Here is a 49,558-nt window from a genome sequence, read left to right on the forward strand (position 1 = left end):
ACGACATCTCCACCCACCCCATACGACAACGTCGGCCCTCAAGACCACAACCAGGTCTTGAGGGCCGACGTCACGCACAGGCCCCGAATTAACCAACAGCATCCGCAATGCGGTGGGAGACCCTCCGTGCCATTGGATGCCGACGGTGCGTCAGCGAGACGGGAACTCGTCCTTCTCACTGTCGGCACGGCGTCCGGGCCTGTCCTCGGCCGCACGTCCGCCGTCCTTCATGGACTGCTCCTGGATGCGCCGGGCCTCCTCGTACAGCCTGCGACGTTCCTTGGGATCGCTCGTCTGCTCGGCACGCTCGTTCAGCTCACGGACCTTGTCCTGCGTCTGCCGCGCACGACTGGCGGACTCGCCTGCAATGCTCATCTTCACTCCTGGGGAGGTGAGGGTGGGACACATCGCAGCCAACCAGCGCTCCACCGCTCGCGCACCCGGAAGCGTTACCCAGCGCAATCGCCGCAGGCAGTCAGCCTTGATGGGGTCGCGTCACTTCGAAGACAAGCATCTTGTGCAGCGCCTCTGCGTCAATGTGCTGGGTATCTGCAGCAATCCGGTACCCCACGGACCCGCGGGACGGCCCTGCTAGGTGGCTGCTCCACGGCTCGTGTCACCGAGCGGGTCAGCCGGCCGGGTCAGGCCGGGCGGTCGTCGGTGATGTGGCGGTCCTGCACCTTGGTCCGGTACAGCCACAGCAGTACCGACGCGAGCAGAACGGCGAGAGCCACTCCCAGTTCTGTGTAGCCGCCGTATCCGGTGATGGAGAAGCCGGTCGCGCCCACCACCAGCACCACGGTGAGGAACCCGGCCAGCGTCCAGGCCAGGGGCACGAAGAACCGGGGCAGCCTGATGGGACGCACGGCGTCGGGACGGTCCTTGCGCAGCAGCGCGAAGCCGGAGACCGCCAGCACATGGGTGAGGATGTATCCCAGGTTGCCCGTGACGATGATGGCCAGCGGGGTCTGAAGCACCGTCAGCACGAAGACATTGAGCACCAGGGCCACCAGCAGCGCACGGGCGGGCACCCCGCGCTTGTTCAGCACGCCCACCTGCTTGATGGTGAGCCCCGCCTTGCCCGTCTCGTACAGCACCCGGGAACCGTCCGCGAGACCGGTGATCATGATGAGCAGCAGCGAGGCGATGAGGAAGACCACCATGAGGTCGGAGGCGCCGCCCACCAGGTCGTGGAAGGCTCCGATGAAGAAGGTGGTGGGCTCCTCGCCGATGGCCTTCTCGCCGACGTACCCCGACAGGGTCAGTGGCAGCAGGATGAACACGCCGAGGGAGAACAACACACCGGCGCGCAGGGCCCGGGAGGTGTCGCGCACCGTGTCCTTGTACTCGGGGGCGAAGGTCGCGCACACCTCCACACCGAACGACGTCCACGCCATGACGTACAGCCACACCAGCGCCTCGCGCAGCCCCGCAGCGCCGTGCAGATTCCAGTGCAGGCCCTGCGCGCTCCAGTCACCGGAGAACAGCGGCAGGACGATGAATACGGCGAGCGGAACGAGCAGCGCACCGCCGGTGACGTAGACGACCCACATGGCGACATGCAGGCCGATCATCGCCGCGCCGAACAACAGCAGCATCACGAGCAGGCCCACGGCTATGGGAAAGTCCACCTTCACCGGCCCGAACTCCACGCTCCAGTCCTGGCCGGGGAACCACTGGGCCCGGACGAACGAGCCGATGAGTCCGGAGTAGACGGCGAGGGCCGTCGTCCAGGGGAACCAGTAGCCGATGCTCGCGATCGGACCCACCACGGGCGCCCGCTTCTTCCAGCCCTCGGTTGCGTAGTGCGCGATCCCTCCGGAGGAGTCGGGGAACATCGCGGCCATCTCGGTGTAGATCCAGTTGGTCACGGTGGCCAGCACCATCGAGGCCGCCCACAGGGCGATCGCACCCCAGGCGCCGAGTCCGCCGATGGAGGCGCCGAGCGAGGCGATGAGCGCCGCCGGCATGGTCAGCGACATTGCGAATCCGTCGAACCAGCTCATCTTCTTCGGCAGTGCCGGGGCGGACGCACCCGCCGATCCCGACGAATCCGAAGGGTCCGGCGAGGGCGGGGCTGGGATCTGTGGCTGGGATGACATGGCGTTCCCCTCAGGGTGGGCGCAGACAGGAGAGTCGATGAGGCCTGGTTATAGATAAGGCGAAAACGCCTGTCAATACTCACGAACAAGCAATGATCGACTTTCACTTTTGCTCATTTCGCAGTCTTGACAGTCCTTGATTGCTCGGCAAGTCTCCAGTCATCGCACCGGACCCGGGCCGGCGCGGCCCAGAGCCGACGCGCCCTTTCTCGGTCAGGACAGGACAGAGAGGCCAACGCATGACCACCCCGACCGCCGACCGGCACCAGCTCTTCATCAACGGCACGTACACCGAAGGCACCTCCGGGACCACCCACGAGGTCATCAGCCCCGCGACGGGCGAACTCGTGGGCACCTTCCCACTGCCCGCGGCCGCCGACGTCGACGCCGCGGTGCGTGCCGCCAACGAGGCCCAGCCGGCCTGGGCCTCGACCAATGTGTGGACCCGTGCCGAGCTCTGCCACCGTATCGGCACGGAACTCGGCAAGCGCGTGGACGAACTCGCCCGCCTCCAGTCCCTGGAGCAGGGCAAGCCGCTCGCCGAGTCCGTCGCCGACATCGAGGAGGCGGCCAAGCTCTTCCACCTGCACGCCGAGGACGCCGTACGACTGCACGGCGAGACGCTGCCCTCCACCGACAACACCAAGCGGATGTTCACTTTCCAGCGTCCGGTGGGCACTTGGGGCATCATCACGCCGTGGAACTTCCCGCTGCTGATGCTCGCGGAGTTCGTCGCCCCCGGTCTCGCGACCGGCAACGCCCATGTCGTCAAGCCGCCGGTCAACACTCCGCTCACCGTCCTCAAGGCGATGGAGGCGTTCGTTGCCGCCGGACTGCCCGACGGCCTCGTCAACATCGTGCCTGGAGAGGGCGACACCGGCGATGCGCTGGTACGCCACGAGGGCATCCACGCGATCGGGTTCATCGGCTCCACCGCGACCGGCGCGAAGATCCAGTCCGCCGCCGGACTCAAGCGTTCCATCATGGAGTGCTCGGGCAACGGGCCGCTCGTCGTCCTCGCCGACGCCGATGTCGAGGCCGCCGCCAAGGCCGCTGTCGACGGTGCCTATCCGTGCGCCGGACAGGTCTGCTGCGCCACCGAACGCGTCATCGTGCACGCGGACATCCACGACGAGTTCGTCGAGGCCGTACTCCGCGAGGCCCAGCGCATCACCCTCGGCGACCCGTTCGACCCCAAAACGGTTCTCGGCCCCCTCAACAACGAGGGCGTCGCGGCCAAGATGGACCGCCACATGGCCGACGCCCGCGAGCGCGGCGCACGCATCCTGCTCGGCGGCAAGCGCGCTTCAGGGCACCCCACCGACCTCTACTACGAGTTCACCGTGGTGGACGGGGTGCCCGAGGACAGCCTGCTGTCCCGCGAGGAGTCCTTCGGCCCGGTCGTCCCAATCATCACCGGGCAGGACGAGGACGACCTTCTGCGCATCGCCAACGACGACAAACTGGGCCTCCAGGGTGCCGTCTTCACCCGCAGCATGACCTCCGCCTTCCGCTTCATCGAGGAAATGGCCGTCGGCCAGGTCGTCGTGAACGAGAGCAACAACTGGTGGGACATCAACATGCCTTTCGGCGGCGCCGGCAGCCGCTCCACCGGCTGGGGCCGCATCGGCGGCAAGTGGACGCTCATGGACATGACGGACACCCGTACCGGCGTCATCAGTCTCTGACCGTCCCGCTCACCCGACCGTCCGCCGGCCGGGGCCCCGACCAGCGTCGGGGCTCCGGCCCGCACTGCCCCACCAAGCCGGCAACGAGGTACCCGCCACATGACCACCGCAGCCCCGCGCCCCACCGACCACCGCAGCCGACTGCGTGACACGAAGGCCGCCCCCTACTGGCTGGACCGGCCCGAGCACCCCGCACCGCTGCCCCGGCTGACCGCCGACACCACCTGCGATCTCGCCGTCGTCGGCGGCGGTTACACCGGGCTGTGGACCGCCCTGCTCGCCAAGCGCGCCCACCCCGAACGGGATGTCCTCGTCCTCGAACAGAACACCTGCGGCCACGCGGCCAGCGGCCGGAACGGCGGATTCTGCTCCCCCAGCATCACCCACGGACTCGCCAACGGCGCCGACCGGTGGCCCACCGAGGCCCGGCTGCTGCACCGCCTGGGCATGGACAACTTCGATGCCTTCCAGAGGGATCTGGACACCCACAGCATCGACTGCGGATTCGTACGCAGCGGCAAGGTCACCGTCTCCGCCACGCCATGGCAGGCGAAAGGGCTGGCGGGCGCCCACGCGCTCGCCCACCAGTACGGCGAACAGACCCGGCTGCTGGACCGCGACGAACTGCGGGGCTACGTCGACTCCCCCATGTGGACCGCCGGCCTCTGGTCCCCCGACTACGCGCTCCTCGACCCTGCCCGGCTCGTCTGGGGCCTGCGCGCCGCCTGCCTCGACCTCGGGGTCCGCATCGCCGAGCACACCGAGGTCACCGCCCTGACCACCCGTCACACCGGGCGGGTCCGCCTCGCCACCCCCTATGCCGCGGTCGGCGCCCGGCAGGTCGCCCTCGCCACCAATATCTACCGGCCCCTGCTCAAGCGCCTCTCGCTCAGCATGATTCCGGTCTACGACTACGCGTTGACCACCGAACCCCTGAATACTGAGCAGCTCGCCGCCATCGGCTGGAGCGGCGAGCACGGAATCACCGACGCGGGCAACCAGTTCCACTACCTCCGCAAGACCGACGACAACCGCATCCTGTTCGGCGGCTACGACGCCATCTACCCCTACGGCAGCCGGGTCGACGAGCGCCTCACCCAGCGCCCCGCGACCTTCGACGCCCTCGCCGCCCAGTTCGCCGAAGCCTTCCCCGCCCTCGCCGACGTCCGCTTCTCGCACTCGTGGGGCGGGGTCATCGACTCCACCACCCGCTTCTGCATGTTCGCCGGTACCGCCGCGCACGGCCGGATCTCCTACGCCCTCGGCTTCACCGGACTCGGCGTCGGCGCCACCCGCTACGGCGCCCAGGTCATGCTGGACCTGCTCTCCGGCCTGCGCACGGAACGGCTCCGGCCCGCCATGATCCGCCGCCCTCCAATGCCCTTCCCCCCGGAGCCGGTCCGGTATCTCGGCATCGAGGCCACCCGGTGGTCCATGGCCCGCGAGGACACGCACGGCCGTCGCAACCTGTGGCTGCGCACCTTGGACCGACTCGGCCTCGGCTTCGACTCCTGAGCCGGGCAGGATAGGCCCGCACGACCAAAGATCCAGGCCCGCACACCGCGGCGGACCGTACATGAGAGCCGGAGCAACAACATGAGCACGCTGGGTGGCAGCCCCCTGGACGACACCGACCGCCAGATCATCGCCGCACTCCAAGCGGACGGCCGCCGCCCGTACAGCCAGATCGCCGACGAACTGGACATCCCCGCCTCCTCCGTGCGCTACCGCGTCCAGCGCATGGAGGAGAACGGCACCCTCCAGATCGTCGGCATCGCAAACCCGCTCACCATCGGCTTCGACCGGTTCGCCATGGTCGGCATCCGGGTCAGGCCGGGCAGCGCCCAGGAGGTCTGCCGACGGCTGCGGGAGCTGCCCGAGACCTCGTACGTCATCATGACGGCAGGCACCTACGACGTGATGGCAGAGGTGATCTGCCGGGACACCAACCACTTCACCGACCTGATGAACCGCAGACTGCATCACATCGACGGAGTCGTCTCGACCGACTCGTTCTTCGTGCTGGAAGTGCACAAGCTGGCGTACGGCTGGGGTGCCGGTGAGATGGACACCTCGCTGCTCGACGCCCCGCAGCCGCCGCTCAGCGCCGGTCTCGACCAGCGCGCCTGAGCCGCGTCGCGAGCGTCGGCTCGCGAATCCCCTATGCACATGGCCGTGATGGGTGTCGTCGGTGAGGAACTGATACGTCCTCGCGCCCCCGGAGGGCCGGGTCGGCACGCCGACGTCGTTCGAGCCGGCCGCTGCCGTATCGCGCAGGAACGAGTCGCCCAACCCGCGCAAGGTGGCCGGATCGACGACCATGTGCCCGTCGATCCGCCACCGTGTCCGCCGGAATCCCGCCGTATTGCGCGTCGATCACCCGAAGCGCGGCCGCGTCCGCGGCGGCGTGCAGCGAGTCTGCCCGGTCCACGAGTGACGGCGGGGCCCCAGCGCGGCAGTGCGCCTCTTCGCCGCTGCCGCACCTGCCCCGATCGGCGGGTCGGGCACCGATCGCCCCCACTACCGGTACGGCGCGCAGTTTCACGGCGGTTCCACGTCGACAGGGTCGGGGCGCCGGGCCGTGGTCGCGGGCAAGGACGAAGGCGGCGACGGCGACGTGGATTCCGATGCGGCCGGGGACACGGATGTGGACGGCCGGTCGCTGACCGCGATGTTGCCGAGGAGACCGTGGTGTCCGCGCACAGTCCACCGGTACCGAGCAGCAGTGCGCGTCGGCCGAGCGGTTGTCGCATGCGATGCCCCGTTCCCGTTCGGCGACTGGTTCGCCCGGACTCGGAGCCGTACAGATTTCGATGGTCAGGCATGAATAGCTTCATCATCTTCCATTCACCCGGGCGCGACTGCCAGCATCGGCGCACCGCCACCCCGTGAGGGAGAATCCGATGAATCGTCCCCGTTCTCTGCGCTGCCTGGCAGCCGTCGCCGTCCTGGCCCTCGCGGCCACGGCCTGTGGACGCTCCGATCAGGGCGATGCCCCGTCCGGCAGCGCCTCGCAGAGCACCGCCGGCCGGACCGCAGCCGAACTGCTCCCTGCTCAGTACCGGCAGAAGGGTGTGCTGCGCGTGGCCACCGCGGTCGGCTATCCGCCGATGGAGATGTACGAGCCCGGGACCACCCGGCTCACCGGTGTCGACCCCGACCTGGCCAAGGCCATCGCCCAGCGGCTCAAACTGAAGCTCGAACTCACCAATGCCGCCTTCGACGGACTGATCCCGGGGCTGGAATCCGGACGGTTCGACCTGGTCATGTCATCCATGACCGACAGTGCTCAGCGGCGCCGGGCGGTCGACTTCGTCGACTACTTCCGCACCGGCGGCGTGATCATGACGAAGAAGGGCAATCCGCAGGGCATCAACTCACTGGCGGACCTGTGCGGGAAGACCGTCGTCCTCGCCAAGGGCAGCTCGAACCTCCAGATCGGCGAGGAACAGAACGCCAAGTGTCAGGAGAAGATGCGGATCTCCCAGAGCGAGGACGCACCGACCGGGCTGCTCCAGCTGGACAGCGGACGTGCAATCGCGACCATCGTCGACTATCCCGTCGCGAAGATGTTCACCAAGAAGAGCAACGCGTACGAGGTCCTGCCGGAGCAGTACGGCACCGCCCCGTGGGGCATCGCGGCCGCGAAGAGCCAGGCGGGACTGCGCGACGCCGTCCACAAGGCCCTGCAGGAACTGATCGACGACGGCGCTTACAAGAAGATCCTCGACACCTGGGGAGTCGGCGACAGCGCTGTACCCGCAGCCACCGTCAACGACGGGCAGTGAGAACGGACATGAGCCACCAGAAGATGCCCGGCGCCTCTCTCGGTGCGGCGCCGGACCCGGCCCGCACAGACGCGAGACCGCAGGAGGACGACCTGTCCCTCCAGGTGACCAAACGCCCTCGTCCCGGGCGCTGGCTGGCGGTCCTCGCCGCGGCGCTGTTCGCGGTGTGGCTCGCCTACACCGTCATCGTCAATCCCAACCTGCACTGGGACGTCGTCGCCGAATACCAGTTCGACGGCGTGATCCTCAAAGGCCTCGGGGTGACCATTCAGCTCACCCTCGTCTCGATGGCTCTCGGCATCGCCATCGGGATCGTCGTCGCGGTGATGCAGCTTTCCGACAGTCCCGTACTGCGTCTCACCGCCGGTGCCTACACCTGGTTCTTCCGGGGCACCCCACTGCTGGTCCAGCTCATCTTCTGGTTCAACCTGGCCCTGCTGTTCCCGGTGATCAGCATCGGTATCCCCTTCGACGGCCCCAAACTCATCAGCTGGCAGTCCAACCAGGTCATCACCGGATTCGTGGCGGCACTGCTCGGCCTGTCCATCAACGAGGGCGCTTACATGGCCGAGATCGTTCGGGCCGGTATTCAGAGCGTGGACCCCGGCCAGCGCGAGGCAGGCGCGTCCATCGGCATGTCGAACCGTCAGATCCTGTCCCGCATCATCCTTCCGCAGGCGATGCGGGTCATCATCCCGCCGTTCGGCAACCAGTTCATATCCATGCTCAAGACGACTTCGCTGGTCTCAGTCATCGCCGGCGCCGATCTGATGACCGTCTCCCAGCACCTCTACCTCGCCAACTTCGAGGTGGTCGCGCTGCTCCTGGTGGCTTCACTCTGGTACCTGGTGCTCACCACGATCGCCACCATCGGCCAGCACGCCGTCGAACGCCGCTACAGCCCCGGCGCCGCTCCCGGGCTGCGGAGCAGGGTCCTGACCAATCTCGTACCCCGGCGCGCCAAGAAGGGGGCAGCGGCATGAATGACGTGATCCTCAGGGCCCGCGGGGTCCGTAAACGATTCGGTGACACCGAGGTGCTCAAGGGCATCGATCTCGAAGTCGGCAGCGGTGAGGTGCTCTGTGTCATCGGCCCCTCCGGGTCCGGGAAGTCTACGCTGCTGCGCTGCTTCAACCACCTTGAGCAGATCGACGCGGGGCGGGTGTGGATGAACGGTGAACTGATCGGCTACGAGCAGCACGGCCCGTCCGGTCGCGTGCTGCGGGAACGGCGCGCCCGCGACATCCGACGCCAGCGCGAGCGGATCGGCATGGTGTTTCAGCGGTTCCATCTGTTCCCGCACCGCACGGCGGTGCAGAACGTGATGGAGGGACCGGTCGCCGTCAGGGGCCGGTCCCGAGCGCAGGCCGAGAAGCAGGCCCGGCAACTGCTGGCCGACGTCGGTCTCGCGGACCGGGCGGACCACTACCCGGGGCAGCTGTCCGGCGGGCAGCAGCAGCGCGTGGCGATCGCCCGCGCACTGGCCATGGAGCCCACGCTCATGCTCTTCGACGAGCCCACCTCCGCCCTCGATCCCGAACTCGTCGGCGAGGTCCTGGGCGTCATGCGCGACCTGGCCCGCAGCGGTATGACGATGGTCGTGGTCACGCATGAGATGGGCTTCGCCCGCGAGGTCGCCGACCGTGTCCTGTTCATGGATCAGGGCGCCGTCGTCGAGGCGGGGAGTCCGGAGCTTCTGTTCACCGACCCGCGGCACGACCGCACGCGGGCCTTCCTGTCGACGGTGCTGTGATGGGCCGCCCCCTCGATCTGTTGCTGCGTGGCGGCACGCTCGTCGACGGAACCGGCACACCCGCCAGAGAGGCGGACATCGCGGTGGTGGACGGGCGGATCGCCGTGCTCCCCGCCGGTACCCCGGCAGCGGCGGCCGAGACCCTCGATGTGACGGGCCAGGTCGTCACACCCGGTTTCATCGATGTGCACACACACTCCGATGCCCTCGCGGCACCCCACGGCAACGCCGGCGCCACGGAGCCGACGGACGATCTCCGCCTTGCGCCGCTGCTCCAGGGCGTCACCACGGAGATCTGCGGCAACTGTGGGACCAGTCTGTTCCCCTCGCTCCCGGAACGGCTGCCGGTACTCGCCGAACATCTCAGGGTGACGTTCGGACTCGGCCCGGTCCGGCCCGCGGTGGACTTCGACACATTCGCCGCCGGACAGGACCCCGCCCTGCGTCGCACCCATATCGCCTCGCTCGTCGGCCATGGCACGCTGCGCGCGGGAGTGATGGGCTTCGACGCCCGCCCGCCCGGGCCCGACGAACTGGACACCATGTGCGCGCTGCTGGACCGGGCGCTGACCCAGGGAGCGGCCGGCCTGTCCACCGGGCTGATCTACCCGCCCGGCACCTACGCCGACACCGAGGAGATCGTCGCGCTGGCCAGGGTCGCCGCCCGCCATGGCAAGCCCTACGTCACTCATCTGCGCGACGAGATGTCACAGGTGGAGTCGGCCCTGGAAGAGGCCCTGGACATCGCGGTCCGCTCCGGTGCCCCGTTGCAGATCTCCCACCACAAGACCGCGGGCCGGCACGCCTGGGGCGCCACGCTGCGCACCCTGCCCCGGCTGGAACAGGCCCGAGCCGAAGGCGTGGACGTGCTGTGCGACGTCTATCCGTACACTGCGGGAAGCACCGTCCTGCACGCCATGCTGCCCCCGTGGACGAGCGAGGGCGGTGTCGGCGCTCTGCTGGAACGGCTGCGCCGGCCGGAAACGCGCGACCGGGTCAGGGCGGACATCGCTCAGGGCGTCAAGGGGTGGGAGAACACCGTGGGAAACGGCGGCTGGGATCTCATCACGGTGGCCGCCGCGCAGGCGCACCCCGAGGCCGAGGGTCGCAGCATCGCCGACCTCGCCACCGAGCGCGGCGTCCACCCGGTCGACCACGCGTGCGACCTGTTGCTTGCCGAGCAGGGCGAAGTGACCATCATCAGCCACTCCATGCGTGAGGACGACGTACGGCGGGTGCTCGTCAGCCCGTTGTCGATGATCGGCTCGGACGGCGTCCCCAAACCCGGTCGGCCGCATCCTCGTTGGGCGGGGAGTTTCGCCCGCGTACTCGGCCATTACGGCCGCGACGAGCAGCTGCTCCCGCTGGAGAGCGCGGTGCACAAGATGACCGGACTGCCGGCGCGACGGTTCGGACTCACCGACCGCGGTGTGGTCCGCGACGGCGCCCTCGGCGACCTGGTCGTGCTCGACCCGGCGTCGGTGCGCGACACCGCCACCTTCGACCGTCCCCTGCTGGCACCGGAAGGCATCGATACCGTCGTGGTGGCGGGACGGGTCGCAGTAAGAGGCGGCTGCCCGACCGCGGTGCGGGCGGGAGAAGTGGTGAGGATCCGATGAGTCTGGCCCAAGTGGCCGCGGCGGCGCGGCGCTCGGCCGCGCTGCCGCTCACCCTGGCTGTCGCCGCCGTCGACATCGACGGCGGCGAGACGGTGGGGGTCGACGAGCGCACCGTTCTGCCGGTCGCGTCCGCCTCGAAACTGCTGCTGCTCGCCGAGGTCGCACGCCGGCTGGACGCCGGGGAGCTGCGCGCCGACCGAACCGTGGACGTCCTCGACGAGGACATGGCGGACGGTACCGGTCTGCTGCGCCGGATGAGCAGGCGCGGCTGGACCGTCGAGGACCTGGCCTGGCTGACCGCTTCGGTGAGCGACAACACTGCCACCAACGCGCTGCTGCGCCTGGTGGGGCGCGAGTCCACGGCCCGGCTGGCGGCGGATCTCGGGCTCGACCGCCTCACGCTGCACGACAAGGTCCGTGACGTCCGGGGCCCGGACGTGCCCCCCGTCTTCGCCACCGGCACCGCACAGGACCTGGCGCGACTGGTGACCCATGCGGTACGCGGCACGATGAGCTCCCCGGCGGCCTCCGCCGGACTGCTGCACTGGATGCGCTCCAACACCGACCACGGCCTGGTCCCCGCCTTGGTGGATCACGACCCTTACGCCCCGGGCTTCCCGGACCCGCTGCCCGACGGGCTTCTGGTCGCCAACAAGACCGGCACCGACACCGGGGTGCGCGCCGACGCCGGTGTCATCGTCGGGCGGCGCCGACTGGCCTATGCGGTGGTGGCGCACTGGGACACGGTGCTGGGCCCCAGCACCGAGCGGGCCGCGGTGCATGCCATACGGGACGTCGGCCGGACTCTCGCTGCCTGTGCCCGACGCGGGCCTGCCGAGTGAGGTGCGGGCCTGTATGGTCACGATGGGCACATCCCGCCCGCCGGCACAGGGGGTGCGGCCCCGCCCGTCGGGAGCAGGCGGCAGCACGGTCCGCCGGTCAGGACCACTGCATCTCCAGCAGTGACCGGGTCTCCTCTGCGGCCGAGCGCAGCTCCGCGAGGAAGATCCGCAGCAGCGGGTTGCGGTTGGTGGGCCGGGTGGCGACCCCGATGCGCCGGTGCAGTTGGGGGTGGTCCAGTCGGCAGACGTGCACGCCCGCGGTGTCGCCGAGCCCGAGAGCCGGGACGAGCGCGATACCCATGCCCGCGCGCGCCAGGTTGATCGTGACCTGGTAATGATCGCTACGACAGCGGACCCGGGGCCGGAACCCCTCGGCCGCACACGCGCGCTCAAGAACCGGTTCGCCCGTGTGGCCGCCGTGCGTGCCGATCCAGCTCTCCCCCTCCAGGGCGGCGAGCCGGACCGCGCTGCACCGCCCGAGGCGATGCCGCAGGGGGAGGACCACCAGTTGCGGCTCGTCGAAGAACATCTCCACGCCCACGTTCGCCTGTCGGCACCAGGGGTCCATCGGATGCTCGAAGACGACCGCGGCATCCAGTCGGCCCGCCTCCAGGTCGGGCACCAGCTCGTGGGGCTGCCCCAGGATCAGCTCCAGTTCGACCTGGGGCCGCTTCGCCGCGAACGCCGACAGCGCCCGGGGCAGCAGCTCAAGGCCAGAGGAGGCGAAGAAGCCCAGCCGCAGGAGACCTGCCTCGCCTTCGGAGTGCGACCGCAGGTCGTCCTGCGCGACGGCCATCAGGTCGGCGACGGCCTGCGCGTGCTCGGCCAGTCGCACACCGGCTGCCGTCAGCCGCAGGCTCTGCGGCTGACGTTCCACCAACGCCACCCCGAGCTCCTGCTCCAGCCGGGCGAGTTGGTGCGAGATCGCGGACGGGCTCAGATGCAGCACCCGGGCCGCGGCCACGATGGTGCCGGTGCGGGCTATTTCCAGCAGGACGAGCAGGCGGGCACTGTTCAGCATCGGGTCAGATTAGGCCGTGCCGACGCACTGCGCCGCCACGGCACCGGACCTCACCGTCGCCGCAGGCGCCAGGAGCCCGGCGTCCTCGTCCACGTCCAGCCGCAGCAGGTCCTCCTCGGTCTCGCGGCGCACCACCGTGCGGGCACGCCCGTCCGCCACGAAGACGACAGCGGGGCGCGGCAACTTGTTGTAGTTGGAGGCCATGGCGTATCCGTAGGCGCCGGTGACCGGCGTGGCCAGAAGATCTCCCACACCCACATCGGCGGGCAGGGCGGCGGTGTCGACGATCACGTCGCCGCTCTCGCAGTGCTTGCCGACCAGCCGTGCCCGCAACGGTCGAGGCGCGTGCGGGCAACGCGGCAGGAACGCCTCGTACCGGCTGCCGTACAGGGCGGGGCGCAAATTGTCGCTCATACCGCCGTCGACACTGACGTAGGTCCGCACACCCGCGATGCGCTTGATCGTGCCCACCCGGTAGAGGGTCAGCCCCGCGCGTGCGGCGATGGACCGGCCGGGCTCCACGGTCACCTCGTCGCCCCAGCCCGCGTCACGCACCGAGGTGCGCACCCGGGCCGCCCAGTCAGCGAACGACGGTGGGGTCTGCCCCGCCTCGTAGGCGACGCCCAGGCCGCCGCCGACGGTGAGCCGGCGCACCCGTGACTCCGCGGCGAACCGTGCGACGGCCGCGGCGCCCGCCGCGAGTTCCGCCGTGTCCAGGACCTGGGAACCCACATGTGCGTGGACGCCCTCCAGGATCATCGCCGCGGAGCCGAAGGCTCGCCGCACGGCGGCCGCGGCGGCTCCGCCGGCGAGGCCGAAGCCGAACTTCGAGTCGTTGCCACCGGTCCGGATGGCCTCGTGAGCGCCGGCGGCGACACCGGGCGCCACGCGCAACTGCACTCGGGCCGGCGGCAGGTGTTCCTCGGCCCACAGGCGCTCGATCCGGTCCATCTCGTCGAAGCTGTCGACCACCACGTGTCGCACCCCGGCGGACATGGCCGTGCGCAGCTCCGCCTCGTCCTTGTTGTTCCCGTGCAGCACGATCCGCCCGGCCGGCACACCCGCGTGCAGCGCGACCCGTAGCTCGCCGCCGGAGGCGACATCGAGCAACAGCCCCTCTTCATGGGCCAGTCGAGCCATGGCCGTGCACAGGAACGCCTTGGAGGCGTAGGCGACATTGTCCCGGCCGAAGGCGGCGACCGCCTCCCGGCAGCGTCGGCGCAGATGCTCCTCGTCGTACACGAAGAGGGGTGTTCCGAAGCGCTGTGCCAGGTCGGCGAGCAGGATCCCTCCGACGGCCAGCCCTTCTGGACGGACCTCGGACGTGCAGGGCAGCAGACCCGTTTCGATGGCTGACGTCATGCGTTCCTCCCCGGAAGCCGGCTCTCAGCCATCCTGCGGCCTGCACGGGGGTCACAAAAGCGCATTCTTCTATGGCTGAGCCTCATGGAATTCGATGCTCGTGCCGCTCGGGCGGTCCCGGAGGGGTTGGCAACTGCTTGCCGGTGAGCGGCACACAAGGACGGTTTAACTCGATCGTGTGATGGCCGGCTCGTGGGCTCGTGGTGGTCTGGGCTGGTCGGGCTAATGTGATCAGCGCGATCTGGGACGCCGGGTGCGGTGCCGGCGTGCGGGGCCCCTGCTCCACCAGCGAGATGGTTCAGGGCCTCCCCGTCGCCTCTGGCCGCGTCCATATGGCCAGGTCGTGAGGGACTCCGCCCTTCCGGCTCGGACCACGGACAGGATCCGTGTCGCCGCCCGGTTGCGAAAGCGGACGACCAGTGCGCCCAAGACCGTTCGGGGCGTGCCAGCGCGCAGGACTCACTCCTGCTCACTGCTCAGGAACGGTGTCGGGGTCACCCACGAGCGGCTTCCCTGATCAGCATGGGGGCCGGGATGCCGGTACCGGCGTCCCGGCGCGAGCCGTTATCCGCCGAGCCCCGCAGCCACGCCTCCTTCTCCTTCTGCCGCTCCCTCGCCCCGTGCGAGATAACGGATGACTCGGGCCGGATTTCCCACCGCGAGCACGCCGGGCGGCAGGTCCTTGGTGACGACGGATCCCGCACCGACAACAGTGTCCGCCCCGATGGTCACGCCGGGACACACGATCACGCCTCCGCCGAGCCAGACGTTGTCCCCGATCGTCACGGGGTCCGCCTTTTCCCAGCCTGCTCTGCGGCGCTCGGTGTCCAGTTCATGGCTGGGGGTCAGCAGTTGCACGTTGGGGCCGATCTGCACATCGGCGCCGATCGTGATGGGCGCGGCATCGAGGAAGACCGCTCCGAAGTTGATGAACGTGCGCGGTCCGATGGTGATGAACGAACCGTAGTCGCAGTGAAACGGCGCCCGGATGGCGACCCCCTCACCCACCGAGCCGAGCAGCTCCTCAAGGATCTTCCGCCGTGCGGCGGGAGTTGCCCGCGCCGCGGCGTTGAACGCCTCGCAGAGTTCGATACGCCGCTCGGTGTCCGCCCTCAGTTCCGGGTCGTCCGCGATGTACCAGTCGCCGGCCAGCATCCGCTGCTTGTTCTCCGCCATGACCCTCCCCGTATGTTCCTCGTCCGTCTCCGTCATCCGCGTCTGCTCACTCGTTCAACGGTCTTCGCCCGAGCTTCGTTCCTCGCCTCCCCTGCACAGGGCCTCGCGCCTTCGCAGGCCAAGCCGGGCGAGCAGTCCGGCTACTTGGACAGGACCGGAATCGCGCTCAGGAGGAGGGACGGGGACAGAGACAGGGCCGGGGACCGAGCAGTCCGGATCGGGTCGCCGGTCGTCCCCCGGATGAGGTGCCGGACGGGCCTCGCGCGCGCTGTCCAGCTCCAGGACGAGATTGACCCGGCGCCAGAGGATCTCGTCCGGGTCGTCGGCGCGCATCAGGTGCGTCATGGTGTCGCGAGCGGCGACGGATCCGGGTGGCCCGAAGACCGGGCCGGGCCGGACCTTCCTGAGGTACGCACGCTCGTACGGATCGTCGACCACTTCTGCCAGCTGTACCGGATCCAGCGCGCAGGCAAGCACCGCAGCCCGCGCCCAGGGATCGTCCGTGCGGCTCAGCAGGCGCTCGATCCGGTGCGAGCGCCAGTTGCGCGTCCGCCAGTCGGTTCCTGCGCCCAGACATGTCCGCATCCAGGCTGGGCTGTTCCCGGTCAGCAGCTGCGGCGCCCCGGCCGCGAACCCGAGGAGCTCCTGGGCGAGATAGAGCCAGACAATCGCCCGGTACCGGTTGAGGTAGAACGCGACAGGCGTGATGCATCCGGCCCTGGCCAGCCTGGTAAAGCGGACCGGACTGATGCCGAGGAGCCGCGCGCCCTCCGCTGTCCCCACCGTCCGCACCCGTTCTCGCAGTGCGTCCGGGAACCCGTCCCCCGACCGCAGCCGGTCGATCTCCTCCCGGCTCACCCTGGGCCTGCCACCAGCCTCCTCCGCCGTGATCCGCACGATGCCCAGGTGCACGGCGAGCTCGAACTCCCCGCGCTTCAGGTTCAGCTCCTGCGCCGCCCTCCCTGCGGCCACCGTCGCACCGACTTCTGTCCGGTCGACCTCTGTCGGGTCAGATTTCGACGCATCGACCTTCGTCAGGTCGTTGTCCGTCAGGTCGATGTCCGTCGGGGCGTTCTGCGAACGCCGAGATCCTGCGCGCGGTGCCGCGGCACGCGTCGCATCCGTCATGGCCATGGCCGTCCTCCCCCGTATAGCTGCGGTGACTCTCTGTGATCACCGTAACCGAGGAGAGAACCTTTCGTCCGGCCTGTGGACAACTTCCACAGCCGGGCGAAAGGTGCGGTCGAGAGGGGACCCGAACCGTCAGAGCCGGTCGACTTCTCCGCCGGCGCTCTGACGCGCGGTGACCCCCAGGTGTTCTCCGACTCTGTTCACGAGCAGCGTCATCTCGTAGGCGACCTGACCGACGTCGGCCTCGGCCGCGGTCAGCACGGAGAGGCAGCTGCCGTCTCCGGCGGCTGTCACGAAGAGAAGCGCCTCGTCGAACTCCACCATCGTCTGCCTGGCTCTTCCTGCCCGGAAGTGCCGTCCCGAGCCTCGCGCGAGGCTGTGCAGCCCCGACGAGACCGCGGCGAGATGCTCCGCGTCCTCACGTGCCAGGCCCGTGCTCGCCCCCGTCACCAGGCCGTCGTTCGACAACACCAGCGCGTGCCGTATGTGCTCGACCCGGCCGGTGAGATCGTCGAGGAGCCAGTCGAGTTCCCTGTCCAGCGCCATTTCCCCGCTCCTCCCCGCTCATACGTTCCCCGTGCCCCACTTTTACGCGTAAGCCTTGCGCACAGCGCACGTTGGGGCAACCGCCTCTCCGTTTCGTGCTCGTCGTCCGGACACGGGTCAGCCGACCGAGTCGAGGAGCCGGGCTGTGTGCATGCGGCCCGCGTACTCCACCATGCGGATGAGAACTTCCTTGCCGGAGTCGCGGTCGCGTGCATCGCAAAGCACGACGGGTGTGCCCAGGTCCAGGTCGAGCGCACGGGACACCTCACGCTCGTCGTAGGCGCGGGCGCCCGCGAAACAGTTGACGGCGACGACGAAGGGGATCCGGCGGTGTTCGAAGTAGTCGACGGCTGGGAAGCAGTCCTCCAGCCGCCGGGTGTCCGCGAGGACAACCGCTCCGAGTGCCCCCTGGGAGAGCTCGTCCCAGAGGAACCAGAAGCGGTCCTGTCCCGGTGTGCCGAACAGATAGAGCGAGAGACCGGACCGGATGGTGATACGTCCGAAGTCCATGGCAACGGTGGTGGTGGTCTTGTGATCGACTCCGCCGGTGTCATCGACCGACTGTCCGGCCTCGCTGAGGAGTTCCTCCGTCCGCAGGGGCCGGATCTCGCTCACCGCACCGACCAGAGTCGTCTTGCCGACCCCGAACCCGCCGGCGACCAATATCTTCAATGCGAGCGCGTCGGTGTCCACGGCCTCTTGGGCCGTTCCCTCGACGGTCTCCCCGCCCGTTCTGCCAGCGTGCTCGGAAGGCATCGATCACTTCTCTCACCCGTGAGCCTCAAGACGTAAAAACGCAGTTCAGAGCCGTCTTGACGGGCTCGGTTCGGTATCTGTGGGCAGCGGTACGGTGGACAGCATGGCAAGCAGCCGTCCGTCCCGAGCAACGTGATCGGTTTTTGACCTTAGTGGCCGAACAGAGATCGTTCGATGTCTGCACGAGATCACTATCCGAGCCGAATTCGAACCTGGTTCGAGCCGGAACCGATCCAGGGGGTCGGGGCCTCGATCCTGGGGCCGACCACGGCTGCCGCCTACACTGTCGCTTCGGGGCGGTGAATACGGTGCGGGGTGGACAGGAGAGCAAGAGTGTCGACAGGCGCCGGCGGCAACTTCGTGGATCCGCCCGCGGAGGTGCTGGCGGAGGCAGCCGCCGCCTTCGGTCTGCTGGCGACGCCTGCGCGCCTGCACATCGTATGGGCGCTGGCCCAGGGCGAGAGCGATGTGACCGGGCTGGCGGAGCGGGTGGGCGGGACGCTGCCCTCGGTCAGCCAGCATCTGACAAAGCTGAAACTCGCTGGTCTCGTACGCTCGCGGCGCGAGGGCCGCCGCCAGGTGTATCTGGTCGACGATCCTGATGTGGTGACGGTGGTACGGCTGATGGTCGGCCAACTCGCTGCACGGGCCGGGCACGCTCCTGCGCGGCCGGTACGCCTCCGTGAGCTCGGTGCCTGAGAGCAGCGCCGCCGCAGGGACCGGCCACGGCGATCTCGACGGCTCTCTCCCATCCGTCGCCGTACCGACAGCGGGCACGGCGGTCGGCCGGATCGCCTCCACCGACGCGACAGCGCTAGGGCCGGACGGGGCCGCGCTGACGTCGTTGCAGGTGCTGCGCGGACCGCGCGGACTTCTGGAGACGCAGGCGGAGGAACGGCTCGGGCGGCTCGGCGACAACACCCTTCCGGCCTGGCGTCCGGTCTCCTGGCCGCAGCGCTTCGTCCGCAGCCTGCGGGACCCGTTCACCTCGGTTCTGCTCTGTCTGGGTCTGGTCTCCGCCGCGGTCAGCGCGTGGGGCACCGCATCGGTGACCCTGGTGCTCGTGGTGGTCAGCTGTCTGCTGCGCGTCCCGGAAGGCTCGCCGCCCACACCCTCGTCACCAAGGGAGCGGTGGAGGCGGTGCTCGAACGGTGCGCGCTGGACGACAGCGAGCGTGACCGGCTGGGCGCCCTGGCCGCACGCGAGGCGGCGAACAGTCTGCGGCTGCTCGCCGTGGCCCTGACCGAGCGAACCGCCGGACTCGGCACGTACACACCGGCCGACCAGCGGGGGCTGACCTTCCTCGGCTTCGTGACCCTGCGGGACGCTCTCGCGCCGACCGCCGCCGAAGCGCTGGATGTACTGAAGCACCGCGGTGTCGCTGTGAAGGTCCTCACCGGCGACCATCCGGGGACTGCCTCCCGTGCCTGCCGCGATCTGGGCCTCGACCCGGGCGAGGTGGTGTCCGCGGAGCGGATCGACGTGCTGTCCGAGGCCGAACTCGCGGCGCTCTCCGGCCGGGTCACGCGTGGCGCAGCTCGCGTTCGCCTTCGACCGTCCCGCGGCCGATGTGCTGCGGCGGCCCACGGTGCTGCGCCCGCGCGACTTCCTGCGCTTCATCACCGGATTCGGTCTGCTGAACGCGACCGCCGACCTGGCCACATTCGCGGTCCTCGCCCTTGCCCTGCACGGATCTGCGACGTCCGGTGGCCAGGCGGCGTTCCACTTCGGGTGGTTCACCGAGAATCTGCTCACGCAGGCTCTGGTGATGCTGCTCCTCCGTACCGGCCGGCGTACCGCCGAAGGCAACGGGTGCGACCCGCTGCCAGTCGCCACGGCCGGTCTTGCGCTGGTCGGCGTCCTGCTGCCGCCCACTCCGCTCGGGCCGCTGCTGGGGATCAGCCCGCTGCCGCCGCTCTATTACCTGTTGCTCACCACGGTGCTCGCGCTGTACGCTTTTGGGCTGAGGACGGCCCGTAACCGCTACCAGCGTGCCTGGAGATACTGATGCCCCTGCCGCACGTCCGCGTACGCCGCGCCACTCCCGACGATGTTCCCGCCCTGGTGCGGATGCGCGCCCTGATGCTCTCGGACATGGGGATGGAGACCGGTGACGCCGATGCTCCGTGGCGGGCGGCCTCGGCGCAGTGGTTCGCCGAGCGGCTGCGGCTTCCCGGCGAGTTCGCCGCGTTCCTGGTCGATGATCCGGAGCTCGGTGTCGTGGCGAGTGCGGTCGGCGCGTGCAATGGGCACGCACCCAGCCCGGCCAATCCCAGCGGTCTGCACGGGCGCATCTCCAATGTGGCCACCGATCCGCGGCGTCGGCGCCGCGGGCATGCGGGGGCCTGCCTCGATGCGCTGCTGGCCTGGTTCCGGGAGGAGACGCCCGTCACGGTGGTCGATCTCAGCGCGACTGCGGACGGCGCGGGTCTGTACGAGTCGTTCGGCTTCGCACCGCCGCGTCACCCCGCCCTGCAGCTCCGGACGGGAGCCTGATCGCGCTCCGTCAGCCGTACGACAGGTCCTTGCACGGGTCTTCGTCGGCCGAACGCGCCCCGTCGCCGACGGTGGAAGGAGCTGCGCTGGGTGTCGGCGTGGCCTCGGCAGCGGGCGACGGATTCTCTGCGTACGAGGTCCCGAGGATCACCTGGATGCCCGCGGTGCCGGACGCCATGGTCCGTGCCCCGGCGAAGAGGCGCGCGGTGGTCTCCGCTTCGGCCTCCAGACCCGGCCCGTACTGGATGACGGTCGAGATGCGGTCCTGGTTGCTCGCGGTGGCCGTACCGGTGACGGTGAAGCCGTGGGCGCGCAGGAGTTCGGCGGCGCGGGCCGCAAGGCCGTTGACCATGGTGCCGTTGTAGACCGCGAGGCTGATGCCCGTACCGGAGACGGGGACAGGGGCGGCGGGCGACGGTGACGCGTCGTCCGGCCTCTTGGCGCTGCGGCCGCTCTTGCCCTGACCGCTGGCGTCCTGACCGTCGATCGTCCGGTCGGCCTTGAGTGCCGCCCAGAGAGCTTTGGCCTCCGGTTCGACGATCGCGACGCGGGCGCCCTCGTAACGCCACGGGACGGTGACGAAGCGGGTGTTGCGCAGATCGATGTTCTTCATCGACATGGCGAACTTCAGCAGCCGGTCGGCCGATCCGAGTCCGGGGTCCACGGTCATCGAGTCGGTCGCCGCGTCGGCGAGCGGCAGCAGGGTGGTCGGGTTCAGTCCCTGGGACTTGACCTTCTTGATGAGAGAGCCGATGAAAGCCTGCTGCCTTTTGATCCGTCCGATGTCGGAGCCGTCGCCGATGCCGTGCCGGATCCGCACGTAGTCGAGTGCGCGCTGCCCGGAGACGGTCTGCGGCCCCTTGGCGAAGACCAGTGCGCCGCGCGTGGGCCGGTTCGGGCTGAGGTCCTGCTGGTAGATGTCCTGCGGCAGACAGACCGGGACTCCGCCGACGGCGGAGGTCAGTGCGGAGAAGCCGGAGAAGTCCACGACGACGGTGTGGTCGACGCGCAGGCCGGTGAGGTGTTCCACAGTGTTCTGGGTGCAGGCCGGGTTTCCCTCGGCAGTCTCACCCACCGAGAACGCCCCGTTGAACATGACGTGGTGCTGCGGTGCGGTCCACTCGCCGCTGGGTGTCCTGCACGCCGGGATGTCGACCATGGAGTCACGGGGGATGGACACGGCGACGGCGTGCCGGTGGTCGGCGTACACATGGAGCAGGAACACGGTGTCGGAGCGCCCCACGGTGCCCTTGCCGCCGCCCAGTTTCCTGTTGGCGCCGGAGCGGGTGTCCGATCCGATGACAAGGACGTTCTGCCCGTTCGACGAGGCGGGTGGCCGGTCACCCGAGATCCCGTCAGCGCCGAAGGTGTCGATCTGGCCGGTCAGTTTGAGGTAGCCCCAGCCGACCCCCGCGACCAGCAGGACGAGAAAGGACAGTCCCGTCATGGCGGTGCGCCCGAGCCGGCTGCCCCGCCCCCCGCCCGCCGCCACCTTGCGACTGCCCGTCATTGGTCACCTCGTCCGTTCGGTTCCGGCTTCCATGGAGGAAGACGTCCGACCCCGCCCCACGGTTGTACAGTTGCGCAACGTAACAAGTATCGCTGCGCGAATGGATCACCAGACCTACCCACAGCCGACCGGATCCACCAATTCCGGAGGTCCGAGAAGAAGGACGGAACCCAGATGCTGCGCAACGGCCTCGAGCCCTGGCACCTGTTGATTGTCGCGGTTGTTCTGATCGTGCTGTTCGGATCGAAGAAACTGCCGGACACCGCCCGCGCCCTGGGCAAATCCCTGCGGATCCTGAAGAGTGAGGCGAAGGCGATGAAGGAGACCGACCCGCAGTGAGCCGGGGGTGCGGCACGGTACGCGCCGCACTCGCCATTTCATGGCTTGCGCAATCAGGGAACCTTGGGTGAAGAACCGCCGTTGACGCGGTAACGGCGGAATAAGCGCTGATCAACGGATCACTGGACCAACGGAGGAAGTTCATGGGTGTGACCCTGGCCAAGGGCGGCAACGTCTCCCTGTCGAAGGAGGCACCGGGGCTGACCGCAGTGACGGTCGGCCTGGGCTGGGACGTACGGACGACGACGGGCGCCGATCACGACCTGGATGCCAGTGCGCTGCTGTGCTCCGACGCCGGGAAGGTCCTCTCGGACCTGCACTTCGTCTTCTACAACAATCTCACCAGCCCGGACGGTTCGGTGCAGCACACCGGTGACAACCTGACCGGCGAGGGCGAGGGCGACGACGAGTCCATCAACGTGGACCTGGCCGGCGTACCGCTGGACGTGGCGAAAATCGTCTTTCCGGTCTCCATCCATGAGGCGCAGAGCCGTGGGCAGAGCTTCGGCCAGGTCCGCAACGCGTTCATCCGCGTGGTGAACCGGGCGAACGGCGTGGAGCTGGCGCGTTACGACCTGAGCGAGGACGCCTCCACGGAGACGGCCATGGTCTTCGGCGAGTTGTACCGGCACGGTACGGAGTGGAAGTTCCGCGCGGTGGGACAGGGGTATGCGTCGGGGCTGGCCGGTATCGCGTCCGACTACGGCGTCCATGTCTGATCGCTCGAAGTGGCGCTCCTGAGGGGCGGTTTCAGAGTGCCCGTAATCCGTTGATCACCTCGCGGAGGATCCTCTCGTCCGGCAGTTGCGCTGGCGGTACGGGGCGGCTGACCCGCACATGACCGGCTTCGAGCAGATCTCCGAGGAGCACACGGACGACGCCGACCGGGAGGTCGGCGTCGGCGGAGAGTTCCGCGACGGACTGGGGCTCGGAGCGGCACAGTGTGAGCAGCGCGCGGTGTTCGGGGCCCAGCTGGGAATCCTCGGAGTCCGGTGCCTGGTCGGCGGCGGAGACGAGTGCGATCAGGTCGAAGTGCACCCCGCCCGGGCCCGGTTCGGTCCGCCCGCCCGTCATGGCGTACGGGCGGACCAAGGGCCCCGCTTCGGCGTCGTACCACTGGCTGCCCGGCAGTTCGGGCGGGTCCGGGAAGCTCTCGATGAATCCGGGGCCCTCGCTGGTCATGTCCACTGCTGTCTCCGCCCCCTCAGCCGACTGGGGACGGGGACACGGAGAAGCGCGGCGGGGTACGCAGGTGCTCGCCGACCCGTTTGACGAGCCGGGCCATCTCGTAGGCGACCAGTCCGATATCGGCGAAGGCTGTGCTCAGTACGGCGAGGCAGGAACCCTCCCCGGCGGCTGCGACGAAGAGGAAGCCCTCGTCCATCTCGACCATCGTCTGGCGTACCTCCCCGGCCTGGAAGTGCCGTCCGGCGCCCTTCGCGAGGCTGTGGAAGCCGGAGGCGACCGCGGCCAGGTGCTCGGCGTCCTCGCGGCTGAGGGCACTGGAGGCACCCACGGCAAGACCGTCACTGGAGAGCACCACGGCGTGCCGGACTTCGCCGACCCGGGCCACCAGATCGTCCAGCAGCCAGTCGAGTTCGCCCGAGTGCCTGCGCGCCTCGGTCCGCTCGTTCGCGATCATGCGTGGTCTCCTTCGCTGCGGGGACGGAGTGCGGTGGTGGTTCGGTGGGGCGCCGTCGTGCCTGGGGCGGCGCCGCCGCCGCGTACCCAGCCGTTGCGGTAGGCGGTCATGCGGTCCCTGGCCTGTTCCGGAGTGCGCTCGGCCGGTCCGTCCATGCCGTTCCCGTCGCCGGTTCCGGTCGGCTCGGGCCGGGGCTCCTCGCGCAGTTGCGGAACGAGGTGGGCCTGCCGGACCCGGCGGGGAAGTGAGCTGTCGCCCTCCCCCTTGGTCTCGTGGGTTTCCCGGGCTTCCCTGCTCGCGGGGGCTTCCAGGCTCCGGCGGGTTTCCGCGATCTCCCGGATCCCGCGGGTTTCGGGCTCGGTCCCGGCCGGCTCATCGCTCCGGTCCTCGACCGCTCTACGGGAGCGTGGGCGCAGCGCGGTGACTCCGGCGGGGGGACCCGTCCGCGACTCCAGCGCAGGCACCGGAACCGGGGCGGGGAACGCGGTCGCCACCTGCGAACGCGCCGCACGGGAGCCCGGACGGGTTCCGAGCGCCGCGGCGTCGCGTTCCTGCTGACGCTCGACCGATGTCTTCTGCGCTACGGGCTCTTCCCCGCCCGCCGGGAGCGCGCCCTGCAGCAGTGTGGTCGGCAACAGGACCACCGCCGTCGTTCCGCCGTACGGTGACGTGCGCAGCTTGACCTTGATGTGGTGCCGGACCGAGAGCCTGCTGACCACGAAGAGGCCGAGCCGGTCGCTGTCGAAAAGATCGAGTGCCTCCGCCTGCTCGATGCGCCGGTTGGCCTCGCCGAGGAGTTCGTTGCCCATGCCGAGTCCGCGGTCCTCGATCTCCAGGGCGTAGCCGTTGCCGACGGGTTCGCCGGTGATCCGGACCTTGGTGTGCGGTGGCGAGAACTGCGCCGCGTTCTCGATGAGTTCCGCGAGGAGGTGGGTGAGGTCGGCGACCGCCATGCCCTTGACCGCGGCATCCGGCAGTTGCCGCACCTCCACCCGGGCGTAGTCCTCGATCTCGGAGACGGCCGCGCGTACGACATTCGTCAGCGGTACGGGCATCCGCCAGGCGCGCCCGGGGGCCGCACCGGACAGGATGATCAGACTCTCCGCGTGCCGCCGCATCCGGGTGGTGAGGTGATCGAGGCGGAACAGGTCGCTGAGTTCGCCGGGATCGTCCGCGCGGCGCTCCATGCTGTCGAGGAGGTTGAGCTGGCGGTGGACCAGCACCTGGCTGCGGCGGGCGAGGTTGACGAAGACCCCGGAGATGCCGTCGGCGAGTTCGGCGCGTTCGACGGCGGCGCTGAGAGCGGCCCGGTGCACGGTGCCGAGGGCCTCGCCGACCTGGCCGATCTCGTCGTGCGAGGCCGGGCCGGCAGGTGCCTCGGCCTGGATGTCGAGCTCCTCGCCCGCCCTGAGCCGCTGCATCGCACGGGGCAGTTTGCGGTGGGCGATCTCCAGGGCGCTGTTGCGCAGGCTGATGAGTTCGACGACGAGCTCACGACCGATGCGCGCAGAGATCACCAGCGAGGCCGCGACAGCGACGCAGCCGAAGAAGACGGCCGCTCCGGACGGGCTGAACAGCCCGCGGGTGAGCGGGTCGGCGCGGTCCGCAGCGCGTTCTGCGGCTCCGGTGCCGATGGTACGCAATTGGTTCCGTACGCTCGCCGCGGCCGGATCCCAGTCGGCGGCGGGCACCGCCTGGGCGGCTTCCCGGCCGGGTCGCGCGGTGAGCACCGTGTCCTCGGCATCCTCGATCCGGTGGTAGGCGGACCGGGCGGTGACCTTCTGCCAGGCGGTGCGTTCGGTGGCCGGAGATCGGCGCCCGCGGTCTCGGTGAGGTTTCTGCGGGTCTCCACCGCCCCGGTGAACTGGACCAGTTGGTGGCCGTCGAGGCGCTTGGTGAGGGCTGCCGCGGCGAGCAGTGCGTCCTCGCGGGCCAGCATCTCGTCGGCGCGGGCCAGTTCGAGGAGCACGCGGGCGTCGGACCCGAGCGCGTCGTCCTGGATTCCGGTGAGGGCACCGGAGACGCCGAAGCCCGCGGTGACTGCCTGGGTGTACCGGTCGTACACGGCACTCTCGTCGCGCTCCTGGCTGCCCGTGCCCCCGTCCGCGCGCAGTTCGTGCGTACGGTCGAAGAACCGGTCGAGCCGGTCGGCGACGCCGGCCGGGAGGCGGCCGGTATCGGCGATGGTGTGGTCCTTGTCCAGTCGCAGCGCGGCGAGCGCGGTATCGGTGCGTTCGGTCTGCTGTTCCAGTGCGGTGGCGTGGGCGCTGCTGGGATCGGCGGTCTGGATCAGGGCGGCTCTGCGTTCGGCCTGGAGGGCGGTGACAGCGGTGGATATCGGTGCCCGCACTTCTTCGTCCGCGAGTCGCAGCTGCCGCAGCCGTGCCACGTCCTGGGCCGTGTTGACCGTGGCGAAGCCCCAGAGAGCCAGCAGCGAGACGACGGGCACCACCAGCAGCGAGATGACCTTCGCGCGTACGGTCCTGGGGCGCAGGGTCCGGCGTCCACGTGGCCCGGACGTCTGCTGTGTCAGCAGCAGACGTGCGTCGCGTTCGGCGCTCTCGTCGGCCGGCGGTCCCGCGTGCGCGCGGCGTCCGCGCGCCGCGGGCGCGGAACCGGGCCGGGCGGCGGTCGTCGTGCCGGGGTCCGGGGTCGCGCGGGGTGGGCGCATGGCCTCCTCGTTCCGGGTGTGGAGCTGGGCAGGGGCGAAAGGGGACTGTGCTGTGGCCGTCAGGGCGTCAGCGACGGCGAGACGTCGGGGCCGCGGGAGCCGCGCCGGGGGCGGGAAGCACGTCCGCGCTGCGCGAGGCGCGTCGAGGCCGCGTCGGCCGCCGGTTCTGTGGTGCGCCCGGCGGAGACGTAGGCGGCGTGCTCCCGGGCCGTCGGCGACAGGGCGACGAACGCCGAGGTCAGGAAGAGGTATGAGCCGAGGCCGACGGCGAGGGGAAAGATGAACTGCATCGTCGTGGCCCCGGGGAGTTCGCTGCCGGATGGGGTGACGCTGATGCCGACGGCCATCATTCCGGTGTAGTGCATGCTGCTGACCGCCGCGCCCATGACGAGCGAGGCCAGTGCGACCGCGCGCGATGACTTGATGTTGAGGACTGCCCACAGTGCCGCCGTCGCGGCGACGACGGCAATAACCACAGAAAGGACGACCCGCAGGGGGTCGTAGTGGATCGTGCCGTGCAGCCGCAGCGCCGCCATGCCGAGGTAGTGCATGCTGGCCACGCCGAGGCCGGTGCCGAACCCTCCGACGGCCAGCGCCCGGGTCCGGTCGCGGCTGTAACCGACGGCGAAGACGCCACAGCCGACCACCACCATGGCGCCGAGCAGACTGAGCAAGGTCAGCGGCACGTTGTAGCGGATCTCGGTGCCGGTCACGCCGAAGCCGAGCATCGCGACAAAGTGCATCGTCCAGATGCCGGTGCCGAGGGCGGAGGCGGCCGTGAGCAGCCAGTTGCGGCGCGAACGGCCGCTCGTGTCCAGTGCGCGCACGGTGCAGCTCAGGCCGAGCGCCGCGCCGATCGCTGCCATCGCGTACGACAGTGCAGGTGTCAGCCAGCCGAAGGTGGCGTGGTCCAGGTGTCCCATGGACCGGGGACGCTAGTCGCCACGGCTGCGCACGTTCGGGGTTCATTTCGAAAGCTGCCGGAATATGACAGAGAGATGATCCCGAACGATCAGGCCGTGCTCGAACATGCACACCACTTCCGTCCGTTTCACTCTGGTTGCCGGTGCGCGATCATGTCCGTATGGCCGATGACCACACACACGTCCAGGACTTCTTCACCGCCCGCGCCGCGGACTGGGACACCCGTTTCCCGGACGACGGTCCGGCCTACACCGCCGCCGTCGAAGCCCTCGGGCTGCGCCCCGGCGACGCCGTCCTCGACGCGGGTTGCGGTACGGGACGTGCGCTGCCCGCCCTGCGGACCGCCGTCGGGCCGCACGGTACGGTCCTGGGCGCCGATCTCACACCGGCGATGCTGGACGCGGCGGTACAGGCCGGACGTGACCGCAGTGGTCAGCTGCTCCTCACCGACGTCGCCCGCCTGCCGCTGCGGGCGGGGGCGCTCGACGCGGTGTTCGGAGCCGGGCTGATCTCGCACCTGTCGAACCCCGGGCCGGACCTGGCGGAGCTGGCCCGCGTCGTACGTCCCGGAGGGCAGCTGGCGCTGTTCCACCCCATCGGCCGGGCCGCGCTGGCCGCACGCCACGGCCGGCAGATCACGGACGACGATCTGCGGGCCGAGCCCAACCTCCGGCGGTTGCTCGCACGTTCCGGCTGGCAACCGGTCTCGTACACCGATGAGGACGCGCGGTTCCTCGCACTCGCCGTGCGGACGGGCTGACCTGGGCCCGGCTCACCTACGCACGCGCTCACTCGACCGGGGCGCCCGGCCTCCGCTTGTGCGGGATCGGGCAGCCGCCGACGCCGGGGGTCGGGAACGTACCGAGCTCGCCGACCTCGTAACCGTCCGGATAGCCCTTGATCTCCGGGTTCTGGCGTGCACAGTGCGCGGTGGACCGGGGCGGCAGCAGTCGCACGGCCCTCGCCCGCAGCCGCAGCGCGCCGCGGGTGAGAAGGCGTGCGACGGGGCCCGGTCGTTCGTAACGAAACGCCCGCAGCAGCGCATCGTCGAGGAGTGCGAGGCTGGCTTTGCGTACGACGGGTGCGAGCGGGCCCGGATACCAGCAGCCCATCAGTGCCAGCGTGGCGTCGGAGACGCTGCGCGCCCCTTCGTCCCAGCCGAAGTGCTCGTCCTCGTACGTGTCGAGCGTGCGCTCGAATTCCTCGAAGGTCTGCGGCACGTCCTTGATGCCCATGTGCGCGCCCAGAGTGCGGTAGTAGACAGCGAACGCCCGCAGTTCGTGACCGGAGAGGCGGCGCCAGCCGTAGCTGTCGATCCAGCGCTTCGGGACCACGACGAACGTACACAGCACATAGCGCATGTCGTCGTTGCTGATGTCGTAGCTGCGGTGCATCTGGTTGATCCGGCGGATCGCCGTGCGCCCCGGGTCGCTGTCGAAGCCGTGCTCCACCACGGTGTCGAGGAGCAGCGCGGTGTCGTCGTACCGTTTCTGCGAACGATCCGTCAGCTCAGCTGTTTCGGCGAGGAGTCGGCCGACGCTGGGGACCGCATACGTGCGGTACAGGGCGAGTTCGAGCGAACGGGTGATGTCCCAGGGGAACTCGTACGTCGCCGTGAGCCGGTAGATCTCCAGGAAGTCCCGCTCCGGATCGAGCCGCCTGATCTCCTTCAGCCGGTCGTATCGCTTCACCGCGCTGCCCCCGTTCCTCGGTCGAAGGTCAAACTTTACGCGGACGGGGAAGACCGTAAGTATGTACGACCGCACCACGCGTGCACGGCTCCCCGGAAGGCGGTCCCCCATGATCGACATGCTCAGCAGTCTGCGGAAGGCTGTGTCACCCGGCCGGAAGGGTGAGCGGCCCGCGCCGCTGCGCGAGGAACGGCAGCGCAAACAGCACAATCTGTTCGACGCGGCCGCCACCTATGTCTCGGCTTGCGTGGACGAAGACCAGGACCGGATGGACGAAGCGAGCGGCTGGGTGTCACCCGAGGCGCTCTCCTTCGGGGTGAACGAACTGGCCTGCCGAGCGGTCACCGCGCTGGCGCGGGAGACCGGTCAGTCGCCGCGGACCGTGGCCCGTACGCTGCTCGGTCTGCCCGCCGACTGAACGGCATCGTCTGCTTGCCGACGGCGCGGTGATTCCTGCCTTGTCAGGGCCTCGACGGCCGCGTTACCCACTGGTTAAGGTGCGCCGACGGAAATCGATGAGGGACGAGGAGGGTGCTGTGGCCGGGACGGATGACACAGTCGCCGACGAAGACGCACTGTATGTGCTGACCGCGGTGCTGCTGACACCCGCGCAGTTCCCGAGCGTGCTCGGGGACGACTACCCGGCGGCCTGCGCGGCACTCGGCCTCGAACCGTACGCCGAGGGTTACGGGCTGGTCCTCGGGCAGGACGACGGCGGGGCCCGGTGGACCGTCGTCGTCGAAGACGTGTCCCTGGTTGCCGTCGCAATCGCCTCTTGGGACTGCGGTATGGAGTACGACCTCTCCCCCGACGACCGTTCGGTGGTCTGCGCGCTGCCTGGCTGGCCGCTGGCGCTGGCGGTCGCCGCGCCGGGGGTGCCGGCGCCGCACGACCCGTTGCCGGACCCGGAGGCCGAGGGAACCGATCTGCCGCCGCTGAGCCCTCCCGACACGGAATCGTGGGGGCCTGCGCAGCGGCGGCTGGGCGCCGACGAGATCGCGTTGCAGTGGGCGGCGTGGCGCGAGCAGATCGACGACGCCACGGCGTTCGCGGGTACGGACGTCGCGGGCAGTGCCGATGACACAGAAGGCGAGAACGCCGCAGACGTCGCGCACGCTTCGGACCCCACGGGCTCCACGGACGAGGAGGGCGCGGGAGACCCGGATACCGCCGGAAGCACCGACGCGGATGCCTCCGCCGACACTGCCGATACCGATGAAGAGCGCGCGGCCGACGACACCGTCTCCGCCGGCGTCCATCCTGGTGTCCGACGCGCGCTGGCAGAAGCCCATGCCTACGTGGACAGCCCGCCGCCGATCGGACGTATCCGCTCCTCGTTCGCCCCCGGTGGCGCCCGCACGCTGCGGGCCGACGGCCCCGGCTGGTCCCTGGTCGCCCGGACCGACGACATCGCGTTCATCCTGCTGGACGAGGAACCCGGCGAGGTCCTGCCGGTCGGTCGCGGGGCGGAGCTGCCCGGTCTGCTGAAGACACTCGACGCGCTCGCCGTGCGGCCGGCCTGAGTCTCGGCGCCCACTCCACGGCCAGGCCGAGGCCGCGGGCGCTCGCAGCGTCTGCTCCGTCTCGGCCTGCGCCGCCGGGTCGCGAGCCGTCCTGTGGTTGAGCCGGGGCTGCGTCGGCCCCCTGCGCGGCCCGGCTGCCCCGTCCCCTCCGTCGGCCTCTAGACACGCTCCAGCGGCCGGTGCGGTTCGGCGGGCAGTTCGACTGTGACCGGGTCGCCGGGCCGGACCACCCCGCCGGTCCTGACGATGCTCATGATCCCGGCCTTGCGCACGATGTTGCCCGCCTCGTCACGGCCGATGACCTGCTTGAGCAGCCCTTCCTGAAAGGTGTCGATCTGCAGGCACGGGTTGCGCAGGCCGGTGACCTCGACGACGGCCTCGTCGCCGAGGTGCAGCAGCGTACCTACAGGCAGCGCGAGGAGATCGACGCCACGCGTGGTGACGTTCTCCCCGAGGTCACCGGGGGCGACCTCGAAGCCCTCTGCACGCAGCTCGTCGAAGAGTTCCTCATGGATGAGATGAACCTGGCGCAGATTCGGCTGGGTGGGGTCCTGCGCGACGCGGGAACGGTGCTTCACCGTGACTCCCGCATGAACATCTCCCTCCACTCCGAGTCCGGTCAGCAGGGTAACGGCCTGGCGGTTCGGCTTGGTGAATGAGTAAGCCCCGCTACTGCTCACCACGGTGACGGTCCCGCTCATCTACGAAGAACCCCTTTCAGCGGCCTATTTCCTTACGGGTGATCCTGCGGAGCCTGCGCCGCTGGGAGGGATCCAGCATCAGGTAGGCCACTGTCGGCACTCCGATCAGCACCAGCAGCGACAGCCAGAATCCGATGAACGGCATCAGGATGACTGCCGCGACGACTCCCCCGATGGCAATCTTTGCGCTGTTCGACATCGTCCACGCCTCCTACGCGGCTCACGCCGCTCCTGCTGTGAGAACGCCTGTGGGTCCCCTTCGGTTCCGGCCCGCAGCGGCGGGCCTCCCGCCGGGTCACCGCAGCGGTGCGCCGACCTCGTGCATGTGCTGCAGCGCCTGCCGGTAGGACTCGATGAGTCCGGTCTCCGCGTACGGCATGCCGAGCGCCTCGCAGTGGGCGCGCACCAGGGGCTGTGCCCGGCGCAGATGGGGGCGGGGCATGCTCGGAAAGAGGTGGTGCTCGATCTGGTAGTTGAGCCCGCCGAGGAACCAGTCGGTGAGGACGGCGCCGCGCACGTTGCGCGAGGTGAGGACCTGCCGCTGAAGGTGCCCCCAGCCCTTGCCGTCGGGATCGGGCATCTCCATGCCCTTGTGGTTCGGCGCGAAGGCCATGCCCAGGTGGAGCCCGAAGAGTGCATGGTGCACGAGTGCGAAGACGACGGCCTTGCCGGGGGACATGACGGTGAGGAGCAGCGTCGCGTACAACCCGAGGTGGGTGACGAGGAGGGCTGCCGAGAGGGCCCGCTCACGGGCCGGCTGCCGCCGCAAGTACTGGAAGCCGGAGATCTTGAGGGCGATGCCTTCGAGGAGCAGCATCGGGAAGAACAGCCGGGCCTGGTTACGGGTCAGCCAGCGGGCGAAGCCTTCGCGCTGGGCCGCCTGCCTCTGGGTCCATACGAGGGCGCCGACGCCGACGTCCGGGTCCTTGTCGATGTGGTTGGGGTTGGCGTGGTGGCGTACGTGCTTGTCGTTCCACCAGGCCTCGTTCATGCCGAGGAGCAGATTGGCGTGGATCAGGCCGATGATCCGGCTCGCCTTTCGGTCGCCGGTGATCTGGGCGTGTCCGGCGTCATGGCCGACGAATGCGGTGCGGGCCCAGAAGACCGCCAGCGGCAGGGCGAGCAGCAGGGTCCACCAGGTGTTGCCAAGGAGGGCCAGGCCGGTCGTCACGGCACCCAGGGCGAGGAGGTTGGCCGCGATGCGTGCCGCGTACCAACCGGTGCGCTGCTTCAGGAGTCCGTGTGCCTTGACGGCCCGCAGGAGAGGCGCGAAGTCGCTCCCGGAAGCTCCGGTGCCTCGCCCGAGTCCCGCCGGTGCGGCAGTTCCGGTTCCTGGGGCGTCTCGCGCTCCTCCGGCACTGTTCGCACTGCGGGCACCGTCGCGGGTGCGGTCCGCGACGGTGACTACGGCCTCGGGCATGACGTCTCCGGTCTCTGGGAGGCTTGAAATCTGCTCTGACCTGTTGAAACGTACGGTCAGGGGCCGCCCGCCAACCATGGCGCCACCACCCGGGATTCCGGGGGGGGCAGCCCCCTCCCCACAGGGGGGTGCTGGCTACACCCGACAGCCCACAGACACCCATGGAAGTGATGTGGATCACGGCAATCGCGCTCCCGGTCACCGCTGCCGTGGAGTACCATCGGCGACCTTGGCACCCACTAGTCAAATTTGAGGAATCCGACATCGCCGTGCACAGGCTTCCCGCGCCGTCTCCCGCCGAGATCTCCGCGCTCTCCCGCTGCTCCGTCGTCTTCCTGCCCTCGGACCCCGCCCGCACCGGCCGGGTCGCCTTCTGCCATCCGGACGGCAGCAGCCCGCCCGACGCCCCGGGGACGGTCGGGGAACTGACCGTCGTCGGGGCCGATGCCCGCCCGTACCGTATTCCGGCCCTGCTGCTGCCCGTGCGCGACGCCCTGCCCGTTCTGACTCGCGCGAGGGCCGCCGCGCACTCCCATCCCGCGGCGGCGTTCTGGGGCGCTGCCGCACTCCTCGCCCTCCAACTCGCTGCCCGCGGACTGCTGCTGCCGGGGCTGAGCGCCACGGACCACGACGCCTGGCGGACCGGTCCGCTGACGGCCGCCGATCTCGACCGGATCCGTGACCTCGCGGCCTCCATGCCCCCGACCGCCCATGCGGTGCCGCTCGACGAGGACGCCGAGCCCGTGCTGCTGCCGGAGCCGGAGCGGCTGCTGCGCGCATTCCTGGACGCGGTCGCGGACGGCCTGCCGCGCACGCCCGCAGCGGTGTTCGCCACCGGCAGCCCGGCGTTCGCCGTCGACACGCCGCAGCGGCTGCCGGACCGTCGTGGCTGGGCCGCTGATGTCGCGGCCGGGCACGACGCGGGAGTGCGGCTGTCGCTGCGTATCGAGCTCACCGGTCCTCCCGGGGTGCACGAGAACACCGAGCCGGGCGTCGGGCCGTCCTTCCGTGCGGTCCTGCAGATCCACAGCGTCAGCGATCCGACCCTGGTCGCGGATGCCGCCGACGTCTGGGCGGGCAACGCACCGGCCGCGGCGGCGTTCGGTCCTCGGGCCCGGATGGACGCCCTCCTCTCGCTGCGCCGCGCCGCCCGCGCCTGGCCGCCGCTGACCCCGCTGCTGTCGGCCGCCGTACCGGATTCCGTCGATCCGGCCGATGAGGAGATCACCGAACTGCTCGGCCCTGCCGCACGGGCGCTCGCCGCGACCGGGGTCCAGGTGCACTGGCCCAAGGAGCTCGCCCGTACCCTCACCGCACGCGCGGTGATCGGCCCGCCGGATGACGAGAACGGCGGCGACCGCGACGGCGAATCCCGCAACTGGCGGTCCGCGTCGGACAGCCCGTCGTTCCTGTCCGCCGACGCGCTGCTGGCGTTCAACTGGTGGTTCGCACTCGGCGACCAGAAGCTGAGCCGCGCCGAACTGGACCGCCTGGCCGAGGCCGGCAGGCCGATCGTCCGGCTGCGCGACCAGTGGGTGCTCATCGACCCCGAGGAGGCGCGCCGCGCCCGCGAGGCGCAGGACCACAAGGTCACCCCGGTAGACGCGCTCGGCGCCGTACTGACCGGTTCCACCGAGGTCGGCGGCCGCAGGGTCGACGTACAGGCGACCGGCTGGCTCGCCCGGCTGCGGTCCAGGCTCGCCGAACCCGAGTCGGGCGAGCAGCAGACGATCGGTCAGCCGACCGCGCTCGCCGCGACGCTGCGGGACTATCAGCTGCGCGGTCTGAACTGGCTGCACACCATGACCTCGCTCGGCCTCGGCGGCTGTCTGGCCGACGACATGGGTCTGGGCAAGACCATCACGCTCATCGCCCTGCATCTGCACCGGCAGAGCGTCGACGAGGCGGCCGGACCGACCCTGGTGATCTGCCCGGCCTCGCTGATGGGCAACTGGCAACGGGAGATCGAGAAGTTCGCCCCCGGCACGCCGGTGCGCCGCTTCCACGGCGCTTCCCGCAACCTGGAGGGCCTGGTGGACGGCGAGTTCGTCCTCACCACGTACGGCACGATGCGGCTCGACGCGGCGAGGCTCGCCGAGGCCGGGTGGTCCATGGTGGTCGCCGACGAGGCGCAGCACGTCAAGAACCCGTACTCGGCGACCGCGAAGCAGTTGCGGACGATCGGTGCGCGAGCACGGGTGGCACTCACCGGCACCCCGGTGGAGAACAACCTCTCCGAACTGTGGGCGATCCTCGACTTCCCTGTCAAGTCAGCATGTTGAGTCGTTGAGATCCGGCATCCGGGCCGCACACGGCGGCGAGAACACCACCCAACTCGCCGCGTCGCACAACCGGATCACGGCGGCCGCCGGTGTCCGCATTTGGAGTGCAGGCCAGCCCCGTCCCGGCCTGTGACGCGACCACGAACCTTTCCCGTGGATTCACTGCCTTCCCGTGCACGGGAAATATCACCGGCATTCAAGGGAAACGACGGAATGCATGACACGAAGTGCGTCAGCCGTAAGGACATAGACGCAACAAGTAAGTCAAGACTTACCTTTAGGGAACTTTGGCCGTATGGTGCGGCTCGAATCGAAGGAGTCCCTTGTTGTCAAACAAAAATGATTCCGCCGTGCGTGCGGTTGAATCGGAGCAATGTTACGTGTCCTCATTGTATGAGCTGCTCACCGAGCGGCTTTCCGATGCGCGAGCGAACCGGGCGAGTGTGCTGAAGGCCCCGGCGGACGGCGCCGGCGAGGCGTACGAGAGAGAGATCGCCGCCGACCGTCTGACCAAGGAGATCGACCGGTTGGAAGGCGCCGAGAAGGGGCTGGTCTTCGGACGCATCGACTGGACGGACGGCACGGCCCTGCGCATCGGGCGGATCGGACTGCACACGGAGGAGGACGACCTGCCGCTGCTCGTGGACTGGCGCGCGAACGCGGCGCGGCCCTTCTACGAGGCCACACCGGTCCACCCGATGGATCTGCGGCGGCGCCGGCACCTGCGCCTCGAGGAGCGCACGGTCGTCTCGGTGAGCGACGAACTGCTCGACGGGACCGCCCCGACCGACGAAGACGTCGTGGGGGACGGCCCGTTGACCGAGGCTCTGTCAGCACGGCGTACGGGCAGGATGCACGCGGCCGTCGCGACGCTGCAGGCCGAGCAGGACGAGATCGTCCGCTCCGCCCACCGCGGGGTGACCGTGGTGCAGGGCGGGCCCGGCACCGGCAAGACGGTGGTCGCTCTGCATAGGGCGGCCTACGTCCTGTACGCGTTCCCGCGCGCCGCGGAGGAAGGCGTCCTCGTGGTGGGCCCCAACGCCCGTTTCCTCGACTACATCTCCGAGGTCCTTCCCTCGCTCGGGGAGAACGACGTCGATCTGGCGACCTGTCAAGAACTGGCCGGAGTGTCCCCGGACGCGGTGGACCCGTTCGACATGGCGCGCCTCAAGGGCGGCCTGGACCTCGCCGACGCCCTGGCCGGCCTGCTTCAAGACCACCAGGCCCCCGCCGGTGACTTCACCGTCCGGGTCGGGCAGGAACTGGTCCACCTGTCCGAGACGGAGGTCGCCTCTGCACGCGCCGCCGCCCTGGCGGCCGCGTCCGGCCACAACCCCGCGCGCCAGGCGTTCAAGGAACTCCTGGTCGACGCCGTCACCGACGCGATGCAACGGGACATGGGCGACCTCCTGGAGCAGATCGACGCCGATGCCGAGCAGATGACGGGCCTGAACCTCGACCGGTTCACGGGGGTCGCCCAGCGCCGTGCCGAGGGCGCCGCCGACCCGGGTCCGGTCCACGAGCTGGACCTGGACTCCATCGCGGCCGATCTCCTCGACGACGCCGGTGTCGACCGGGCGGTCGAGGCGCTGTGGCCGAGGCTGGTACCCGGCGACCTCGTGAAGGCACTGCTGACGGATGCCGACGCCCTGGCCGAGCGCCTGCCGACCCTGACCCCGCAGGAGCGGTCCCTTCTCCTGCGTGCCCCGGACGCCCCGTGGACCGATGCGGACGTGCCGTTGCTGGACGAGGCGGCGAGCCTGGTCGACGGCCCGCCCGAGCGGACGTACGGGCACGTCGTCGTCGACGAGGCGCAGGAACTGACCGCTATGCAGTGGCGGATGATCGTCCGCCGCTGCCCGGCGAGGGCGATGACGCTGGTGGGTGACTTCGCCCAGTCGGGCCCGGCCACGACAGCACGCGACTGGAAGGAAGCCCTGAGCCCGCATGTCGGGACGCGGTTCAGACTGCACGGCCTGACGGTCAGTTACCGCACCACGCAGGAGATCCTGGAGAGCGTCCGGGACCTGCTCGCGCGGATCGCTCCGGACCAGCGGCCCACACGGTCACTGCGCAGCGGTGAGAGCCCGCGCACCGTGACCACACATGGGGACGGGTTGGTCACCGCCGTCGTGGAGGAACTGCGCGCCCAGAGCACCGCGCAGCCGGACGAACTCCTGGGAGTGATCTGCGCGGACACCCGGGTGAGCCAGTTGACGGCTCACGGCATCGCCGACCACGCACGCATCGTGCCCGCGTCCGAAGCACGTGGCCTCGAGTTCGACGGGGTCGTCGTCCTGAACCCCGAGGAGATCACCACGGCCCGGCCTGGCGGGGAGAGGGACCTGTACGTGGCCCTGACCCGGGCCACCAAGCGCCTGTGCACCATCACCACCCAGCCCGCATGATGGCGCGGCGCCCGCGTGGTCGCCGCGGGCGCACAAGTGCCCCACCGCGCCGTCAACGTACGCACTGGTGTAGCCCTGGCAGTGGATTCGCAGTGCGGGATAGTGTCTCGCGCTACCGCTCACCGGCTACCTGGTCCCGCCCGCAGCGGAGTGACGTTGCTCGGGCGCCCGCTGAGCACGTCCCGCAACTCCTCGTTCTCCAGGGTCAGTCGCGTGTTCTCCGCCAGAAATCCCTGGACATCGTCGCGAAGCCGGACGATCTCCTTGTTCTTGTTAGCGATGGTGGTCTTGAGATCGGCGATCTTCTTGCGGAGCCGGGCTTCAACGTCCGGGGTGCCTCCGCGAGTCCTGACGTGGTCGTAGAACTCGTTCTTAAGGTCGGTGTGCCGTTGGGTCAGGGCGTTTCTGGGTACATCCGCTTCGATGGCAAGGGCGACGATGGTGAGCGCTCCGTTGGAGCGTTCGGGGGTGCCGCCGAGGATGCGGTGCATGGCGGCGCGGATGCGGGCGCGTTCGTCGGGTGCTGGACTCATGCGGTGTTCTCCTGGACGGTGAAGCGGGTGCGGTCGTGGCCGTCAGCCCAGCTGCGGAGTTTGACCGCGTTGGCCCGCAGGCGGTCTGCGATGCGTTCGGGGGTTCGGGCTGCCTTTCGGTCGATCTGGTCGGCGCGCTCGCGCAGGGCTGCGGCTTGCTCGTCGGTGCGGACGATGTTGCCGCAGCCGGGGACGCAGCGTTCCAGCACGGGTGCTTCGAGTTGGCCCTCGCGGTCGCACAGAGCGCGGTCGCGCTTGTAGAGGCAGAGCAGAAGAGCGTGGGGGTTGTCGTAGAGGACTGCGCCGTCACGGGCCAGGTGCCGGCGGGCGAGCGTGTACTTCTGGGCGAAGTCGCGGTTGACCAGGCCGCCCTGGAAGAGTGGACCGGTCGCTGCCCGGAGGAGTGCCTGTCGTGCGGCTGGTCCGGAGATGCCCTCTCCGTCGTTGAATCGCTCCATCAGTTCCGCTGCGGTGTCTGCGGTGGCCAGGGCGGTCTCGATGTCGACGACTTGGTGGATCCCGCTGCGGCTGCGGGTGCCGTAGCGTCCCGACTCGTCGGTGTTTAGCACCGTACGCATGTGTCCGTACTGGATGGCCAGGGCGATGAGGCCGCGTGGGCGGCGGGCGATGTGCCAGGCCAGGGATCGCCGGAATCGGGCGGTCCCGATGTTGCCGTGTGGGTCGGGTGGGACCATCTCGCCGGGCAGTTCCCGGGTCTCGGCCTCGGCGTTCGTCCAGGCCACGAAGTCCTCGATCCGGTTCCTGATCGCGCCGGCAGTCAGCGCTCCGGCGCGCTGGTGAGCGTGCGTGGAGTCGTGGATTTGCACGTCGAAGAGAAGCCCGCCGTCGGGAACGACTCGTTCAAGGACACGGATGGCACGGACGACCGGGGCGATGGCGACCCAGGGGACGGGGCGTTCTGCGCCGCCGGGGAGGTAGTTGCCGGTGTCCGGTTCTGTGGCCGTCTTGAAGTGGCGGCTACGGATCAGCAGATGCGGCTCGTCTTCGTCGTCCTTGTCCCCTTCGTCGGTGTCGAGGGGGTCCTCTTCATCCGCGTCCTCGACGATGTCCTCGGCACGGACGTGAAGGAGATGGCGCCCTTGGCCCGGTTCCGGGTCAGGGCAGCAGCCTGAGCGCATCGCGAGCACTTCCTGCGGGCGAGCGCCTGTCAGGTACGCGCAGACGATGAATGCGGCCGTGCCGAGGTGCTTGAGCAGGGTGTTTACCTCGGTGTGGTCGATGGCCTGGCGCCAGGGGCGGCCGACGATGCGCCCCGTGATAGGGGCGTTCAGCGGACAGGGACCGGGGTTCGTCTGCACCAGTGCCGAGAGCCCGAACTTGTCGCAAGCGCTTTGGACCTGGTTGTAGGAGGCTCCCGCGGTCCCTGCGATGTAGGTGCGGGCAAGCGCGATCTTTCCGTTCTTGCGGGTGGTGGGCACCGGGCCTCCAGTGATGACCAGCGGCTCCAGATAGGAGTAGAGGGCTTTCCTCCCGACGGAAGTACTCGGCTGGCTGAGGGCGTACTCAGTGAGGCGTCCGGCTTCGGCATGGGCCGCGAGGATGTCGTCCGCCAGGTCCTCGACGAAGCGAAGCGCCCATATCAGGAGTGGTCCCATGACTTCCTCGGCGAGTGGTTCCCGCGCGTTCTCGACGCCCCCGTCAGCAGCCGCGGGGAGGTAGTCGTCCATTCCTTCCTCGTCCCACGGTGGTCGGGCCATGCCCGCGGGATGCGCGCTGAGTCCGTCGAACGCCCACAGGCGCGTCAGGGCGACCAGCTTCTTGTGTGCGCGCTCGCGTGTGGTGCCCGTGTCGCGCAGGTGTTGTGCGTACTCGGCCAGCAACGTGCGATCGCAATCTCCCAGGGTGTGAGTGTCCCGGACCTGCAACCAGTCCGCGAAGCGCATCCAGATGGACACGGTGGCTTGAGCGACTTCCGGGGAGAGACGGGTGCGCATCCGGGCTCCACGTGCCCGTACGAACGTGTTCCGCAGTTCTCCGTTGAGGAACGTCCATGCCACCAAGCGGAGTTCGTCGCGATAGCCCTCTGTGCACGGCTCCCAGGGGATCGCGCGAACCTTGCTGGTGGGGTCGTCGACGAGCGGCAACAACGACCACACCATGTCGCCGAACCGGCTGTTGTGGTGCGCGTGTCGGGCGATGACCAGGTGCGGAGGAATGACAGGGGTGTCCGCGGTGGGCAGCGCCAGAACGTAGGCATCCGCCTCCATGGGGGAGGTCACAGGTTGAGGTCTCCGTTCAGAAGGTCGTCGACGATCTCGCGGTCGATGTCGGTGATCCGGTCGGCTGCTTGCTGCCAGCGGCCGTCGCCGATCTTCCGCTTCAGATCCTCCAGTCGGGCAGCAGGGTCTGACCAACGGCGGTCCCAGACCTGCTGGGGCAGAACGGACCGGGCATTGCCCAATGCCCGGTGCAGCGCGACGAGCCGGGGGTGATGATCGTCGTGGACGCGGGCGTTCTCGCAGGCCAGGCAGAGGAGGAACGAGGCTCCGCAGCCGCCGTCAGGCAGCGGGACGGGGCTGCCGCTGGTGTCCGAGCAGTCGGCAGTGGCGGTCTCCTGATCGTCAGGGTTGCGCTGGGTGACAAGCTGGGCCGCGAGCTTCACCGTCTCCTGTGCGTGCCGTAGTGCGGACGCCGCGCCGGCGGCGATGACGGGAGCTGCTTCCCGCTGGACGCGCTGATCGGGCAGCACGTACTTGCGCTCGTGTGTGCTCTGGGTGTGCTGGGTCGGCTCCCCGCGATCCATCACGACGGTCCGACGGCCCCGCTGGAACGGCGAACCCCAGCCGAAGAGCTTGCCCCACTCCGTCCCGTCGGCGCTGGACAGGCCGAGACGAATAGGACCGACGACCAGGCGGCGTTCCACGTCCTTGACCAGCTGGCTCGGGTGGTTCTGGTAACGCGCGCGCCACGCAAGGAACCGATCGGCGCCCGGGGCAAGATCGTGGGCCAGGGCGCGGGCAAAGCGGGTGGCCTGCAGGGCATGGGTGAGCAGGCGGCCGGGCGTTCCGGCCCCGGTGTCCGTGACGTTCTCGGTCTCGAACCGGTCGCCCTTGTGCTTCCTGACCTTGACTTTGTAGGTGGGGTGGCCGTCTCGGCCCTGGTCGGGGGCCGCCCTGGGGGTCGGCATGACGTTGATCACGGAAAGGTTCCAGCCGAACTCGGCCATCAGGAGCACGCCCAGGGCCGTCGCCTCCATCCGGTCCAGAAACAGGCGCTTCCATGTCGCCTCGACCGAGTGCCCGCCCACCGCATCCAGGAAGTACTTCTTGATGTTCCCGTCTGCGTAACGCACCGCATCTCCGGTCCGGGCGATCAGGTCCAGTGCCTCCCCGAGCGCGGCATCTGGCGTGTCGGGGGCGAAACCGCCGTCGTGCCAGCGCTGCAAGTGGGCGGCGTTCTCCTCGATCCGCAGCCACGCGGCCCGGAACATCCGGCGGGCCTTGAGCTTGATGCCGTCAAGTTCACCCGATTCGTACGACTGCACCTTCCGGGGCAGCACCGGAACGCGGCGGGCGAGTTCTTCGGCCACTTGGCCACTCTGTAGACGTGGGTCATCGTGCAGCAGTGAGGCAACGAGCCGGAGAGTCTCCCGCCCTCCCTGGCTGCCTTTCAGCTTCAGCCACCAGGCTTTCATCAAAGAACCGGTGAGTTCGTCGAGGTCACACGGAGGCCGGTCCTGTTCCGACACGAAGGCGGCGAACGCCCGCAGGCTGTCGAAGTGAGAGCGGGATGTGGTGTGGGAGCCCCAGCGGCGAGCTCGGGCGGCGAACAGCACGGCCAGCGAATGCTGCAAGGTCTCGGCCACCGGAAGCGCCGAAAAACCGTAGTCCCTGACATGGCCGTCGCGGTTGCGGTGATGGACCATCAGCCCATCGAGTGGGTCCAGGACTTCGGGTGCGGTGTGGTCAGCCGGCGGGAGCGAGGCCTTGCGTCCCTTGGGGCTCACGTCGCGGCCTCCGCCTGCTTGACCGTCATCTTCACGTCGATGTCCTGGATACCTTCCGATTCCCTGGCCAACCGCGCGAAGACACCGTCCAAGTCCCGCATCTCCTCGGCCCGCGGCTCGTCGGCCTCCTTGAGCAGCGACTCCAGATCCAGGTGCCGCACCGGGGCCAGATAGGTGTTGACCGTGACTTGTCTGGTCGCATGCCCGAGCAGTCCTTGCACCATCTGCCAGGGATCGCCGAGGAGTTGGCCGTACTCGCGGCGCTCTCGCGGGCTCAGCCCGAACCTGCGGTTGAGCACCTCGTTCAGCGTCACGAGCATCCGCAGCGCGAAGCTGTGGCGCCCGGCATGCACGGTGGCATGGGGCCAGTAGACCTTGTGCGGGTCACGCCGAAGATGCTTCGGCGGCTCCAGTTCCGCCCTGCACCGCAGGTTGGCAGTGCGATAGACCGCCTCCCACGAATGCGGCCGAAACGGCAGGCCCGCCTCGTTGAGCCACAACCACATCGGCTCCGGCCCCTCCGCCCCCTCGACGAACAGCAGCATCCGCTCCTGCCAGGTCAACCGGTCCAGCAGTTGCTCGAACACCACGCCGCCGCGATCAGCCCAGCGGACCTTCCGCTTCGGGCCGGGAGTGACCTCGGTGACCAGTCGCAGGTCCGGCAGCCTCTCGTACCGCCCCCGGGCCTGAGCTTTGCGGACAGCCCAGGCCCGCGACGACTCCACATACGACTCGATGTCGCGCATCGCCTCGGTGGACGTGTAGAACGTCCGAGCCGCCTTCGCCCGGGTGACACCAGCCGCAAGCCGCCCGTAGGAGTAGCGGCTGTTGCTGAGCCGCTTGTCGGGGACCTCGAAGGTCAGCAGTGAACCAGCCTCCTGCCGCCGCAGCCCTGAAGAGAGCACCAAACCGGAGAAGGCGACGTTGCGGTCCTCCAGCCGCCCGAGCCATCCCGGCTCAACCACCCCGTGCCGGGTCTGCCCTCGCAGGCCGATGTCCACCCACAAGTGCCACGACCGCGGTGTCAACCAGTGCATCCCCGACTCCGGCCTCACAGGCTCCAGGTCCTCCGGCACCTCGCGCACCAGACCGTCGCGTCCGGTGATCTCCCGTACCGTCACCGGACTCCGGCCGATGTAGCCGTTCTTCCTTGCCCACTTGAAAAGGGAGGAGAATGCCGCCAGTTCCCGATTCCACTTCGATGCCCCGACGCGTTCGGGATTCTGTGGTGCGCGGATCCGCCAGTCTTTGAAATCCTCGAGGTCTTTCTCTCTTGTCTCCGTCCAGTGACGGCGCCGCAAAGTCAGGAAGATCAGCAAGAGCACCAGGTCGGTAGCATAGTTCCGTCTCGTCTCCGCGGTGTACCCACGGAACGTTTCCGACTGCCCGTACCGGCAAAGCCCGGGATCAATACGGTGGTCCGGCGACACGAATACCGCGTCTCCTGCGCGCATACCCACCCCAGCGCCCTCGACGTCCGGAGCCCCCAACCGCTCCACCCAGCCCGACCCCACCCAGAACACACGCCACTGGCCCACGTCCCACCCCTCCTGTAGCCCTTCAACACGCTGAATCTATAGGGAACTCGACTGGACGACGCCCGGGCTGCTGGGCCGGCTCGGCACGTTCCGCACCCGGTACGCGCGGGCCGTGGAGGGCGGCAGCGACCCGGCGGCGGCCGAACGGCTCGCCGCACTGGTCCGGCCGTTCCTGCTGCGGCGACGCAAGTCCGACCCGGGCATCGCTCCGGAACTGCCGCCGAAGACGGAGACGGACCGTGCGGTGTCGCTGACGGCGGAACAGACCGGTCTGTACGAGGCGGTGGTACGGGAGACCCTGGCCGAGATCTCCGGCGCGGACGGGTTCGCCCGGCGCGGCCTGGTGGTGAAACTGCTGACGGCGCTGAAGCAGATCTGCAACCACCCGGCGCAGTACCTCAAGGAGGAGCGGCCGCGGATCGCGGACCGTTCGGGGAAGCTGGAGCTTCTGGACGAACTGCTCGACACGATCCTCGCGGAGGATGCAAGCGTGCTTGTGTTCACCCAGTACGTACAGATGGCACGGCTGCTCGAACAGCATCTGGCGGCGCGCGGAGTGTGTGCCCAGTTCCTGCACGGCGGCACGCCGATCGCCGAACGCGAGGCCATGGTGGACCGGTTCCAGGCCGGCGAGGCCCCCGTCTTCCTGCTGTCGCTGAAAGCGGCGGGCACGGGACTGAACCTCACCCGGGCCGGCCATGTCGTGCACTTCGACCGCTGGTGGAACCCGGCGGTGGAAGCACAGGCCACCGACCGCGCGTACCGCATCGGGCAGACCCAGCCGGTGCAGGTGCACCGCCTGATCGCCGAGGGAACGATCGAGGACCGGATCGCCGACATGCTGGCCCGCAAACAGGGTCTCGCGGATGCGGTGCTCGGTTCCGGCGAGTCGGCGCTGACAGAACTGACCGATGCGGAACTGGCGGATCTGGTGGAGTTGCGAGGGGGCGCGCGATGAGTGACGGCTATGAGACCGACGCATACGGGATTGACGGGTACGAATCCGACGACATCGTCGACGAGGAGTCGGCACCGGCACCGGCACCGGAACGTACCTTCGCCGCCCTGCCGCCGGCGCGAGGCCGCGGTTTCGCCGAGTCCTGGTGGGGCCGGGCATGGCTGAAGGCCCTGGAGGACACGGCGCTGGACGGTAAACAGGTCAAGCAGGGGCGCCGGTTTGCCCGCGAGGGGCGGGTCGGCGCGGTCTCCGTACGGCCCGGTCGGATCACCGCGGTCGTCCAGGACTGGGACTCGACCGCGTACCGCAGTGATGTGCTGCTTCAGCAGCTGAGCGAGGAGGAGTGGGACCGGTTCCTGGACATGGCCGCCGACCGGGCCGGGCACATCGCCGCACTGCTCGACCGGGAGATGCCACCGCATCTGGTGGAGGACGCGGCGGCGGCCGGAGTCGATCTGCTGCCGGGCATCGGAGATCTGGATCCTGAGTGCACGTGCGAGGCATGGGACCACTGTCCGCACTCCGCCGCCCTCTGCTACCAGGTCGCGCGGCTGCTGGACCAGGACCCGTTCGTACTCCTGCTGATGCGCGGGCGCGGCGAACGGCGGCTCCTCGACGATCTCCAGGTGCGGATCACGGTCCGTGCCGCGGAACGGCAACCCGCGGAGTCCTCCGCCGTGGAAGACCGTCGAGTGGGTGGCGTACGGGCGGACGAGACGTTCGCCGCGTGGGACATCCTGCCGCCACTGCCCGCTCCCCCGCCGCTGCCCGCAGAGCCCGGTCCCGCCCCGTCGCTGCGCACGGAGACCGAACCGGAGCCCGGTCTCGACCCGGCGGCACTGGAGGTCCTGGTGACGGACAGTGCGGTACGCGCCTACCGGATGCTGGCGGACGCCCTTGCGCCGGACCACGAACAGCAGCCGGTGCAGCACGAGTTGACGCCTGATCAGGACGCGGTACGGCTGGTCGCCGACGCCCGCCCCGAGCCGGGGATCGTGATACTGCTGAGCACCGGATCGGGGCGGCAGCGGGCCGAACTCGACGCGGCGGTGCGAGCCTGGGGTTACGGCGGGGCAGCCGCGCTCGCAGTGCTCGACGAGGAATGGGCGCCCGATCCGGAGTCCCTCGCCAGGGCCCGTGCGCGGCTCGCCGGGGCGTGGGAGGACGGCGAGCGCCCGCAGTTGCGGGCGGCGGGCAACCGCTGGACCGTTGCGGGTGGCGGCGTACAGCTTCGGTACGGACGGGACGGGCGCTGGTGGCCGTACCGCAAGGAACGTGGTCGCTGGAACCCGGCGGGCCCGGCGGACGACGATCCGGCGGCGGTGCTGGCGGGCGCGCTCGGCGACGGTCAGACCCTGGCGGACGGGTCATTGACAGAGCCATGATCGGACGCTGCCGTGGCGACGGCCCGCTGGTCCTTCGGCCCGGGGATCGTGTGCTTGATCGGGCGTCTGCGCAGGTAGCGGCGGTGACGACGGGAGCTGTATGCCTTGCCGCCACCGACGCGATCCGGCCTGACTGGCCCTGCTCGGGACCCTGGCCGTCGGCACCCCCGGCACCGCTGCCGTTCCGCGCACACCCACCGACCAGTGAGATCCGGACGCCGACGCCCACGGAGCGGTTGCTGATCACTCCGCGGGCGGTCAGGCGGTGGTCCTCCGCGCGTACACCTCGATCTCGATCTTCATACGGGGGTCGGCGAGGCCGCACATGAGCATCGTGGCGGCCGGCCGGACCTCGCCGAAATACCGGCGCAGGACCGGCCAGCAAGGCTCGAAGTCGGCCCGCTCGGGCACCAGATCTCACTGGCCCCGGCGAGCATCCGGCGCATCCGTCTCAAAGGCGTCGCCTTCCGCAGGATCGAGCCCAGCACGACCCGCACGCGGGTCGCCGTCGCCCCCTCACCCGCACCCTCGGCATCCACATCACCGTCGCCGTCAAGTGGCAACGGGCCGTCGCCGGGGACTGAGGCGCCTACGCAGCCGAGATCAGCCGCCGCCAGCCATGACGTCCGTATCCAACAGCCTTCCCGGAATGATCGAGGGCGAAGCATGAGGCCAGTAGGCAAAGGAGCAACACAGATGCTGCTACGTGATGTTGAGTATGGCGACGTCGACGCCTACGTTCGGATGCGATGCGACCCGGCCATGATGGTCGAGCTCGGCGGCCCGTTGCCTCGCGAGGGCATGGAGGCGAAGGTCCAACGTGATGTTCAACGGGCGGCGGCGGGCACTGACTGGACAAAGGTGATCGTGCCCGATGAGGCCGAGCCGGGAGTGGTCGCGGGAACCGTGACCTTGTGGCCTCACGGCGCCGACGCCGAGCGCATCTCCGAGATCGGCTGGATGGTACTGCCGGAGTTCCAGGGACGGGGACTCGGCAAGCATGGTGTCCGCATGCTGCTTGAGCTGGCTCGCGACGACGGCCAGTGGGGGCTCATACATGCATTTCCGGCAACAACGAACGCCCCGTCAAACGGTATCTGCCGCTCCCTCGGTTTCAGGTTCCTGGGCGAGCAGGACGTGCCGTTCGCCGGTCGAGTCCTACGAACCAACCACTGGGCCATCGACCCTCGCACTGACCTGATCTGAGACGGGGGCCGCAGCTCGCCAGGGAACCACGCGAAGCGAGTCGAAGGCAGAGGCATTGCCGGGTAGGAGCGGCGGGTTACCCCGCCGCTCCCCCCTCAGAACCGTGCGAGCCACTCATCGCGGCACACGGCTCATGCAAGCCCCACAGGGCGATTCAGGAGAGCTGTGCTGTGCCCCTGCGTTGGCGGATGAGATATCCGCGGCGACAGGAAGCGTGTACGAGCCGGGTCCCATCATCGTTTGACCGCGATCCTGGTCTCCCATGGTGAACGAGGTAGTCGGCCGTGATCGCCTGGCGGGCGATCCGCAGCCACCACCGCTCCCATTGCTCAGGAGACTCAGGGGGTTGTTCGGCAAAGAGGAGATGGTCGCCGCACAGCGGACAACGCGCTTCCTGCTTGGTGAGCAGGCGGAGCGTGTACTTGTCGAGCGGCGGCTTGACCTTCTTACGCCGAGTTGCCCAATAGTCAGCCAGGGAAGGGTCATCGGGCGATGCCTTCCCCTTGACCATTACGTGCCGGACGATGTCCGTCCAGGAGAACTTCGTGACGTAGGCAGGGGTGCCAGGGGCACCGAACACCCATCGGTCATTCCTGAACTTGTTGCGTTTACCGAAGTACTGATTGACGATCCAGCTCTTCGGCTTGTGGGGATGCGTCCAAGTTGTCCATTTGTATTGCAGCCTCCACAGGTAGTTGTCGAGGGAACTGAACATCTTGGACGACACCACGCCCCGGTAGTAGGCAGACCAACCCCTGATGATGGGGTTGAGCTTGGCAACAACTGCCATAGCGTTCGATCCGCGCAGGTTTCGCATCTCGTCCGCGAGTCTTTTCCGGAGGCGCCCGACAGCCGCTTCGCTCGGCTTGATCAGCAATTTGTGGCGGTAGCGGCGGACGTTGAACCCGAGGAAATCGAACCCGTCTTTCAGGTGAACGATCTGCGTTTTGTCTTCGTTGAAGACAAGCCCCCGAGGTGCCAGCCACTCCGCCAGTTTCGCCTTGGTCTGGTGTGCCTGCTCCTGGCTGTGGCAGAGCACGACCATATCGTCGGCGTAGCGGACCAATACCGGGGAGTCCTTTTTCGTGTCACCGGCTTGAGCGCCGTTGACGACGTAGCGAACTCCAGCGGCTTCCTCTAGACCGTGCAATGCGACATTCATGAGCAGAGGAGAAATTACTCCGCCTTGGGGCGTGCCCTCCTCGGTGGGAGTGAACCCCTTACTGGGTTCGAACACTCCCGCCTTCAGCCAGTCGGCGACCATCCCTTTGGCGGGAAAGTGGCCGATTCCCTGTAGAAGGCGAGCATGGTCGATCCGGTCGAACGCCGCTGCCAGGTCCGAATCAAGCGCCCAGACGCGTTTGGCCAAGGGGCCTTTGCACGTAAGGTAGATGGCGCCAATCGCGTCCTGGCAGCTACGGCCCGGCCTGAACCCATACGACCTGGGTTCGAACCGGGCCTCCCACTCGGGTTCCAGTGCATTTCGAACCCGCGCCTGGTGGCAGCGGTCCGTGATTACCGGGATACCGAGAGGTCTCAGCTTTGCGGGGTTTGATCCTTTCGGGATGTACACGCGCTTCACCGCACGGGGTTTCCAGGACGTGATGGATTGGTGCACGCGCACCGCCACATCTGCCCTGGCTTCGGAGGTCAGTGCGACCTCACCATCGACCCCTGCGGTCTTTCGCCCAGCATTTCGCTGCGTCACCTGCCGCACGCTCAGTAGCGTGTTGGACCGGGAACGCAGCATCAACTTCTGTAGGTTCCTGACCTTGGGCCAGTCGCCTTCCTGCGTCGCCTTGAATATTCGCTGCCGGAGCCGCTCTACCTCCCGCTCGACCGAGCGCCAGGCGATCCAATTCCAATCGTCGGCGTCCAGCTCCATCTGCGAGGGGCCTTCAGGTCCGTTCACCATAAGGTGTCTAACTTGCCCTTCGGTTCGGGTAGTTCCTACAGTTCGTCTTCAAAGGCTCACCTGCCACACGTCAGCACGCTTTCGCATCCCGGCACGCGCCGGGTATCCGGCCACTTTCACGGAGCATCCGACAGAAGAGAGTCGGTCATGTCTGCCTCGCGTTTCGTGTTGCCTTTCGGCAGCCGGCGTTAGCTTCTTGGGCATCCTGTCCCGCCAGAGAATTAGGCCCCTCTTACGATCGGCTTACCGTTACGCTCGCGCAGTGCGCCCGTATCGGACTCTAATGGGGTTTCCATGTTCCGCATGTGTGAGGTGCGGCTGGGGTTGGGTGTCCTCTATACCCCGAGGGCGGTGGTATCCATACGACCAAACTCCGTCTTTGGTCGCCACCTGTTGCCTTTCAACAACCAGCCCCTGTCACCTTGTGATACATACCGCCACAAAGCGTTGGAATTACGAAGCATCAGCAAGGATTCACTGGTATTCACCCCATACCCAGCCTTCCCATCGCCTGTGGCCCCCGGGCGGAACGGAGACTCTTGGGCTTTCCCCCGAGCTTCACACCCGACTGATACGGCAGCTGTAGATAACAGTCGGCGTGCTTTCTGATCATGGTGTGGTGTCGGCGTACGCGTGCCATCGGCGGTGGCTGAGTCGGGCGCGGT

At 69.0% G+C, this 49,558-nt stretch carries 40 protein-coding genes and 7 pseudogenes; 23 read left to right on the forward strand and 24 right to left on the reverse strand.

Annotated elements, in window-relative coordinates:
• Positions 1-150: 150 nt before the first annotated feature.
• Together ACGFSA_RS28685 and ACGFSA_RS28690 are read right to left on the reverse strand one after the other, a co-directional pair.
• Positions 151-375 (reverse strand): DUF6381 family protein, encoded by a 225-nt coding sequence (locus tag ACGFSA_RS28685; RefSeq protein ID WP_393308963.1) that lies wholly within the window; start codon positions 373-375, stop codon positions 151-153.
• Positions 376-641: 266 nt separating this feature from the next.
• Positions 642-2,102: an APC family permease gene (locus ACGFSA_RS28690; protein ID WP_393308964.1), complete on the reverse strand. Its 1,461-nt coding sequence runs from the start codon at positions 2,100-2,102 to the stop codon at positions 642-644.
• Between the two features lie 239 nt (positions 2,103-2,341).
• On the opposite strand from ACGFSA_RS28690, the gene ACGFSA_RS28695 reads away from it, so the two are divergent.
• From ACGFSA_RS28695 to ACGFSA_RS28730, 8 genes are all read left to right on the forward strand, one after another.
• Positions 2,342-3,790 (forward strand): aldehyde dehydrogenase family protein, encoded by a 1,449-nt coding sequence (locus ACGFSA_RS28695; RefSeq protein ID WP_393308965.1) that lies wholly within the window; start codon positions 2,342-2,344, stop codon positions 3,788-3,790.
• A 99-nt stretch (positions 3,791-3,889) separates the two neighbouring features.
• Positions 3,890-5,305, forward strand: a complete 1,416-nt coding sequence (locus ACGFSA_RS28700; RefSeq protein WP_393308966.1) for an NAD(P)/FAD-dependent oxidoreductase — start codon at positions 3,890-3,892, stop codon at positions 5,303-5,305.
• A gap of 81 nt (positions 5,306-5,386) precedes the next feature.
• The gene (locus tag ACGFSA_RS28705; protein ID WP_393308967.1) at positions 5,387-5,920 is read left to right on the forward strand and encodes an Lrp/AsnC family transcriptional regulator; all 534 of its coding nucleotides are present in this window, start codon (positions 5,387-5,389) and stop codon (positions 5,918-5,920) included.
• 773 nt (positions 5,921-6,693) lie between these two features.
• Entirely contained in the window at positions 6,694-7,578 is an 885-nt protein-coding gene (locus ACGFSA_RS28710) for an ABC transporter substrate-binding protein (protein WP_393308968.1), read from the forward strand.
• An 8-nt stretch (positions 7,579-7,586) separates the two neighbouring features.
• Positions 7,587-8,561, forward strand: a complete 975-nt coding sequence (locus ACGFSA_RS28715) for an amino acid ABC transporter permease (protein ID WP_393308969.1) — start codon at positions 7,587-7,589, stop codon at positions 8,559-8,561.
• Positions 8,558-9,331 (forward strand): amino acid ABC transporter ATP-binding protein, encoded by a 774-nt coding sequence (locus ACGFSA_RS28720; protein WP_393308970.1) that lies wholly within the window; start codon positions 8,558-8,560, stop codon positions 9,329-9,331. Before ACGFSA_RS28715 ends, ACGFSA_RS28720 begins: the two co-directional genes overlap by 4 nt.
• Positions 9,331-10,950, forward strand: a complete 1,620-nt coding sequence (locus ACGFSA_RS28725; protein WP_393308971.1) for an amidohydrolase family protein — start codon at positions 9,331-9,333, stop codon at positions 10,948-10,950. The genes ACGFSA_RS28720 and ACGFSA_RS28725 overlap by 1 nt, the downstream gene beginning before the upstream one ends.
• Positions 10,947-11,792: a serine hydrolase gene (locus ACGFSA_RS28730; RefSeq protein ID WP_393308972.1), complete on the forward strand. Its 846-nt coding sequence runs from the start codon at positions 10,947-10,949 to the stop codon at positions 11,790-11,792. Before ACGFSA_RS28725 ends, ACGFSA_RS28730 begins: the two co-directional genes overlap by 4 nt.
• A 97-nt stretch (positions 11,793-11,889) precedes the next feature.
• Here ACGFSA_RS28730 and ACGFSA_RS28735 read toward each other — a convergent pair whose 3' ends face one another.
• The 6 genes from ACGFSA_RS28735 to ACGFSA_RS28760 form a co-directional block, all read right to left on the reverse strand.
• A complete protein-coding gene (locus ACGFSA_RS28735) occupies positions 11,890-12,813 on the reverse strand; it encodes a LysR family transcriptional regulator (protein WP_393308973.1) in 924 nt (307 codons plus the stop codon).
• A gap of 9 nt (positions 12,814-12,822) precedes the next feature.
• A complete protein-coding gene (gene lysA / locus ACGFSA_RS28740; protein WP_393308974.1) occupies positions 12,823-14,175 on the reverse strand; it encodes a diaminopimelate decarboxylase in 1,353 nt (450 codons plus the stop codon).
• Positions 14,176-14,739: 564 nt separating this feature from the next.
• The gene (locus ACGFSA_RS28745) at positions 14,740-15,351 is read right to left on the reverse strand and encodes a sugar O-acetyltransferase (protein WP_393308975.1); all 612 of its coding nucleotides are present in this window, start codon (positions 15,349-15,351) and stop codon (positions 14,740-14,742) included.
• A 54-nt stretch (positions 15,352-15,405) separates the two neighbouring features.
• Positions 15,406-16,485, reverse strand: a complete 1,080-nt coding sequence (locus tag ACGFSA_RS28750; protein WP_393308976.1) for a DUF6397 family protein — start codon at positions 16,483-16,485, stop codon at positions 15,406-15,408.
• 129 nt (positions 16,486-16,614) lie between these two features.
• Positions 16,615-17,028, reverse strand: a complete 414-nt coding sequence (locus tag ACGFSA_RS28755; protein ID WP_393308977.1) for a roadblock/LC7 domain-containing protein — start codon at positions 17,026-17,028, stop codon at positions 16,615-16,617.
• A gap of 117 nt (positions 17,029-17,145) precedes the next feature.
• Positions 17,146-17,784, reverse strand: a complete 639-nt coding sequence (locus ACGFSA_RS28760; protein WP_393308978.1) for an ATP/GTP-binding protein — start codon at positions 17,782-17,784, stop codon at positions 17,146-17,148.
• Between the two features lie 333 nt (positions 17,785-18,117).
• Here ACGFSA_RS28760 and ACGFSA_RS28765 point away from each other — a divergent pair, with 333 nt between their 5' ends.
• The 4 genes and pseudogenes from ACGFSA_RS28765 (at position 18,118) to ACGFSA_RS28780 (ending at position 20,280) form a co-directional block, all read left to right on the forward strand.
• The gene (locus ACGFSA_RS28765; protein ID WP_393308979.1) at positions 18,118-18,483 is read left to right on the forward strand and encodes an ArsR/SmtB family transcription factor; all 366 of its coding nucleotides are present in this window, start codon (positions 18,118-18,120) and stop codon (positions 18,481-18,483) included.
• Between the two features lie 151 nt (positions 18,484-18,634).
• Positions 18,635-18,790 (forward strand): annotated as a pseudogene (locus tag ACGFSA_RS28770) (cation-transporting P-type ATPase); the annotation flags it as partial.
• Between the two features lie 44 nt (positions 18,791-18,834).
• A pseudogene (locus ACGFSA_RS28775) lies at positions 18,835-19,792 on the forward strand (cation transporting ATPase C-terminal domain-containing protein); the annotation flags it as partial.
• Positions 19,792-20,280 carry a GNAT family N-acetyltransferase gene (locus ACGFSA_RS28780; RefSeq protein WP_393308980.1) on the forward strand — a complete coding sequence of 163 codons (489 nt, stop codon included), beginning with the start codon at positions 19,792-19,794 and terminating at the stop codon, positions 20,278-20,280. The pseudogene ACGFSA_RS28775 and the gene ACGFSA_RS28780, both read left to right, overlap by 1 nt.
• A gap of 10 nt (positions 20,281-20,290) precedes the next feature.
• Here the strand turns inward: ACGFSA_RS28780 and ACGFSA_RS28785 are convergent, their stop codons facing one another.
• Positions 20,291-21,727 (reverse strand): LCP family protein, encoded by a 1,437-nt coding sequence (locus ACGFSA_RS28785; protein ID WP_393309000.1) that lies wholly within the window; start codon positions 21,725-21,727, stop codon positions 20,291-20,293.
• A gap of 237 nt (positions 21,728-21,964) precedes the next feature.
• Here ACGFSA_RS28785 and tatA point away from each other — a divergent pair, with 237 nt between their 5' ends.
• Positions 21,965-22,129 (forward strand): Sec-independent protein translocase subunit TatA, encoded by a 165-nt coding sequence (gene tatA, locus ACGFSA_RS28790; protein WP_327242400.1) that lies wholly within the window; start codon positions 21,965-21,967, stop codon positions 22,127-22,129.
• A gap of 143 nt (positions 22,130-22,272) precedes the next feature.
• Positions 22,273-22,848 carry a TerD family protein gene (locus tag ACGFSA_RS28795; protein ID WP_393308981.1) on the forward strand — a complete coding sequence of 192 codons (576 nt, stop codon included), beginning with the start codon at positions 22,273-22,275 and terminating at the stop codon, positions 22,846-22,848.
• 31 nt (positions 22,849-22,879) lie between these two features.
• Here ACGFSA_RS28795 and ACGFSA_RS28800 read toward each other — a convergent pair whose 3' ends face one another.
• The 4 genes and pseudogenes from ACGFSA_RS28800 to ACGFSA_RS28815 all read right to left on the reverse strand — a co-directional run bounded on the left by ACGFSA_RS28800 (position 22,880) and on the right by ACGFSA_RS28815 (position 27,365).
• Positions 22,880-23,311, reverse strand: a complete 432-nt coding sequence (locus tag ACGFSA_RS28800; protein WP_393308982.1) for a DUF742 domain-containing protein — start codon at positions 23,309-23,311, stop codon at positions 22,880-22,882.
• 22 nt (positions 23,312-23,333) lie between these two features.
• Positions 23,334-23,771, reverse strand: coding sequence for a roadblock/LC7 domain-containing protein (locus ACGFSA_RS28805; RefSeq protein ID WP_393308983.1), 438 nt, complete (start codon positions 23,769-23,771; stop codon positions 23,334-23,336).
• Positions 23,768-26,442, reverse strand: a pseudogene (locus tag ACGFSA_RS28810) (nitrate- and nitrite sensing domain-containing protein). The gene ACGFSA_RS28805 and the pseudogene ACGFSA_RS28810 overlap by 4 nt, the downstream one beginning before the upstream one ends.
• A gap of 59 nt (positions 26,443-26,501) precedes the next feature.
• Positions 26,502-27,365 carry an MHYT domain-containing protein gene (locus ACGFSA_RS28815; protein WP_393308984.1) on the reverse strand — a complete coding sequence of 288 codons (864 nt, stop codon included), beginning with the start codon at positions 27,363-27,365 and terminating at the stop codon, positions 26,502-26,504.
• 161 nt (positions 27,366-27,526) lie between these two features.
• Between ACGFSA_RS28815 and ACGFSA_RS28820 the strand changes: the two genes are divergently transcribed.
• Complete coding sequence (locus ACGFSA_RS28820; protein WP_393308985.1) at positions 27,527-28,126, forward strand: class I SAM-dependent methyltransferase; 600 nt, start codon at positions 27,527-27,529, stop codon at positions 28,124-28,126.
• 28 nt (positions 28,127-28,154) lie between these two features.
• Here ACGFSA_RS28820 and ACGFSA_RS28825 read toward each other — a convergent pair whose 3' ends face one another.
• Entirely contained in the window at positions 28,155-29,057 is a 903-nt protein-coding gene (locus ACGFSA_RS28825) for an oxygenase MpaB family protein (RefSeq protein WP_393308986.1), read from the reverse strand.
• 109 nt (positions 29,058-29,166) lie between these two features.
• Here ACGFSA_RS28825 and ACGFSA_RS28830 point away from each other — a divergent pair, with 109 nt between their 5' ends.
• Entirely contained in the window at positions 29,167-29,475 is a 309-nt protein-coding gene (locus ACGFSA_RS28830) for a hypothetical protein (RefSeq protein WP_393308987.1), read from the forward strand.
• Between the two features lie 118 nt (positions 29,476-29,593).
• A complete protein-coding gene (locus ACGFSA_RS28835; RefSeq protein WP_393308988.1) occupies positions 29,594-30,580 on the forward strand; it encodes a hypothetical protein in 987 nt (328 codons plus the stop codon).
• 158 nt (positions 30,581-30,738) lie between these two features.
• On the opposite strand, the gene ACGFSA_RS28840 is transcribed toward ACGFSA_RS28835, so the two are convergent.
• The 3 genes from ACGFSA_RS28840 to ACGFSA_RS28850 all read right to left on the reverse strand — a co-directional run bounded on the left by ACGFSA_RS28840 (position 30,739) and on the right by ACGFSA_RS28850 (position 32,701).
• Positions 30,739-31,281 carry an MOSC domain-containing protein gene (locus ACGFSA_RS28840; RefSeq protein WP_393308989.1) on the reverse strand — a complete coding sequence of 181 codons (543 nt, stop codon included), beginning with the start codon at positions 31,279-31,281 and terminating at the stop codon, positions 30,739-30,741.
• A 16-nt stretch (positions 31,282-31,297) separates the two neighbouring features.
• Positions 31,298-31,480 (reverse strand): hypothetical protein, encoded by a 183-nt coding sequence (locus ACGFSA_RS28845; protein WP_266977895.1) that lies wholly within the window; start codon positions 31,478-31,480, stop codon positions 31,298-31,300.
• Between the two features lie 96 nt (positions 31,481-31,576).
• Positions 31,577-32,701, reverse strand: coding sequence for a fatty acid desaturase family protein (locus ACGFSA_RS28850; RefSeq protein WP_393308990.1), 1,125 nt, complete (start codon positions 32,699-32,701; stop codon positions 31,577-31,579).
• Positions 32,702-32,970: 269 nt separating this feature from the next.
• Between ACGFSA_RS28850 and ACGFSA_RS28855 the strand changes: the two are divergent.
• The 3 genes and pseudogenes from ACGFSA_RS28855 to ACGFSA_RS28865 all read left to right on the forward strand — a co-directional run.
• Positions 32,971-34,962 (forward strand): annotated as a pseudogene (locus ACGFSA_RS28855) (DEAD/DEAH box helicase); the annotation flags it as partial.
• Between the two features lie 25 nt (positions 34,963-34,987).
• Entirely contained in the window at positions 34,988-35,116 is a 129-nt protein-coding gene (locus ACGFSA_RS28860) for a hypothetical protein (protein WP_393308991.1), read from the forward strand.
• A gap of 247 nt (positions 35,117-35,363) precedes the next feature.
• Positions 35,364-37,391 (forward strand): HelD family protein, encoded by a 2,028-nt coding sequence (locus ACGFSA_RS28865; RefSeq protein ID WP_393308992.1) that lies wholly within the window; start codon positions 35,364-35,366, stop codon positions 37,389-37,391.
• A 119-nt stretch (positions 37,392-37,510) separates the two neighbouring features.
• Here ACGFSA_RS28865 and ACGFSA_RS28870 read toward each other — a convergent pair whose 3' ends face one another.
• Genes ACGFSA_RS28870 through ACGFSA_RS28885 form a run of 4 tightly spaced genes read right to left on the reverse strand, consistent with a single transcriptional unit; the run spans position 37,511 to position 43,429 of the window.
• A complete protein-coding gene (locus tag ACGFSA_RS28870; protein ID WP_393308993.1) occupies positions 37,511-37,924 on the reverse strand; it encodes a hypothetical protein in 414 nt (137 codons plus the stop codon).
• On the reverse strand, positions 37,921-40,164 hold the full coding sequence (locus tag ACGFSA_RS28875; protein ID WP_393308994.1) for an integrase: 2,244 nt from the start codon (positions 40,162-40,164) through the stop codon (positions 37,921-37,923). Before ACGFSA_RS28875 ends, ACGFSA_RS28870 begins: the two co-directional genes overlap by 4 nt.
• Positions 40,161-41,891: a hypothetical protein gene (locus ACGFSA_RS28880; protein WP_393308995.1), complete on the reverse strand. Its 1,731-nt coding sequence runs from the start codon at positions 41,889-41,891 to the stop codon at positions 40,161-40,163. The genes ACGFSA_RS28875 and ACGFSA_RS28880 overlap by 4 nt, the downstream gene beginning before the upstream one ends.
• Positions 41,888-43,429 carry a site-specific integrase gene (locus tag ACGFSA_RS28885; RefSeq protein ID WP_393308996.1) on the reverse strand — a complete coding sequence of 514 codons (1,542 nt, stop codon included), beginning with the start codon at positions 43,427-43,429 and terminating at the stop codon, positions 41,888-41,890. Before ACGFSA_RS28885 ends, ACGFSA_RS28880 begins: the two co-directional genes overlap by 4 nt.
• 46 nt (positions 43,430-43,475) lie before the next feature.
• On the opposite strand from ACGFSA_RS28885, the pseudogene ACGFSA_RS28890 reads away from it, so the two are divergent.
• Both ACGFSA_RS28890 and ACGFSA_RS28895 read left to right on the forward strand, forming a co-directional pair.
• Positions 43,476-44,387, forward strand: a pseudogene (locus ACGFSA_RS28890) (DEAD/DEAH box helicase); the annotation flags it as partial.
• Positions 44,384-45,772: an SWF or SNF family helicase gene (locus tag ACGFSA_RS28895; RefSeq protein ID WP_393308997.1), complete on the forward strand. Its 1,389-nt coding sequence runs from the start codon at positions 44,384-44,386 to the stop codon at positions 45,770-45,772. The pseudogene ACGFSA_RS28890 and the gene ACGFSA_RS28895, both read left to right, overlap by 4 nt.
• Before the next feature lie 20 nt (positions 45,773-45,792).
• Here the strand turns inward: ACGFSA_RS28895 and ACGFSA_RS28900 are convergent.
• Together ACGFSA_RS28900 and ACGFSA_RS28905 are read right to left on the reverse strand one after the other, a co-directional pair.
• Positions 45,793-45,906, reverse strand: a pseudogene (locus tag ACGFSA_RS28900) (IS5/IS1182 family transposase); the annotation flags it as partial.
• 124 nt (positions 45,907-46,030) lie between these two features.
• Positions 46,031-46,186, reverse strand: a pseudogene (locus ACGFSA_RS28905) (RidA family protein); the annotation flags it as partial.
• Between the two features lie 282 nt (positions 46,187-46,468).
• Here ACGFSA_RS28905 and ACGFSA_RS28910 point away from each other — a divergent pair.
• Positions 46,469-46,978 (forward strand): GNAT family N-acetyltransferase, encoded by a 510-nt coding sequence (locus tag ACGFSA_RS28910; RefSeq protein ID WP_393308998.1) that lies wholly within the window; start codon positions 46,469-46,471, stop codon positions 46,976-46,978.
• Between the two features lie 154 nt (positions 46,979-47,132).
• Here the strand turns inward: ACGFSA_RS28910 and ltrA are convergent, their stop codons facing one another.
• Positions 47,133-48,863, reverse strand: coding sequence for a group II intron reverse transcriptase/maturase (gene ltrA, locus ACGFSA_RS28915; RefSeq protein ID WP_393308999.1), 1,731 nt, complete (start codon positions 48,861-48,863; stop codon positions 47,133-47,135).
• Positions 48,864-49,558 lie beyond the last annotated feature (695 nt).

The sequence above is a fragment of the Streptomyces sp. NPDC048496 genome (assembly GCF_043200055.1).
Taxonomy (GTDB): Bacteria; Actinomycetota; Actinomycetes; order Streptomycetales; family Streptomycetaceae; genus Streptomyces.

Coding starts and splice junctions, on each gene's coding strand:
- ACGFSA_RS28700 (WP_393308966.1), top strand. CDS start 3,890: ATGACCACCGCAGCCCCGCGCCCCACCGACCACCGCAGCCGACTGCGT.
- ACGFSA_RS28725 (WP_393308971.1), top strand. CDS start 9,331: ATGGGCCGCCCCCTCGATCTGTTGCTGCGTGGCGGCACGCTCGTCGAC.
- ACGFSA_RS28750 (WP_393308976.1), bottom strand. CDS start 16,485: ATGGCCATGACGGATGCGACGCGTGCCGCGGCACCGCGCGCAGGATCT.
- lysA (WP_393308974.1), bottom strand. CDS start 14,175: ATGACGTCAGCCATCGAAACGGGTCTGCTGCCCTGCACGTCCGAGGTC.
- ACGFSA_RS28730 (WP_393308972.1), top strand. CDS start 10,947: ATGAGTCTGGCCCAAGTGGCCGCGGCGGCGCGGCGCTCGGCCGCGCTG.
- ACGFSA_RS28840 (WP_393308989.1), bottom strand. CDS start 31,281: ATGAGCGGGACCGTCACCGTGGTGAGCAGTAGCGGGGCTTACTCATTC.
- ACGFSA_RS28710 (WP_393308968.1), top strand. CDS start 6,694: ATGAATCGTCCCCGTTCTCTGCGCTGCCTGGCAGCCGTCGCCGTCCTG.
- tatA (WP_327242400.1), top strand. CDS start 21,965: ATGCTGCGCAACGGCCTCGAGCCCTGGCACCTGTTGATTGTCGCGGTT.
- ACGFSA_RS28780 (WP_393308980.1), top strand. CDS start 19,792: ATGCCCCTGCCGCACGTCCGCGTACGCCGCGCCACTCCCGACGATGTT.
- ACGFSA_RS28685 (WP_393308963.1), bottom strand. CDS start 375: ATGAGCATTGCAGGCGAGTCCGCCAGTCGTGCGCGGCAGACGCAGGAC.
- ACGFSA_RS28845 (WP_266977895.1), bottom strand. CDS start 31,480: ATGTCGAACAGCGCAAAGATTGCCATCGGGGGAGTCGTCGCGGCAGTC.
- ACGFSA_RS28720 (WP_393308970.1), top strand. CDS start 8,558: ATGAATGACGTGATCCTCAGGGCCCGCGGGGTCCGTAAACGATTCGGT.
- ACGFSA_RS28870 (WP_393308993.1), bottom strand. CDS start 37,924: ATGAGTCCAGCACCCGACGAACGCGCCCGCATCCGCGCCGCCATGCAC.
- ACGFSA_RS28795 (WP_393308981.1), top strand. CDS start 22,273: ATGGGTGTGACCCTGGCCAAGGGCGGCAACGTCTCCCTGTCGAAGGAG.
- ACGFSA_RS28820 (WP_393308985.1), top strand. CDS start 27,527: ATGGCCGATGACCACACACACGTCCAGGACTTCTTCACCGCCCGCGCC.
- ACGFSA_RS28895 (WP_393308997.1), top strand. CDS start 44,384: ATGAGTGACGGCTATGAGACCGACGCATACGGGATTGACGGGTACGAA.
- ACGFSA_RS28755 (WP_393308977.1), bottom strand. CDS start 17,028: ATGGCGCTGGACAGGGAACTCGACTGGCTCCTCGACGATCTCACCGGC.
- ACGFSA_RS28745 (WP_393308975.1), bottom strand. CDS start 15,351: ATGGCGGAGAACAAGCAGCGGATGCTGGCCGGCGACTGGTACATCGCG.
- ACGFSA_RS28715 (WP_393308969.1), top strand. CDS start 7,587: ATGAGCCACCAGAAGATGCCCGGCGCCTCTCTCGGTGCGGCGCCGGAC.
- ACGFSA_RS28705 (WP_393308967.1), top strand. CDS start 5,387: ATGAGCACGCTGGGTGGCAGCCCCCTGGACGACACCGACCGCCAGATC.
- ltrA (WP_393308999.1), bottom strand. CDS start 48,863: ATGGAGCTGGACGCCGACGATTGGAATTGGATCGCCTGGCGCTCGGTC.
- ACGFSA_RS28735 (WP_393308973.1), bottom strand. CDS start 12,813: ATGCTGAACAGTGCCCGCCTGCTCGTCCTGCTGGAAATAGCCCGCACC.
- ACGFSA_RS28805 (WP_393308983.1), bottom strand. CDS start 23,771: ATGATCGCGAACGAGCGGACCGAGGCGCGCAGGCACTCGGGCGAACTC.
- ACGFSA_RS28785 (WP_393309000.1), bottom strand. CDS start 21,727: ATGACGGGACTGTCCTTTCTCGTCCTGCTGGTCGCGGGGGTCGGCTGG.
- ACGFSA_RS28830 (WP_393308987.1), top strand. CDS start 29,167: ATGATCGACATGCTCAGCAGTCTGCGGAAGGCTGTGTCACCCGGCCGG.
- ACGFSA_RS28695 (WP_393308965.1), top strand. CDS start 2,342: ATGACCACCCCGACCGCCGACCGGCACCAGCTCTTCATCAACGGCACG.
- ACGFSA_RS28815 (WP_393308984.1), bottom strand. CDS start 27,365: ATGGGACACCTGGACCACGCCACCTTCGGCTGGCTGACACCTGCACTG.
- ACGFSA_RS28800 (WP_393308982.1), bottom strand. CDS start 23,311: ATGACCAGCGAGGGCCCCGGATTCATCGAGAGCTTCCCGGACCCGCCC.
- ACGFSA_RS28760 (WP_393308978.1), bottom strand. CDS start 17,784: ATGCCTTCCGAGCACGCTGGCAGAACGGGCGGGGAGACCGTCGAGGGA.
- ACGFSA_RS28910 (WP_393308998.1), top strand. CDS start 46,469: ATGCTGCTACGTGATGTTGAGTATGGCGACGTCGACGCCTACGTTCGG.
- ACGFSA_RS28850 (WP_393308990.1), bottom strand. CDS start 32,701: ATGCCCGAGGCCGTAGTCACCGTCGCGGACCGCACCCGCGACGGTGCC.
- ACGFSA_RS28690 (WP_393308964.1), bottom strand. CDS start 2,102: ATGTCATCCCAGCCACAGATCCCAGCCCCGCCCTCGCCGGACCCTTCG.